Annotated in this window: 54 protein-coding genes and 3 pseudogenes; 32 read left to right on the forward strand and 25 right to left on the reverse strand. The window is 71.0% G+C overall.

Annotation, left to right across the window (positions count from 1 at the left end; genetic code table 11):
• On the forward strand, positions 1-1,115 hold a 1,115-nt coding region (locus ACIBJF_RS26195), incomplete at its 5' end, for a lanthionine synthetase LanC family protein (protein ID WP_399177178.1).
• Between the two features lie 2 nt (positions 1,116-1,117).
• Here ACIBJF_RS26195 and ACIBJF_RS26200 read toward each other — a convergent pair.
• Both ACIBJF_RS26200 and ACIBJF_RS26205 read right to left on the reverse strand, forming a co-directional pair.
• Positions 1,118-2,749: a sigma-70 family RNA polymerase sigma factor gene (locus tag ACIBJF_RS26200; RefSeq protein WP_399177180.1), complete on the reverse strand. Its 1,632-nt coding sequence runs from the start codon at positions 2,747-2,749 to the stop codon at positions 1,118-1,120.
• A gap of 152 nt (positions 2,750-2,901) precedes the next feature.
• The gene (locus ACIBJF_RS26205; protein WP_399177182.1) at positions 2,902-4,068 is read right to left on the reverse strand and encodes a PP2C family protein-serine/threonine phosphatase; all 1,167 of its coding nucleotides are present in this window, start codon (positions 4,066-4,068) and stop codon (positions 2,902-2,904) included.
• 119 nt (positions 4,069-4,187) lie between these two features.
• Between ACIBJF_RS26205 and ACIBJF_RS26210 the strand changes: the two genes are divergently transcribed.
• On the forward strand, positions 4,188-4,424 hold the full coding sequence (locus ACIBJF_RS26210; protein ID WP_399177184.1) for a hypothetical protein: 237 nt from the start codon (positions 4,188-4,190) through the stop codon (positions 4,422-4,424).
• A 95-nt stretch (positions 4,425-4,519) separates the two neighbouring features.
• Here ACIBJF_RS26210 and ACIBJF_RS26215 read toward each other — a convergent pair whose 3' ends face one another.
• On the reverse strand, positions 4,520-5,095 hold the full coding sequence (locus ACIBJF_RS26215; protein WP_399177186.1) for a hypothetical protein: 576 nt from the start codon (positions 5,093-5,095) through the stop codon (positions 4,520-4,522).
• A gap of 445 nt (positions 5,096-5,540) precedes the next feature.
• On the opposite strand from ACIBJF_RS26215, the gene ACIBJF_RS26220 reads away from it, so the two are divergent.
• Together ACIBJF_RS26220 and ACIBJF_RS26225 are read left to right on the forward strand one after the other, a co-directional pair.
• Positions 5,541-5,858: a DUF2182 domain-containing protein gene (locus ACIBJF_RS26220; protein WP_399177350.1), complete on the forward strand. Its 318-nt coding sequence runs from the start codon at positions 5,541-5,543 to the stop codon at positions 5,856-5,858.
• Positions 5,786-6,154, forward strand: a pseudogene (locus ACIBJF_RS26225) (DUF899 family protein); the annotation flags it as partial. The gene ACIBJF_RS26220 and the pseudogene ACIBJF_RS26225, both read left to right, overlap by 73 nt.
• 730 nt (positions 6,155-6,884) lie before the next feature.
• Here the strand turns inward: ACIBJF_RS26225 and ACIBJF_RS26230 are convergent.
• The gene (locus ACIBJF_RS26230; RefSeq protein WP_399177188.1) at positions 6,885-7,397 is read right to left on the reverse strand and encodes a hypothetical protein; all 513 of its coding nucleotides are present in this window, start codon (positions 7,395-7,397) and stop codon (positions 6,885-6,887) included.
• Positions 7,398-7,818: 421 nt separating this feature from the next.
• Between ACIBJF_RS26230 and ACIBJF_RS26235 the strand changes: the two genes are divergently transcribed.
• The 4 genes from ACIBJF_RS26235 to ACIBJF_RS26250 are packed head-to-tail and all read left to right on the forward strand — an operon-like array spanning position 7,819 to position 10,123.
• Positions 7,819-8,253, forward strand: coding sequence for an SRPBCC domain-containing protein (locus tag ACIBJF_RS26235; protein ID WP_356308435.1), 435 nt, complete (start codon positions 7,819-7,821; stop codon positions 8,251-8,253).
• Positions 8,240-8,590 (forward strand): ArsR/SmtB family transcription factor, encoded by a 351-nt coding sequence (locus tag ACIBJF_RS26240; protein WP_399177191.1) that lies wholly within the window; start codon positions 8,240-8,242, stop codon positions 8,588-8,590. Before ACIBJF_RS26235 ends, ACIBJF_RS26240 begins: the two co-directional genes overlap by 14 nt.
• Positions 8,591-8,629: 39 nt before the next feature.
• On the forward strand, positions 8,630-9,295 hold the full coding sequence (locus tag ACIBJF_RS26245; protein ID WP_399177193.1) for a DUF2182 domain-containing protein: 666 nt from the start codon (positions 8,630-8,632) through the stop codon (positions 9,293-9,295).
• A gap of 60 nt (positions 9,296-9,355) precedes the next feature.
• Positions 9,356-10,123 (forward strand): DUF899 domain-containing protein, encoded by a 768-nt coding sequence (locus ACIBJF_RS26250; protein WP_399177195.1) that lies wholly within the window; start codon positions 9,356-9,358, stop codon positions 10,121-10,123.
• Positions 10,124-10,169: 46 nt separating this feature from the next.
• Here the strand turns inward: ACIBJF_RS26250 and ACIBJF_RS26255 are convergent.
• The 3 genes and pseudogenes from ACIBJF_RS26255 to ACIBJF_RS26265 all read right to left on the reverse strand — a co-directional run bounded on the left by ACIBJF_RS26255 (position 10,170) and on the right by ACIBJF_RS26265 (position 11,926).
• A pseudogene (locus ACIBJF_RS26255) lies at positions 10,170-10,795 on the reverse strand (LuxR C-terminal-related transcriptional regulator).
• Complete coding sequence (locus ACIBJF_RS26260; RefSeq protein WP_399177197.1) at positions 10,780-11,103, reverse strand: sensor histidine kinase; 324 nt, start codon at positions 11,101-11,103, stop codon at positions 10,780-10,782. Before ACIBJF_RS26260 ends, ACIBJF_RS26255 begins: the two are co-directional and overlap by 16 nt.
• Positions 11,021-11,926, reverse strand: coding sequence for a sensor histidine kinase (locus ACIBJF_RS26265; RefSeq protein WP_399177199.1), 906 nt, complete (start codon positions 11,924-11,926; stop codon positions 11,021-11,023). The genes ACIBJF_RS26260 and ACIBJF_RS26265 overlap by 83 nt, the downstream gene beginning before the upstream one ends.
• Positions 11,927-12,024: 98 nt before the next feature.
• On the opposite strand from ACIBJF_RS26265, the gene ACIBJF_RS26270 reads away from it, so the two are divergent.
• Both ACIBJF_RS26270 and tsaA read left to right on the forward strand, forming a co-directional pair.
• On the forward strand, positions 12,025-12,216 hold the full coding sequence (locus tag ACIBJF_RS26270; RefSeq protein WP_399177201.1) for a hypothetical protein: 192 nt from the start codon (positions 12,025-12,027) through the stop codon (positions 12,214-12,216).
• A gap of 277 nt (positions 12,217-12,493) precedes the next feature.
• Positions 12,494-12,898 carry a tRNA (N6-threonylcarbamoyladenosine(37)-N6)-methyltransferase TrmO gene (tsaA, locus tag ACIBJF_RS26275; RefSeq protein ID WP_399177203.1) on the forward strand — a complete coding sequence of 135 codons (405 nt, stop codon included), beginning with the start codon at positions 12,494-12,496 and terminating at the stop codon, positions 12,896-12,898.
• A 109-nt stretch (positions 12,899-13,007) separates the two neighbouring features.
• On the opposite strand, the gene ACIBJF_RS26280 is transcribed toward tsaA, so the two are convergent.
• From ACIBJF_RS26280 to ACIBJF_RS26295, 4 genes are all read right to left on the reverse strand, one after another.
• Complete coding sequence (locus ACIBJF_RS26280) at positions 13,008-13,493, reverse strand: DUF3761 domain-containing protein (protein WP_399177205.1); 486 nt, start codon at positions 13,491-13,493, stop codon at positions 13,008-13,010.
• Positions 13,494-13,772: 279 nt separating this feature from the next.
• Positions 13,773-14,315 (reverse strand): DUF2231 domain-containing protein, encoded by a 543-nt coding sequence (locus ACIBJF_RS26285; RefSeq protein ID WP_399177207.1) that lies wholly within the window; start codon positions 14,313-14,315, stop codon positions 13,773-13,775.
• Positions 14,316-14,433: 118 nt separating this feature from the next.
• Complete coding sequence (locus ACIBJF_RS26290; RefSeq protein WP_399177209.1) at positions 14,434-14,889, reverse strand: hypothetical protein; 456 nt, start codon at positions 14,887-14,889, stop codon at positions 14,434-14,436.
• Between the two features lie 101 nt (positions 14,890-14,990).
• Entirely contained in the window at positions 14,991-15,704 is a 714-nt protein-coding gene (locus tag ACIBJF_RS26295; RefSeq protein WP_399177211.1) for an FAD binding domain-containing protein, read from the reverse strand.
• 238 nt (positions 15,705-15,942) lie between these two features.
• On the opposite strand from ACIBJF_RS26295, the gene ACIBJF_RS26300 reads away from it, so the two are divergent.
• The 13 genes from ACIBJF_RS26300 to ACIBJF_RS26360 all read left to right on the forward strand — a co-directional run bounded on the left by ACIBJF_RS26300 (position 15,943) and on the right by ACIBJF_RS26360 (position 29,328).
• The gene (locus ACIBJF_RS26300) at positions 15,943-16,890 is read left to right on the forward strand and encodes a DMT family transporter (protein ID WP_399177213.1); all 948 of its coding nucleotides are present in this window, start codon (positions 15,943-15,945) and stop codon (positions 16,888-16,890) included.
• 62 nt (positions 16,891-16,952) lie between these two features.
• Positions 16,953-18,020 (forward strand): glucose-1-phosphate thymidylyltransferase, encoded by a 1,068-nt coding sequence (locus ACIBJF_RS26305; RefSeq protein WP_399177215.1) that lies wholly within the window; start codon positions 16,953-16,955, stop codon positions 18,018-18,020.
• A 114-nt stretch (positions 18,021-18,134) separates the two neighbouring features.
• Entirely contained in the window at positions 18,135-18,734 is a 600-nt protein-coding gene (locus tag ACIBJF_RS26310; RefSeq protein WP_399177217.1) for an acyltransferase, read from the forward strand.
• 271 nt (positions 18,735-19,005) lie between these two features.
• The gene (locus ACIBJF_RS26315; RefSeq protein ID WP_399177219.1) at positions 19,006-20,178 is read left to right on the forward strand and encodes a hypothetical protein; all 1,173 of its coding nucleotides are present in this window, start codon (positions 19,006-19,008) and stop codon (positions 20,176-20,178) included.
• Positions 20,175-20,945, forward strand: a complete 771-nt coding sequence (locus tag ACIBJF_RS26320) for a WecB/TagA/CpsF family glycosyltransferase (RefSeq protein ID WP_399177221.1) — start codon at positions 20,175-20,177, stop codon at positions 20,943-20,945. The genes ACIBJF_RS26315 and ACIBJF_RS26320 overlap by 4 nt, the downstream gene beginning before the upstream one ends.
• Positions 20,945-22,204 (forward strand): nucleotide sugar dehydrogenase, encoded by a 1,260-nt coding sequence (locus ACIBJF_RS26325; RefSeq protein WP_399177223.1) that lies wholly within the window; start codon positions 20,945-20,947, stop codon positions 22,202-22,204. Before ACIBJF_RS26320 ends, ACIBJF_RS26325 begins: the two co-directional genes overlap by 1 nt.
• A 4-nt stretch (positions 22,205-22,208) precedes the next feature.
• Positions 22,209-23,324 (forward strand): non-hydrolyzing UDP-N-acetylglucosamine 2-epimerase, encoded by a 1,116-nt coding sequence (gene wecB / locus ACIBJF_RS26330; protein ID WP_399177224.1) that lies wholly within the window; start codon positions 22,209-22,211, stop codon positions 23,322-23,324.
• Between the two features lie 51 nt (positions 23,325-23,375).
• The gene (locus tag ACIBJF_RS26335) at positions 23,376-24,212 is read left to right on the forward strand and encodes a chain length determinant protein (RefSeq protein WP_399177226.1); all 837 of its coding nucleotides are present in this window, start codon (positions 23,376-23,378) and stop codon (positions 24,210-24,212) included.
• Entirely contained in the window at positions 24,175-25,743 is a 1,569-nt protein-coding gene (locus ACIBJF_RS26340) for an oligosaccharide flippase family protein (protein WP_399177229.1), read from the forward strand. The genes ACIBJF_RS26335 and ACIBJF_RS26340 overlap by 38 nt, the downstream gene beginning before the upstream one ends.
• A 5-nt stretch (positions 25,744-25,748) precedes the next feature.
• The gene (locus ACIBJF_RS26345; protein WP_399177231.1) at positions 25,749-26,822 is read left to right on the forward strand and encodes a hypothetical protein; all 1,074 of its coding nucleotides are present in this window, start codon (positions 25,749-25,751) and stop codon (positions 26,820-26,822) included.
• Positions 26,823-26,830: 8 nt separating this feature from the next.
• Positions 26,831-27,631, forward strand: a complete 801-nt coding sequence (locus ACIBJF_RS26350) for a glycosyltransferase family 2 protein (protein ID WP_399177233.1) — start codon at positions 26,831-26,833, stop codon at positions 27,629-27,631.
• 42 nt (positions 27,632-27,673) lie between these two features.
• Positions 27,674-28,351: a class I SAM-dependent methyltransferase gene (locus ACIBJF_RS26355; protein ID WP_351810034.1), complete on the forward strand. Its 678-nt coding sequence runs from the start codon at positions 27,674-27,676 to the stop codon at positions 28,349-28,351.
• The gene (locus ACIBJF_RS26360) at positions 28,345-29,328 is read left to right on the forward strand and encodes a class I SAM-dependent methyltransferase (RefSeq protein WP_399177235.1); all 984 of its coding nucleotides are present in this window, start codon (positions 28,345-28,347) and stop codon (positions 29,326-29,328) included. The genes ACIBJF_RS26355 and ACIBJF_RS26360 overlap by 7 nt, the downstream gene beginning before the upstream one ends.
• A 36-nt stretch (positions 29,329-29,364) precedes the next feature.
• Here the strand turns inward: ACIBJF_RS26360 and ACIBJF_RS26365 are convergent, their stop codons facing one another.
• The 3 genes from ACIBJF_RS26365 to ACIBJF_RS26375 all read right to left on the reverse strand — a co-directional run bounded on the left by ACIBJF_RS26365 (position 29,365) and on the right by ACIBJF_RS26375 (position 33,623).
• Complete coding sequence (locus tag ACIBJF_RS26365; protein WP_399177236.1) at positions 29,365-30,594, reverse strand: GNAT family N-acetyltransferase; 1,230 nt, start codon at positions 30,592-30,594, stop codon at positions 29,365-29,367.
• A gap of 105 nt (positions 30,595-30,699) precedes the next feature.
• Positions 30,700-31,599: a glycosyltransferase family 2 protein gene (locus tag ACIBJF_RS26370; protein ID WP_399177238.1), complete on the reverse strand. Its 900-nt coding sequence runs from the start codon at positions 31,597-31,599 to the stop codon at positions 30,700-30,702.
• Positions 31,596-33,623, reverse strand: coding sequence for an O-antigen ligase family protein (locus ACIBJF_RS26375; protein WP_399177240.1), 2,028 nt, complete (start codon positions 33,621-33,623; stop codon positions 31,596-31,598). Before ACIBJF_RS26375 ends, ACIBJF_RS26370 begins: the two co-directional genes overlap by 4 nt.
• 125 nt (positions 33,624-33,748) lie before the next feature.
• On the opposite strand from ACIBJF_RS26375, the gene ACIBJF_RS26380 reads away from it, so the two are divergent.
• Positions 33,749-34,420: a hypothetical protein gene (locus tag ACIBJF_RS26380; RefSeq protein WP_399177242.1), complete on the forward strand. Its 672-nt coding sequence runs from the start codon at positions 33,749-33,751 to the stop codon at positions 34,418-34,420.
• A 14-nt stretch (positions 34,421-34,434) separates the two neighbouring features.
• Here the strand turns inward: ACIBJF_RS26380 and ACIBJF_RS26385 are convergent, their stop codons facing one another.
• The 8 genes from ACIBJF_RS26385 to ACIBJF_RS26420 all read right to left on the reverse strand — a co-directional run bounded on the left by ACIBJF_RS26385 (position 34,435) and on the right by ACIBJF_RS26420 (position 45,720).
• A complete protein-coding gene (locus tag ACIBJF_RS26385; RefSeq protein WP_399177243.1) occupies positions 34,435-35,481 on the reverse strand; it encodes a glycosyltransferase in 1,047 nt (348 codons plus the stop codon).
• A gap of 71 nt (positions 35,482-35,552) precedes the next feature.
• Entirely contained in the window at positions 35,553-39,161 is a 3,609-nt protein-coding gene (locus ACIBJF_RS26390) for a DUF4082 domain-containing protein (RefSeq protein WP_399177244.1), read from the reverse strand.
• A 69-nt stretch (positions 39,162-39,230) separates the two neighbouring features.
• Positions 39,231-40,349, reverse strand: a complete 1,119-nt coding sequence (locus tag ACIBJF_RS26395) for a DegT/DnrJ/EryC1/StrS family aminotransferase (protein WP_399177246.1) — start codon at positions 40,347-40,349, stop codon at positions 39,231-39,233.
• Positions 40,346-41,035: an acetyltransferase gene (locus ACIBJF_RS26400; protein ID WP_399177248.1), complete on the reverse strand. Its 690-nt coding sequence runs from the start codon at positions 41,033-41,035 to the stop codon at positions 40,346-40,348. The genes ACIBJF_RS26395 and ACIBJF_RS26400 overlap by 4 nt, the downstream gene beginning before the upstream one ends.
• Positions 41,032-42,171: a DegT/DnrJ/EryC1/StrS family aminotransferase gene (locus ACIBJF_RS26405; RefSeq protein ID WP_399177250.1), complete on the reverse strand. Its 1,140-nt coding sequence runs from the start codon at positions 42,169-42,171 to the stop codon at positions 41,032-41,034. Before ACIBJF_RS26405 ends, ACIBJF_RS26400 begins: the two co-directional genes overlap by 4 nt.
• Entirely contained in the window at positions 42,168-43,142 is a 975-nt protein-coding gene (locus ACIBJF_RS26410) for an SDR family NAD(P)-dependent oxidoreductase (protein WP_399177252.1), read from the reverse strand. The genes ACIBJF_RS26405 and ACIBJF_RS26410 overlap by 4 nt, the downstream gene beginning before the upstream one ends.
• Before the next feature lie 44 nt (positions 43,143-43,186).
• On the reverse strand, positions 43,187-44,242 hold the full coding sequence (locus tag ACIBJF_RS26415) for a Gfo/Idh/MocA family protein (RefSeq protein WP_399177253.1): 1,056 nt from the start codon (positions 44,240-44,242) through the stop codon (positions 43,187-43,189).
• A 38-nt stretch (positions 44,243-44,280) separates the two neighbouring features.
• Positions 44,281-45,720 (reverse strand): sugar transferase, encoded by a 1,440-nt coding sequence (locus ACIBJF_RS26420; protein ID WP_399177255.1) that lies wholly within the window; start codon positions 45,718-45,720, stop codon positions 44,281-44,283.
• 340 nt (positions 45,721-46,060) lie between these two features.
• Here ACIBJF_RS26420 and ACIBJF_RS26425 point away from each other — a divergent pair, with 340 nt between their 5' ends.
• The 3 genes from ACIBJF_RS26425 to ACIBJF_RS26435 are packed head-to-tail and all read left to right on the forward strand — an operon-like array spanning position 46,061 to position 49,329.
• Positions 46,061-46,909 (forward strand): glycosyltransferase, encoded by an 849-nt coding sequence (locus tag ACIBJF_RS26425; RefSeq protein ID WP_399177256.1) that lies wholly within the window; start codon positions 46,061-46,063, stop codon positions 46,907-46,909.
• 24 nt (positions 46,910-46,933) lie between these two features.
• Positions 46,934-48,283, forward strand: coding sequence for an MFS transporter (locus ACIBJF_RS26430; RefSeq protein ID WP_399177258.1), 1,350 nt, complete (start codon positions 46,934-46,936; stop codon positions 48,281-48,283).
• A 23-nt stretch (positions 48,284-48,306) separates the two neighbouring features.
• A complete protein-coding gene (locus tag ACIBJF_RS26435; RefSeq protein WP_399177260.1) occupies positions 48,307-49,329 on the forward strand; it encodes a TolB family protein in 1,023 nt (340 codons plus the stop codon).
• A gap of 10 nt (positions 49,330-49,339) precedes the next feature.
• Here the strand turns inward: ACIBJF_RS26435 and ACIBJF_RS26440 are convergent, their stop codons facing one another.
• The gene (locus tag ACIBJF_RS26440) at positions 49,340-49,585 is read right to left on the reverse strand and encodes a Smr/MutS family protein (RefSeq protein WP_399177262.1); all 246 of its coding nucleotides are present in this window, start codon (positions 49,583-49,585) and stop codon (positions 49,340-49,342) included.
• Between the two features lie 144 nt (positions 49,586-49,729).
• On the opposite strand from ACIBJF_RS26440, the gene ACIBJF_RS26445 reads away from it, so the two are divergent.
• Entirely contained in the window at positions 49,730-50,749 is a 1,020-nt protein-coding gene (locus ACIBJF_RS26445) for an urea transporter (RefSeq protein WP_399177264.1), read from the forward strand.
• 91 nt (positions 50,750-50,840) lie between these two features.
• Here the strand turns inward: ACIBJF_RS26445 and ACIBJF_RS26450 are convergent, their stop codons facing one another.
• Positions 50,841-51,587, reverse strand: coding sequence for a hypothetical protein (locus ACIBJF_RS26450; RefSeq protein ID WP_399177265.1), 747 nt, complete (start codon positions 51,585-51,587; stop codon positions 50,841-50,843).
• Positions 51,588-51,698: 111 nt separating this feature from the next.
• Between ACIBJF_RS26450 and ACIBJF_RS26455 the strand changes: the two genes are divergently transcribed.
• From ACIBJF_RS26455 to ACIBJF_RS26470, 4 genes and pseudogenes are all read left to right on the forward strand, one after another.
• Complete coding sequence (locus ACIBJF_RS26455) at positions 51,699-52,844, forward strand: hypothetical protein (RefSeq protein ID WP_399177266.1); 1,146 nt, start codon at positions 51,699-51,701, stop codon at positions 52,842-52,844.
• A gap of 98 nt (positions 52,845-52,942) precedes the next feature.
• Positions 52,943-53,065 carry a hypothetical protein gene (locus ACIBJF_RS26460; RefSeq protein WP_399177268.1) on the forward strand — a complete coding sequence of 41 codons (123 nt, stop codon included), beginning with the start codon at positions 52,943-52,945 and terminating at the stop codon, positions 53,063-53,065.
• 127 nt (positions 53,066-53,192) lie between these two features.
• Entirely contained in the window at positions 53,193-53,579 is a 387-nt protein-coding gene (locus ACIBJF_RS26465; RefSeq protein ID WP_366488361.1) for a DUF2267 domain-containing protein, read from the forward strand.
• Positions 53,580-53,592: 13 nt separating this feature from the next.
• Positions 53,593-53,703: pseudogene (locus tag ACIBJF_RS26470) on the forward strand (phosphoribosyltransferase); the annotation flags it as partial.
• 8 nt (positions 53,704-53,711) lie between these two features.
• Here ACIBJF_RS26470 and ACIBJF_RS26475 read toward each other — a convergent pair.
• Entirely contained in the window at positions 53,712-55,043 is a 1,332-nt protein-coding gene (locus tag ACIBJF_RS26475; protein WP_399177271.1) for an erythromycin esterase family protein, read from the reverse strand.
• Between the last annotated feature and the right edge of the window lie 87 nt (positions 55,044-55,130).

Below are 55,130 nucleotides of genomic sequence, written 5' to 3' on the forward strand. Positions count from 1 at the left end.
GCGCGGTCGCAGGGCGGGTAAAACCGTCAAGCCCGTCGCCGAAAGGTAGACGGGAATCCCCTTCCCGAGCTTGCGAAGGGAGGGGAGAACTTCAATTCGGCCGTACCGGAATGGCCGTCGTCCTGCGGGCAGTTCACGACGACCTCGGCGACACGGCCGCCGGCGCGGCCGCTGGCCGTGCGCTGGAACGCGTGCGGTCACGCTTCGACGGGACGCGCTGGGGCGAGCTGTTCGAGCTGATGGGCGGCAACGCGGGGATCGGTCTCGGCGCTCTGCCGGCCGGCGACGCCGAGCTAGCCGTCCTCGCCATGGAGCCGTATCTGCGCACGGCGGAGCAGACCCCAGCGGGCGTGCAGTGGGCGCACCGCGCGGGCACCGACTCCCGTCTGCACCACATCTCGCACGGAACGCTCGACATCGTCCTGGCTCTGGCCCGGGTCGGCCGGGCCACCGGCCGTGCGGACCTGGTCGAGCTGGCGCTGGCCGGTGCCGCGGACGTCGTGGCGCGTGACCAAGCGGGGCCGGAGGGCTTCCTGGTGCCGCACTCCACCCCGCAGTACCGCCCCGACGTGATCGAACCCTTCAGTTACGGCTGGTGTCACAGCCCGGCCGGTGATGCCCAGGTCTTCCGGCTGCTGCGGGACATCACGGCCGACCCGGTCTGGTCCGCCCTCGCCGACCGCTGCTGGCAGACCGTCACCGGATCCGGCCTGCCTCAGCGGCTGCGTCCTGGCTTCTGGGACAACAGCGGCCGCTGCTGCGGCACCGCGAGCGTTCTCGCCCTGGCCTGTGATCGAATCGCCGAACAGCACGACCGGTACGACTTCGCCCACGTCCTCGTCGCGGACCTCGCCGCCCGCGCGGTCCGGGACATCGACGGCGCCCGCTGGTCCAATGTCGAGCACCGGGCCACCCCGAGCGCCCTCGAACCGTGCACCGGCTGGGCCATGGGCAACGCGGGCATCGTGCGGGAACTCCTACGCTTCGTACGCCTGAGCCGCGGGGGCGATCCCAGGTACGCGTTCACCTGGCCGGACCAGCCTCCGGTGCCCGCTCGGTCCAGGCCGTTCCGTACCCAAGGCCCCACTTCAGAACCGGCGTCTAATCGGATGTGACCTCACAGCTTGGCGCCGAAGTCCTGCGTCCACCACGGGCCACCCGCACCCTTGTGAACGCCCACGCCGATGTCCTTGAAGGAGCAGTTGAGGATGTTCGCCCTGTGGCCGGGACTGTTCATCCAGGACTGCATGACGGCTGAGGCGGTCTGCTGGCCTTCGGCGATGTTCTCGCCATAGGTGGACCAGCGATAGCCGGCGGCTGTGATGCGCTGGCCGGGGTCGGCGCCGTCCGGGTTGGTGTGGTCGAAGAACTGACGTGCGGCCATGTCGTCGGAGTGGCTCTGGGCCGCCTTTTGCAGCTGCGGGTCCTCGGTGAGGGGACCACAGCCGACACCTGCTCGCTCCTTGTTCACGAGCGTAACCACTTGACCGACGACGTCCGTCTGGTCCGGCAGCGCCTGCGCCGTACTCGTCGGGGTCGCAGTCGGCCGGACGGTCCGGCGGTCGGTGGGGCCGCTCACGCTTCCGCGGCCCGCTGCCTTCGCGGCCCGCGACTTCCTCGGCTTCACCGGTGAGGGGGAGGGCGAGGCCGACGGTGACACGCCACCGGCACTGGGCGTGGAGAAGTCCGGCACGGGGACCGCCGCTCTTCGCTCCGCGCTCGCGCTGTCGCGGCCGGTACCGGAGTCCGTACCGAAGTACCACAGACCACCGCCGACGACGCAGGCCGCGACGACGGCCCCGCCGGCGGCCCGGCGCCGCATACGCCGGCGCCGACGGGACTCGCGGCGCGAGCCGGTTCCGCCCCGTAGACCACGTCGTGCCGCGCCCGGGCCCGATCCCGTGTCGCCCTCGATGGCGCCGAGCGGTGCGGCAGAACCTGCCGGCGCCACGCTCCCCGAAGAGGGGGACAGCATGGCGAGCAGCGCGGACGACACCGCGACCAGCGCCAGACCGGCCAGCAGTCCCTCCGCGGGCATCAGACCGCTCCACAGCCCGCTGCAGCGGGCGCAGCCGCGCGCGTGCCGGGCTATTCGTTTGCGCCACAGGGCCGAGGGCCTGCCGTCCCAGGACGCCAGGACGATGCACAGTTCCTCGCACCGTGGCCGTGCATCGAGGGCTCGTACGACCACGCGGGAGGCTTCGAGCTGCGCCTTCATCCGCTGCACCCGGACCGCCGCGTGCTGGGGTGACAGGTCCAATGCCGCAGCCACCTCGGCCCGGGTGAGCTCGCCGGCGCACTCCAGCCACCACAGGGACAACAGGCCCCGATCATCGGGCTCCAGCCAGCGCGTCGCCCGCGCCGTCTCCTGGCGCTGTCCGGCGAGCTGGAGTTGGACCACCGTCAGGTCGACGAAGTCAGCGCCCGGATCGGCCAGATCCGCGGCTTCCTCCATGGTGCCCGCGGCGGAGCGCCGGTTCTGCCAGTGCGCGCGGACCTGGTTCATCGCGATCGCCACGAGCCAGGAGCGAAAGCGCTCAGGAGTACGCAGTTCACCCAACCCGTCCAGGGCGCGCAACATGGTCTCCTGCACCACGTCGTCGACATCCACCGAGCCGTTCAGGGCCCGGCCCACAATGTTGTAGACCAGCGGGAGGTAGGCGTTGACCAGCGCGTCCTGAGCGTGGGTGTCGCCCTCTCGGGCGGCCGTGACCAGTATCGCCGTCTCCACCGCGTCCTGCGTACTCATCCAAATGTTCCCGTCATCGAGGCCGAACGATTGTGTCCGATACCTGGGAGATCACTCGACGCGCCCCGGATAACAGTTCTTCGGAGGTGAGTTTCAGTCGGCATGCCTGAAGCCGGCTCCCAGAGCCGGAGAGGATGTCGCTCGCGTGCGTTTCAGGTGCTTCCGCCCAACCTGCCCGCGTGGGTGACGCGCCCGTGATGGCGGCGTCGATGGGCGTCGGGCTCGCGGCGGAGCGCGACGAAAGCGGCGTCGTCGTCGAGGCGTCCGCGCGTGTACGCGAGCAGATCGCGCTGGATGTGGTGCAGCAGCGACTCCGGGCCGGCCTCGCTCCACTGGGCGGCCCGTGTCTCGAAGGGGTAGAAGTCGCCATCGGCGTCGCGGGCCTCGATGACGCCGTCCGTGTAGAGCAGGAGCGTGTCGCCGGGCTCGAAGGAGAGCACATCGATCCTGTACCCCTCCGGCCCGACTTCGCCGATCCCGAGCGGTGGCGCGGGGTGCAGGCTGGGCACGGTGAGGGTACTGCCGGGGCTGAGAACCAGGGGCGGTGGGTGCCCGCAGCAGACTATTCGGATGATGTGATCGTCGTCGGGGAGCTCCAGCAGCAAAGTGGTTGCGAACCGCTCACCGGTTTCCTCGGCAGGCTCGAAGTCGGCCAGGTAGCGGGTCACGCTCTGTTCCAGGGATGCGGCCAGATCAGGCAGGGAGGTGTGCCGGTGGGCTGCTTCACGGAAGGCCCCGAGCAGGAGGGCGGCCTCGCCGATGGCGGACAGCCCCTTGCCCCGCACATCGCCCATCATGATGCGCACGCCTCCGGTGATGCGGGTGGCCGCGTAGAGGTCACCGCCGATCTGCGCCTCGTCCTCGGCGGCCATGTACAGGCAGGCGATCCGCAGGGCGCCGATCCGCTCCGGCAGTGGCCACAGCAGCACGTGCTGCGCGGCCTCGGCGACCGACCGCACCTGGGCCAGTTGGCGTCTGTGCCGCTCACGCACCACGCAGAAGAACACGATCATGGCTGACAGCACTGCCAGGGCCAGGATCTGCACCAGCACGTTGCGCGAGAACAGCACGCCGAAGTGCCAGCCGATGTACGCCTGCGCTCCCACCGCCAGGAACCCGACCAGTCCGGTCAGCCAGGGGCCGGCGAACGAGGCGGTGATCGCAGGGGCGATGACCAGTAGCGGGCCGAGATGGACGTCGGCCGGGACCAATTGGTCCACCACTGTGATCACCACGATGAGCACGATCGGGATCACCAGCAGCGTGTGGCTCGACCGCCACAGCTGCCGCACACCAGCCCAGCCGTGCCCGGCTTCCACATTCTCCAGACTGCCACCGCCCAAGGCAGCTGACGACCGGCCAGTAGGCAGGGGTCACGCCGCGAGGCCTCGGCCGCGTCAGCATGCGAAGGAAATCGAACACGTGATTGAATTTAGCCATGAGTCCGATTCCCGACGACCTCGCGCACGCACAAGAGCAGTGGCACTCCACCTACCGGCAACTCGCCGCGCGCCCGCGGACCACGCTGCGGCGGCGGCTGATCCACCTCTCGGCAGAGGTGCTGTTCCACCCGCACTGGCGGGGACAGCGATCGGGGGCCTGGGCTGCGCTGCATGCCGTGGGGCGGGTGGGCGAAACTGACGGTGCCCGGTTTCATCACTCGCAGCAACGGTGAGGGCGCTACCCACATGAAGGCGGGAGGGGGCCGGTGCCGAGCCGGGGTTCGACTCGGCCTGAGCAAAGGGGGCTACGCGGTCGTAGGCAGTACCGTCAGACGCCCTCGCCCCGTGCCGAGCCGGACTCGTTGCCGGGCGCCGACGCGAGGTCGACGAACAGCGGCATTCTGCGCAGCGGCGGAGGTTCTCCCGGCAGGCCGAGCCGTTGCCAGGCCAGGCGGGCCGATATCTTCAGCACCCGACGCGCCCGCACGATGAGCAGGACGGCGAGAGGCAGCTCGACCAGGACGGCCGTGGCAACACTCCCCCACACATCCGCCCTTCCCCAGCTCAAGGAGACGTCGAACCAGGCATCGCATATCAGGAGCGTGGCTGCCACGTACGACCACGGGACCACGGCCTGCCGCCTCAGCCACACCGCCACTCCCGCACCGGCCAACGACACCAGCAGCATCACATCGAAGCCGACCCACACCACGGGCCAGTACCGAGCCTCGAAGCGATCCGGCAGTGACACCGCCAGATACACGGTCCACGGCACGAGCAGGAGCACGCATACGCCCAGCTGCCGTAGAACGCGTCGGTAGCGGCGGCGCAGCACCGAGCTGTCCAATGAGAAGGCGCCGGCCGACGTACCGGCGGGTGCGGTCGGGTCCCTTTGCTCGCTCATCCATTCCTCCGGGCGTCGCGATGACGTTGCCCCGGTCGGTAACCACCCCGTCGTCGTCCTCGTTCCTGCTCTCACGGTACGCGGCAAGAGCCGGGGCCGTCTGTGTGCCGCCCCTCACTCCTGCGGCGAGGAGCGTGGCTCGCAGCGCAGGTGGCGGCATGGTCTCCCGGTCTTGTCGGCAGGAGGACGACCGATGCGTTTCACCACGAGCTCCGTCTTCTCGCCCACCCGGTCCACCGCGCCTTCCGGAGCGGCCGGTGGCCTGCCGCCGAAACGGGATCTCGCCCTCGCCTGGATCCTGGTCACGCTGGCCGCGGTGCCCGCGTGGGTGCTGGCGGTCGCCCAGGCCCGGGCCATGGGGGTGGGGCCCGGCACCATGGGGACGACGCTGCCACTGTTCCTGCTGCTGTGGGTGACGATGATGGCGGCCATGATGCTGCCCTCCATGGCCCCGGTGGCCGTCACCTGGGTACGGGGTATCGGCCGACGATCCTCGGGTGGGGCCCGCGCCATACGCACGGCGGAGTTCGTGTGCGGTTACCTGCTGGTGTGGACCGCCGTCGGGGCGCCGGTGTACGTGGTCCTGGCCGGCACCGGCCGACTGAGCGCCGACCATCCCGCTGCCGGGCGCTGGATCGGCTTCGCCGTGTTCCTGATCGCGGGCCTGTATCAGCTGGGCCCGCTCAAACCCGATTCGTCATCGTCACCCAGGGGCCGATCGACGAGGCACTCACCTACAAGCGGCGGGTCGGAAATCAGATGACCTGGTACTCCACGGCGAACAGCCCGTTCGGCAGCGACGTGGGTGCCCCGCCCGGCGGGGGATTCGCCGTGAACGTCTTCCTGCGTGACGGCGACACCGTCTACAGGACCTGGCACACCAACGGCCGTGGCGTCGAGCAGCTCGGTCACACCTTCTCGCTCATCGACCTGTTGCCGTACGGACGACAGGAGGAATGGCAGGACTCGCCCGACGGGTGGCCACAGGATCCGACGTACAGCCGATGGAGCTCTTCCGAAGACATCGCGGCACTGTACGGCCCGGGACAGCACTCCTAGGCACCGGTTCTCACCTCTGTGTGGGGGTCCGGCCACCGCGCCGTGAGCTCTGCGGCGATCAACTAGCCTGGTTCTGCGGCTGGTTGTTCGTCTGCGGGGCTCGTTGGGCTGCCCGTTACCGGGGCTTGCGCCTCGTGCATTCACCGCCTTTGAGACGCCCTACCTGCCGCCAGGAGTTTCCGCGCGCCGCCGTGATGAGCGCGAGGCGGGTGAACGCCTAGGAGAAGATGCCGAGTTGCTCGCCCGTGGCGCCGGTCTCCTCGGCGAAAAGGGCCGACGTGGTCGGCGTAGGTGAGCATCTTGCCGGCCTGGAGGAGGCTGCCTGTACCGCCCGGTGGGCACCACGCCTCCCTGGTCAGCGCCTGGCGGGCGGCCCCCCTGCGGCAGGTCATGCGCTTCAAGCCGGGTCGCGGCCCGGAAGGGACGGACGGCGGTCCCCCGGCATGCGCCTCACGCCTTGGTCACCCGTTCGGCGGTAGCGCACACCGGGAAGGAAGCCGACGGCCAAGGCGTCGGGACAGGCATCGACGGAAGGCCGACGGGCGGCCCTCACCAGGCGGATCGGCCGGTGAGCGAAGGCACGACCGCCCGGACAGCAGGCGATCAGCGCCCGGTGCGCGACGCCGGCAGGCTGCGCACGGGCGCTTGTGTTGTCAGAGAATGGTCAATACTGAGGACCCCGGCCCGATTCCGGCGGGCCGGGGCCCCACATCATCTACTCTCCGCCGGACTAGCCCCAGTCCCCGCCGTAGTGCCGGACCACACGGAAGCTGGCGAGCACGCCGTGCCTGACGTGGACGCCATGGGTGGGGCACGGGCGCACCCCGTTCGCGGAGCTGTGAGGCCCGACGGTGGCGATGGGAGCGCCGTTGTCGCAGACCGCCCCGCGGAAGACCTCGACGGTCTTGTGCGTGTCGTTGCGGATGTTCAGCGTCGTGGCGCCCAGGCCGCTGACCACGGTGATGCAGTCGCCCGGGTGGGCGGAGTACGACCGCTCGTTGATCTCGATCCGGCCCCAGTCGCCTCCGGGGCCTCCGGGGCCTCCGCGGCCTCCGCGGCCCCCGCGACCCTCGTTGCCCTTGCCCGGGCCGGACATGCCGTCGAGCGGAGCCGGGGCAGCAACGGCCGGAGCCGACTGGGGCACCGGGGCGGAAGCCGCCGATGCGTAGGTGATGCCGGTCGCGGTCAGCGCTGCGGCGGCCGCGAGACCAGCGGTGACCATAGTGGAACGGGGGACCTTCATATCGCTTCTCCTGTCTGCTGTCTCAGAGATACCGACCCGTCAGCCGGTCGTGATCAAAACTACCTACAGCAGACATATCAGTCATATTGAATTACCGACATCAGGCCGCCGATCGGGGTATTTCTGGCGACACGCGCCGCCTCTCGGGGATGCCATTGAGTATCAAGTCCCTCATATGCAAAGGGGATTGATGCGACATTAGCCCTTTTGGCTGATCTCCTGATACCTGCTCACCTCGCACACCACAGCGTGTCGCCGCCCGAGGGAGGCCGAGTCGTGCTAAGGGACTCCGGCCGTGGATGCGACCAAGTCGATCACGGCAGGCGCGAAGGCCCTCGACACCCCGGTCGATCGACTTGACGCAACCACTCGGTTGCCATACTGTCGCAATCAAACGGTTACTATACCTGTGGAGGCACACATGGCATTCCCTGATCGAATCGAGCGCACCATCGAGATCGCACACCCGCCGGCCAAGGTGTGGGCGGCGCTCACCACGGCCGAGGGACTGAGCGCCTGGTTCGGCAACGAGGCCGGCATCGATCTGCGCCCGGGCGGTTCGGCCTGGATGAAGTGGGAGGGCGGCCACTCCGCCGACATGCGGGTGGAACGGGTGGAGGAGCCGACGGTGTTCGGCTTCACATGGCGCATGGCCGAACTGCCCGAAGACGATCCGCGCCGCACCTATGTGGAGTTCACGCTCGAACCGGTCGGCACCGGCACCCGGCTCACGGTGGTCGAGACCGGCTTCGCCCAGCTGCCGGACGAGGTCTACCGCAAGGAGTACGGCGGCCACACCGAGGGTTGGGCGCGCGAACTGGGCGAACTGGTCGACTACCTCGATGCCGCAGCCTGACATCGAGGCGACCGCCGAACAGGTCTTCGCCGCCCTGGCCGACCCGAGCCGGCGTGCCATCCTGGCCGCGCTGGCTTCCGGGGGGCCGGCGACGGCGACGGACCTGGCCGGCCGGCTGCCGATCACACGGCAGGCGATCGCCAAACACCTGGCGTTGCTGGCCGATGCCGGCCTGGTGACGGCCGAACCGGGTGAACGGCGCCGGGTGCGATACCGGCTGCGGTCGGCACCGATGCAGGTGGCGCAGCAGTTCCTGGCCGCGCTGGCGCGCGACTGGGACAGCCCGCTCGGCGCACTGAAAGATCACCTCGATGAGCAGGCGCGCGGAACACCATGACAGCGTCCGCCGCCTGACACACCGGAGGGAGAATCCGCGGTGAACGTGGAAATCCGGCACCCGGCCTCGTCGGCGTGGGTGCTTGGGGCGACGCTCGGGCTCGCCGCGGCATGCTGGGTGGCCGCGGTCCGGCTGATGCAGGGCATGGACATGGGGGTCGCGACCAGGCCCGGGTCGTTCGGGTTCTTCGCCGCGACGTGGACGACGATGATGGCGGCGATGATGCTGCCGGGCGCGGCCCCGGCGGTCGCCAGGCACATCCGCCTGGTGCGCGGGCTGCGGGACACGCCGCTGTTCGCCGGGGCCTACCTCGCCGTCTGGGCGCTCGCCGGTGTCGTGGCGTACGCGCTGGTCCGGCCGCACGGATCGGCGGCCGCCGGCGCAGTGGTGATCATCGCGGGTGCCTACGAGCTCACGCCGGTCAAGCGGTGGTTCCGGCGACGCTGCCACGAGGTTGCCGGTTCCGGACTGGGGTTCGGACTGTACTGCGCCGGCTCGAGCATCGGGCTGATGGCGATGCTGGTGGCGCTTGGCGTGATGAGCGTGTTGTGGATGTCGTCGGTCGCCGTGCTCTCCACCGCCCAGAAGCTGCTGCCCGAGAAGACCGCGATCGATGTTCCGCTCGCGCTGGCGATCGTCGGGCTCGGAGTCGTGATCGTCATCGCGCCCTCGCTGGTTCCGGGTCTCACGCCACCGGCGATGTAGCGACGACAGACAGGACAAGGCAGAACAAGGCAACAGCGAGGCACGACAAGGAGACAGGCAATGACCAGTCACAAGACGGGGACACGCGAGGAGTGGCTTGCCGCGAGGCTGGAGCTGCTCGAGGCGGAGAAGGAGCTGACCCGGCGCGGCGACGAGCTGGCCCGGCGACGGCAGGAGCTGCCCTGGGTCCGGGTGGACAAGGACTACCGATTCGAGACCGACGAGGGAACGGCGTCGCTCGCCGACCTGTTCCGGGGACGCTCACAGCTGCTCGTCTACCACTTCATGTTCGGTCCCGACTACACCGCCGGATGCCCGTCCTGCTCGGCGATCGCCGACGGCTTCAACGACTCCGCGGTCCATCTCGCCCACCACGACGTCATGTTCTGGGCGATCTCGCGAGCCCCGCTCGCCAAACTCCACGCCTACCGGGATCGGATGGGCTGGACCTTCCCGTGGGCGTCCTCCCACGGCAGTGACTTCAACTTCGACTTCGGGGTGGCGCACACCAAGGAGGAATGGGAAGCGGGTCTCGTCGCGTACAACTTCGGTGAGGAGGACATGCGGCCGGCGACGGACGAGGAGCAGAGTTCCCGCGACGCCTTCACCCAGTCGATCGTCGGCACGGACTGGGAGACCTACCGGCGAGAAGGCCCCGGCGTGAGCGCGTTCGCGCTACAGGACGGCGCCGTGTACCACACCTACTCGGCGTACTCGCGCGGGCTGGACGCCCTGTGGGGGATGTACCAGTGGCTCGACCGCGCGCCCCTCGGCCGTAACGAGGACGGCTTCTGGTGGCGCCGACACGACGAGTACGACAACCAGTGAGCGACCACCGGAGGATCACGAGGGCGGCCTGCACCGGAGCGTGGCGCTACGGCGATTCGGTCAGGCCGCTGCGGTGGGCGAAGACGACGAGTTGAGCGCGGTCACGGGCGCCGACCTTGGCCATGGCGCGGTTGACGTGGGTCTTGACCGTCGCGGGGCTGAGCACGAGCTGGGCGGCGATCTCGTCGTTGGACAGCCCGGTCGCCACCAGCGCGGTGATCTGCCGTTCGCGGTCGGTGAGCGCCTCCAGACCCCGGCGGGCCGCCTCGTCCAGGGGACCCGGGGCGGCCGGGGTGGCGAGGAAGCGGCTGATGAGGGTTCTGGTCGCGGCGGGAGCAGCAGTGCGTCGCCGCGGCTGACCGTGCGGATGGCCTGCAGCAGTTCCTCCGCGTCGGCGCCCTTGCCCAGGAAGCCGCTGGCGCCGGCACGAAGCGCCTCTAAGACGTACTCGTCGATCTCGAAGGTGGTCAGGATCAGCACCTTCACCCCGGCGAGGTCCTCGTCCCCGGTGATCAGGCGGGTCGGCACGAGGCCGTCCAGGACGGGCATACGGATGTCCATCAGCACCAGGTCGGCCTGGGCGGCTCTGGCCAGCCGCACCGCCTCGCCCAGTGCCTTGAAACCGGTGCGCACCACGGGCTGGTCGTCGGCGATGACTACGCGGATGGCCACGGGGCGGGCTCCGGAGCGAGGTCGAGGGGCTGGCAGGGCAGGTCGGCGGTCACCTGGAAGGTACCGTCCGGACGCGCGCCCGCGGCGAAACGGCCGCCGAGGGCGAGGACCCGCTCGCGCATGCCGACGATGCCGTGCCGGTCGCCCGGCGGGCGCCCGCTGCCGGGGGCGTGCGTGTTGGTCCCGGTGCTCCCGCCCGAGAGGTCGTCGACCGTGATGCGCAGTTCATGGGGGTCGTAGCTCAGTGTCAGGCGTGCCTGCCGCCGGCTGGAGTGCTTGTAGACGTTGGTCAGCGACTCCTGGATCACGCGGTACGCGGTGAGGTCGGCCGCGGGGGCCAGGGGAACGACCCTGCCGTCGGCCCGGCAGTCGATGTCCAGGCCGGAAGCGCGCAGCGAGCAGTTCGTCGAGACCGTCGAGGCCGGGCGCGGGGATCGCGGTGGGGGCGACGGGGTCTCCGGGCTGCCGGAGCAGGCTGACGGTGTCGCGCAGTTCCCCGAGCGCCTTGCGGCTGGCGGACTTCACATGGGCGATGGCCTCTCGGGCCCCCGCGACATCGCGGTCGAGGGCCTGCCCGGCGACGTTGGACTGCACGCTGATCAGCGCGAGCTGGTGTCCCACGCAGTCGTGCAGGTCGCGGGCGATGCGCAGCCGTTCCTCGGCGATCCGGCGCCGGGTGTCCTGCTCGCGTTCGGCTTCGGCGCGTTCGGCGCGCTGCTCGACCTCGGCGAGGTAGGCGCGGCGGTTGCGGGAGGAGTCGCCGGCGGCGATCGCCAGACCGCCGAGCGCGATGAACGCCAGGTTCTGCGGGCCGAGCAGCGCCGGCCTGTGCACCGCGCGGACGAGGGCGAGTGCGGCCACCGACGAGGCGCCGAGGACCAGGCCGCGTCGGCGTTCGACCAGGTCGGCGACCGTGTAGAGGGCCGTCAACGGTGCGAGCAGGATCAGTACCCCGCCGGTGCCCCCGCTCACGGCGAGGAACACCTCCGCCGCCGTGGCGCTGACCGCCAGGGTCGCCGGCGGGCGACGGCGCCGTCCGGCCAGCACCCCGCAGGCGAGCGCGGCGGCGGCGAGCGCCACGGTGCTGTTGTGGCCGGCGGCACCGGTGTGTCCGGCGAACGTGGTCAGCACGGTGGCGGCGAAAACGGCCGCGGCGATCGTCGCGTCCGCCAGATGCGCATGGGGCGAGCGGCGCGACGCAGGTGGCCGAACATGTCCATCCCCCAACGATGCTGATCGGCAACCTCGCCCGCTGGCTGCCGTTCAACGCCGGCCAGGCCCTCGGCGCCGGAGCCAGAGCCAGAGCCATGACGAGTCAAGACCTGCTGCCACGCTGGGGTGGGGGCACCGTACTCGCCGTGTACACGCTCGTCTTCGCCGCGCTCGCCGTCACCACCTCCATGCGACGCGACGTGTCCTGACACCGCACCGCTCACCTGCCGCTCGGCCGGAGCGGGGAGAGAACGCCCGGCGCCAAGGCGGTGGTCCCGCCGTCGGCCTCTGCCGGCTCGCTGAACCGCGTCAGCGACAGCGCACGGGCCGACGGCCGCCGGCCCAATGGCGAGTCGCCGCCCACGACTTGGCATGCTGAGCGCGGCACACCGGAAGGGTGCCGAGCCCGACGGCTCGACAGGCACGGATCCGACCCACGTGGCGGCCGTGCCCCGCACCTGCTCGGCCGGAAAGGACTGAGGACTCTTGACGGCATACACCCTGCGCCCGATCGGGCGCGTCGAATCACCGTTGACCGATCGGACGGCCGCTCCCCGACAGCCCGATGAGGGTGCCCCCGACGCCTGGCTCGTCTTCGACGACCGGTACGCCCCGGCCCTGGACGGGCTGACCCCGGGCACCGACGTCCTGCTGCTCACCTGGCTCGACCGCGCCGACCGCGACACGCTCACCGTCCGCCCGCGCGGCGACACCACCCGCCCGCTCACCGGCGTCTTCGCCACCCGAGCCCCCGACCGCCCCAACCCGATCGGCCTGCACACCGTCCACATCCTCGCCATCGCGGGAACGCGCGTCCACGTCCGCAACCTCGAAGCCCTCGACTCGACACCGATCCTGGACGTCAAGCCCCTTCTGACTCCGGGCCGTTGACGGCTCGATGGCAGACGTCCTGATCGACAGGTCCACAGGCGGGACCGCACCGCGACTCGCGCCGCAGCTCATCCGCCTTTGTGGAACAGCCCTTCTGGGCCGGGCGGGCCTACCTGTAGAAGACGGCCACGCCCCCGTGGTGCGAGCAGGCGCCCTGGTGGTGGGCCGCGTACGAGTAAGTGCCGTCGTTGCAGAGCGCGGTGGCCCCGTTCCCGGCACTGCTGGAGCCGCCCGAGGAGCTTGAGCTCGCGCCTCCGGACGATCCGCCCGACGAGCCGCCGCTGCTCCCCGAACCCGCCACTGCCGCGTGCGCGGTGACGGTCACCTTCACCTTGACCGTCTTCGTCGCCGTCACCGTCGGCGCAGGCTCCGGCTTCGCCGTCTCCGTGGCCGTGGCGGTCGCGGTGACCGTGGCGGTCGGTCGTACCTTGTCGGCCGCCGGCTTCGCGTCGCCGCCCTTGTCCTGGTCGCCGGCGCCGGCACCGATGCCGAGGAAGAAGGCGAGACCGATCGTCGGCAGCACGTACCGCTTCCGCGCCCACCTGGGGGCCGTTCTGACGGGCGGCTGCGGCGGCATGGTGTACGGGTTGGCCATGTGTCCTTCCAAGATGTGTTGGGAGCATAACCGTAACGCCAGTTGTGCAGCTCGTGTGAAGATCCTGTGTAACAGTCACCTATTCGTGACGTCTTCGGAATCCGCGATGGGCGCCTTGCGGCAGCGCCGGCCCGGTCAGCTGCCGCCCACTCCAGACGTCCAGGCCAGGGCCGACCGGTCGGCCGCGAGATAGACGATCCAGACGACCAATCAGACGAGTCCGCCGAGAGCGGTCACCAGTGGTGACGGGGTACGGGTCGGTGAGGACCGGACTGCCGCTCAGGGGCGGCGCCCGGTGCGGTACCCCTCGGCCTGCACGGACTCCTCGGCGACGCGTACGCCGTAGCGGTACGCGAGCTTGCCGCCGAGGTAGCCGGAGACGCCGAGCGCGGCGAGCGAGACGGCGGAGAGCGCCAACTGCCCGTATCCGACGCACTGCCCTTCCGGATATCCGCCGCTCTGCCGCCAGGCGAAACCGGCCGCGTACGCGGCGGTCACGGCCAGGTTCAGCCCCATGTGCACCAGGCCCGTACGGAAGGTCGGCGTCCCCGTGGGAATCGCGAACAGGTCCAGGAAGCCCACGCAGGCCGCCGCCAGCGCACCCAGCGCACCGACGGCTATGAGCCAGGCCGAGCCATGGGTCAGAAAGGCCGGCCGGTGGACGATCCGCGAGGCGATGTCGAAGACCAGGCTGCACACCCAGGCCCCGATCGGCACGGTGACCAGGATCGGATGGAACGGATGCCCGTACGGCCCTGCCAGCGCGCCGCTGACCGGCTGCTTCGCCTGCCGCAGGCCCTCCAGATCACTGTTCACCGTCATACGGAACCTCGCCCCTGAGCCGGCCGTCGAGCTGTTTCACCAATGATCGTTGGTCTTATTCAGGCCACGGGTCAAGGCCCCGTCGGCATGCAGAGGCCGTGCGACCGACGCGTCAGGCTCAACGCTTCGGCATTCCTTGCCCGTACGCGGTCCGCATCCGGTCCGCCGTGTACGGCGGTCTCGGCTCGGCACCGGTCGTCGGGCGCCCCAGCCAGGCGAGGAAGGCAAGGACGAACAGGCCTTCGACGACCAGGGACACGGGGCCGTACGGCGCCTCCCACCCGGGTTCGTAGTAGCCGGCCGGCAGGCCGACGGTGCGGGACAGCAGAAAGCCGACGATCATGCCGAGGCTGACGAGGGTCCCGGTCAGCCAGGCGACCATGGGGCGGGCCAAGGCCACCAGCCCCGCCGCCACGATGAGCATGACGACACCGCCGACCACGAACAGAACGCCGATGTAGAACTTCTCCTCAAGGTGATCAGGAACGAGGACGGCGTGCAGCACCACGTTGCCGACGGCGCAGCACACTCCCAGTCCCCTGAGGGCGACTTCGGTGGCGAAGGCGGAGTTCATGGCGACTCCAGTTGTTCTCCGGGGCCACCGTCATGGCCTCCTATGTCGTCATACGCAAACGACCTTGGATGAGATTGCCCCGCCCAAGCAGCACACGCGCCTCACCGCTGGAGCCCCGGCAGGCCGGTGACCTGGGAGCGTACGACGTCCCACGCGGCGGTCGGCAGCTCTCCGAAGGCCGTCGCACGCAGCGCGTGCAGGGCCTCCTCGGTGCCGGTGACGCACGAGGCGCTGCCGCTGAGCACGTCGTAGCCGTCGCGTGCGGCGACCCGCAGCCGGTTCCCATCGTCGTCCGCGTGCACCGCCGAGGCGACGACGAGGGGCGGCGGTCCACCCGCCTCGCCGGCGAGTTTCCGATACGCACAGGCGATCGGTTCACGCCAGCGCAGGCTGAGCAGGACGGGGCGCTTGGCCACCAGTTCGGCCAGGTCCGTCTCATGGACGCCGTCGGACTCCAGCACCGTCGCCCGGGCGTCCAGGACGATGGCCGCGGGCAGAAGACAGCGCAGTGCGCTGCCCACCAGGTTGCCGCCGACCGTCGCCGCCCGCCGCACGGCCCCCGTGCCCACCGCGGCGGCCGCCAGGCGCAGCACGTCCGGCACCCGGTCGTCGATCCGGTGCAGGACCACAGCGCTTCCCACTGACTCCCGCTCCAGCACGTTGGCCTCCGGCACATCCCGCAGGGACATCGCCAGTTCGGGGAAGCCGTCCCGCTGCCAGGTGGCCCACACGAGCGTGGCCCCGCCGATCGGCACGGCCCCCTCGGCCAGGCACTCCTGCGCTTCGGACACCGACGTGGGGAGACGCAGCAACACAGCGACCGGCCTGCCTTCCTCAGGAGTGGACCGAAGGCGGTGGGTGATGCTGTGGCCGACCGCCCTCGCCAAGGCAGTCTTCTCGACCGGGCGGGGGCGCGTACAGGGCTCACACGAGCACGCCGCGCACTCTCGCCCGTGCCTCGCCGATCCGGCCGCCGGGCATGTTTTTGGACCCCTGCACCGGTGACCTTGTGGACCTGTCCATCCACTCCGTGGCGAGGGCAGCGTGGGCGGTATGCGCACACCTTCCGCTTCGTTCGCCCAGCTCGTCCCCGGCATGGCCGGGATGGCGCTGGTGGGCAGCAGCGTGACCGTCTCCCGCACGCTCGTCGACGCCCCGCTGTTCACCACCCAGGCGGTCCGGTACGCGGCCGCGACCGTGATCCTCCTGGTCATGGCGCGGCTCGCCGGTGCCCGGCTGGTGTGGCCACGGGGACGGGAGTGGCTGTGGCTGGCCGGGATCGCGGTCTCCGGCCTGGTGCTGTTCAACGTGGCCGTGGTCCGGGGCGTCGGCCATGCGGAGCCCGCGGTGATCGCTGTCGCGGTCGCGTGCGTACCGGTGGTTCTCGGGGTGGTGGGCCCGGTGCTGGAGCGGCGCAGGCCGAGCCGGCAGGTGCTCTGGGCGGCGCCTGTCGTCATGGCGGGCGCGGTGCTGGTGGAGGGCACGGGCCGCACCGATGCCGTCGGGGTGGCCTGGGCGGCGCTGGCCCTGGGGTGCGAGGCCGCGTTCACGCTGCTCGCGGTGCCGGTGCTGCGGCGGCACTCGCCGTGGGGAGTGTCCGTGCACGCGATGTGGCTGGCCGGTGTGCTGCTGGCCGTGCTGGGCGCGGCGACGGAAGGGCCGTCCGCCGTACGGGAGTTGTCCGGGGCCCAGTGGGCGGCGGCCGGTTATCTGGCGTTGATGGTGACGGCGGTCGCGTTTGTGTTGTGGTACTCCACGGTCCGCGCCGTAGGAGCCGGGCGAGCGGGGTTGCTCACCGGCATCGCGCCGCTCGCCGCGGCGGTCGTCGGCGCCGTCTCGGGCGGCGGCGCGCCGGGGCCGTCGGTGTGGCTGGGCATCGCCGTGCTGATCCTCGGCCTGGTCGGTGGCCTGCGTCCCCGCACCGTTCCCGGCGGAGAGGCCGCGGATCTGGATCCGCCGGCACCGGCGGACCCTTCGACTGCCTCGGCACGCTCCAGGTGACGACCCCCGCGCGTTACCGGAATCCCTCCGCCAGCAAGTCGGTCGTAAGTAGGCTGATATGCATGAAGGCACTTTTGTTGTCTGGTGGCTCGGGTACCCGTTTGCGCCCCATAACCCATACTTCGGCGAAGCAACTTGTACCGGTCGCGAACAAACCGGTGCTGTTCTATGGCCTGGAGGCGATCGCCGAGGCGGGCATCACCCAGGTCGGGATCGTCGTCGGGGACACCGCCGAGGAGATCCGGGAGGCGGTCGGCGACGGCTCCGCGTTCGGCCTCGACGTCACCTACATCCCGCAGGCGGCCCCGCTGGGTCTGGCCCATGCGGTGCTGATCGCCCGCGAGTTCCTGGGCGACGACGACTTCGTGATGTACCTCGGCGACAACTTCGTCGTCGGAGGCATCACGGATCTGGTGGACGCCTTCCGCGGCGAACGGCCGGCGGCGCAGATCCTGTTGACGAAGGTGCCGGACCCGACCGCGTTCGGGGTGGCCGAGCTGGACGCGGCGGGCCAGGTGATCGGCCTGGAGGAGAAACCCAGGCACCCCAAGAGCGAGCTGGCCCTGGTGGGCGTGTACCTGTTCTCCCCGGCGGTCCATGAGGCCGTACGCTCCATCCAGCCGTCCGGGCGCGGCGAGTTGGAGATCACGGACGCGATCCAGTGGCTGATCGACGCCGGACGTGATGTGCGGTCCACGATCATCTCCGGGTACTGGAAGGACACCGGGAACGTCACGGACATGCTCGAGGTCAACCGCTCGGTGCTGGAGACCCTGGAGCCCCGGATCGACGGCACGGTCGACGACGACAGCGAGATCATCGGCCGGGTGCGGATCGAGCCCGGGGCGAAGGTCACCGGCAGCCGGATCGTGGGCCCGGTGGTCGTCGGCGCGAACACCGTGATCTCCGACTCGTACGTCGGCCCCTTCACCTCGATAGCCGGCGACTGCCGGATCGACGACAGCGAGATCGAGTACTCGATCGTGCTGCGCGACTCCTCGGTGAGCGGGGTCCGGCGGGTGGAGGCCTCCCTCATCGGACGCAACGTCGAGGTGACTCCCGCGCCCCGCAAGCCCGCCGCCCACCGTTTCGTCCTCGGCGACCACAGCAAGGTGCAGATCGCGTCGTGACCGCCAGGATCTTGGTGACCGGCGGCGCCGGGTTCAGTGACGCCGCCATGGAACCACGATCAGGTAACGCACGGCTTTTCCGGCTCAGCTCCACCAGAGGAAGGGTTCAGCCCGGTGAACTTCAGGATCCAGCCGACCGCCCAGGTCGACGAGACGGCCACGATCGGTGACGGGACGACGGTCTGGGACCTGGCCCAGATACGGGAGGACGCCCGGCTGGGCAGCGGGTGCATCGTGGGCCGGGGGGCGTACGTCGGCCCGGGGGTGCGGATCGGCGACCACGTGAAGCTCCAGAACTACGCGCTGGTCTACGAACCCGCGGAGCTCGGCGACGGGGTGTTCGTCGGCCCGGCGGCGGTGCTGACCAACGACTACTTCCCCCGGTCGGTCGACCCGCGAGGCCGGCTCAAGCGCGGTGGCGACTGGGAGCCCGTGGCGGTCCTGGTGGGCGAGGGCGCGTCCCTGGGGGCCCGCTCGGTGTGCGTGGCGCCGGTGCGCGTCGGCCGTTGGGCGCTGGTCGCCGCGGGTGCCGTGGTGACCCGGGACGTGCCGGACTTCGCGCTCGTGGCGGGCGTTCCGGCGCGCCGCATCGGCTGGGTCGGCCGGGCCGGCGTGCGCCTCGTCGAGCGGGAAGGCGAGCCGGGCGGCTGGGAGTGCCCCGAGACGGGGGCGCTGTACGACGAGAAGGACGGCGAACTCGTCGAACGCGCGTGACTTCCGATTCTCCCAAAACACCAATCCTTGAACACGTGCAGGCATAACATGTGTGCGAACTGTGCAGACCGGGCACAGTTACCGCACAAACCAGTGCCCAGGGGGGTTACCGGGGTGGGGACACCTGTGTCCGAAGCGGGGAGTGACGGCCGCTTCGTCGCCTGACGTCTGACGTTCCGACGTCTTCCTTCCGCCGCGTGGCAGTCCGCGACGCGGCGCTCACAAGCCTGCGCAAAAAGAGGACCCACAGGGGGGTTGGTGTGTCCAGAAGATGATCATCACACGTCTGGCGGCGCTCGGCCGTGAGGAGCCGCCGCTGCTCGCGCTCGCCCGCCGGCTGCTCGCGGTCGCCGAGTCGGGGCTGCCGTCGATGCTGCTGCCCGGCGGTGAGGCCTTCGCCTTCACCATGGCCGGGCGGAAGGCACCGGATGGTGCCTGGACCCTGGAGCGGCGCGGGACCAGTACCCGGTACGCGGCCATCACCGCGCTGGGGGCCCGGTTCCTCCCCGAGGACCGCCAGCGCGCGGTGCTCGGCGGCCGCACTGCCCAGGAGTTCACGGGCCTGCTGGTCGAGTCGTTGCCCGCGGTGACCAACCTCGGTGACGCGGCGCTCATCTCCTGGGCCGCCGCCGAGACCGGGCACCCCAAACTGTCCGACGCCCTCGCGCGGGTCGAAGCCCTGGACGAGGAGGGCCGGCCACAGTACACCGTGCAGGCCGCGTGGGTGCTGTCCGCTCTCGCGGCGGCTCGTGCCACGGCCGATGTGGAGAAGCACTTCACCGCGGCCCGCGACCGCCTGCTCCGCGCCCGGATCGGCGACAGCCCGCTGTTCCCGCACGCCACCGGACCCGGCCTGGTGCCCTGGTACCGGGCGCACGTGAGCTGCTTCGCCGACCAGACGTACCCGCTCCAGGCCCTGGCCCGCGCGCACGCCAGCGACGACGCGGGGGGCGATCCGGAGGCGCTGGCCGCGGCCGAGGCCTGCGCGGCGCGCATCTGCGCACTGCAGGGCGACGGCGGGCAGTGGTGGTGGCACTACGACGCGCGCACCGGCGGGGTCGTGGAGGGCTACCCGGTCTACAGCGTCCACCAGCACGCGATGGCGCCGACCGCCCTGTTCGACCTCACCGACGCCGGCGGCACCGACTTCGGCGCGTCGGTCCGCAAGGGCCTGCGCTGGATGACGGACGTGCCCGAGCTGGCCGAACGCCCCGAGCACCGGGAGCCGTTGATCCTCGACGACCTCGGCGCGACCTGGCGCAAGGTCTACCGCGGCGACCCGAAGAAGGCCGTACGCGCCGCCCGGGGACTGGGCACCCGAGTCGCCCCGAGCCTTCGGCTGCGGTCCCTGGACCGGATGTACCGGCCGCTCTCCGTGGACCGCGAATGCCGGCCGTACGAATTCGGCTGGATGCTCCACGCCTGGCAGGGGGGCCGCATATGAGCGAGCGTCAGTCCCTCTTCGGCGTCGAGCTGGACCCGCTGACCATGGACGAGACCGTCCAGCGCTGCCTGGACGCGGTCCGGGACGGCAGGCAGCTGGAGATCGGGGTCGTCAACGCCGCGAAGCTGGTGAACATGCGGCGGGATGCCCGGCTCGCCCGGGCCGTGGCCGGCTGCGATCTCGTCCTGGCCGACGGACAGGCCGTGGTCTGGGCAGGCCGGGTGCTGCGCGCACCGCTGCCGGAACGGGTGGCCGGTATCGACCTCTTCCTGCGGCTGCTGGCAGAGGCGGAGGCGGCGGGCATGTCGGTGTACTTCCTCGGCGCCAGACAGGACGTGCTGGAGCGGATGCTGCGCCGGGTGGCCGACCGCTTCCCCCGGCTGAAGGTGGCCGGCAGCCGGAACGGCTACTTCGACGACTCCCAGCAGGAGGCGATAGCTGACGCGATCGCCCGTAGCGGCGCCCAGATGCTGTTCCTCGGCATGACCTCGCCGAAGAAGGAGATCTTCACCGCCGCCTACGGCGCACGCACCGGCGCCCGCGTCGTACACGGGGTCGGCGGTTCCTTCGACATCCTGGCCGAGGTCACCAAGCGGGCCCCCGCCTCCTGGCAGCGGTGGGGCCTGGAGTGGCTCTACCGCGCCGTGCAGGAGCCGCGCCGCCTGGGCTGGCGCTATCTCACCACCAATGCAGCCTTCGTCCTCATGACGGCGCGCGAGTTCATCCGGCTCGGCCCGTCGCCCGCTTCCGCGAACAGGAGTCACTGATGCGCGTCGTCGTGGTCGGACAGGGATACGTCGGCCTGCCACTGGCCATCCGCGCCGCCGAGGTCGGACACGAGGTGATCGGCTACGACGTCGACTCCCGGCGGGTCAAGAGCCTGTCGGCCGGTGAGTCCTTCGTCGAGGACGTCTCCTCCGAGCGGATCCGCGCGGCACTGGACAGCGGCGCCTACCGCGCGAGCGAATCGGCCCGCGACTGCGGCGGTTTCGACGTCGCCGTCGTGACCGTGCCGACCCCGCTGCACGAGGGCATGCCCGATCTGCGCTACATCAAGGAGTCCGCGCTCACCCTCGCCCGCTACCTGCGCCCCGGGGCCACCGTCGTCCTGGAGTCGACCACCTACCCCGGCACCACCCAGGAGCTGTTCGCCCCGATCCTGGAGGACGGCTCGGGCCTCACCGCCGGCACCGACTTCCACCTCGGCTACAGCCCCGAGCGGATCGATCCCGGAAACGCCGTCTGGGGTTTCCAGGAGACCCCGAAAGTCGTGTCGGGCGTCGACGCCGCGTCGCTCAAGGCCGTTCAGGACTTCTACGCGCAGCTCGTCGACACCACCGTGCCGGTGGGCTCGCCCAAGGAGGCCGAACTCGCCAAGCTGCTGGAGAACACCTTCCGCCATGTGAACATCGCGCTGGTCAACGAGATCGCGATGTTCGCCCATCACCTGGACATCGACGTCTGGCAGGCCATCGACGCCGCCTCCACCAAGCCCTTCGGCTTCATGCGGTTCACGCCCGGACCGGGCGTCGGCGGCCACTGCCTGCCGATCGACCCCTCCTACCTGTCCTGGCGGGTCCAGCGCGAACTCGGGCAGAGCTTCCGTTTCGTGGAACTGGCCAACGACATCAACAACCACATGCCCGAGTACGTGGCGCGCCGTATCAGCGACCTGTTCAACCAAAGACGCCGTTCCGTGAACGGCTCGCGCATCCTGCTGCTGGGCCTGGCGTACAAGAAGAACACCGGCGACGCCCGCGAATCGCCCGCCCTGCGCATATCCCAACTGCTGCTCGACATGGGGGCCCAGGTCAAGGCGGCGGATCCGCACGTCGTCGAGGGCCTGCCGGTGGACACCCGGCTGGTCCGGGTCGAACCGACCCCGGAGGAGCTGGCGGCCGCCGACGTGGTGGTGCTGCTCGCCGACCATGACAGCTTCGACTACGAACTCGTCGCCGAGCACGCCCCCTTCGTCCTCGACTGCCGTCGACGGCTGCCCTCCGGACCCACGATCGAGGTGCTCTGAAGCCATGCCGCGCATCGTCTGCGTCGCGGGGGCGCGACCCAACTACATGAAGATCAAGCCGGTGATGGACGCCCTGGAACGCCGCGGCGCCGAGGTGGTCCTCGTGCACACCGGTCAGCACTACGACCCGGCCATGAACGACGTGTTCTTCTCCGACCTCGGCATCCGACCGCCCGACCGCTTCCTCGGGGTCGGCTCCGGCACCCACGCCGAGCAGACCGGCCGCGTGATGACCGCGTTCGAGCCCCTGCTCGGCGAGCTGTCCCCGGACATCGTGGTCGTGGTCGGCGATATCAACTCCACCCTGGCCTGCGCCCTCGTCACGGCCAAGGCCGGACCGCTGCTGGCCCATGTCGAGGCCGGTCTGCGCAGCCGCGACTGGAGCATGCCGGAGGAGGTCAACCGCGTCGCCACCGACCGCGTCAGCGACTACCTGCTGGCCCCCTCCCCCGACGCCGTGGAGAACCTGCGCGCGGAAGGGTACCGGGAGGACCAGATCCACCTCGTCGGCAATGTCATGATCGACACGCTGCTGGCCAACCTGGAACGGGCCAGGTCCTCGGACGTCCTCGACCGATACGGCCTGGCCAGGGGCGAGTACGGCCTGGTCACCCTGCACCGGCCCGCCAACGTGGACGACCCCGAGGTGCTCGCCGCGCTCCTGAAAGCTCTGGGCGAGATCGCCGGCCGCTGCCCGCTCGTCCTGCCCGTGCACCCCCGCGCGGCCGGACGGCTGACCGAGATCGGCGTGCCCGGAGGCATCCGGCTCGTGCCGCCCGCCGGATACCTGGACTTCATCGCCCTGCAGGACTCCGCCCGGCTCGTGCTGACCGACTCCGGCGGCGTACAGGAGGAGACCACCGCGCTGGGCGTGCCGTGCGTGACCCTGCGGGACAACACCGAGCGGCCGATCACCGTGGAGCAGGGCACCAACGTGCTCGCGGGCCGGGATCCGGCACGCGTCGTGACCACCGTCAACCGGGTGCTGGACGATCCGCCCGCGCCGCGCCGGCCCGAACTGTGGGACGGTCACGCGAGCGACCGGATCGCCGGCGTGCTGCTGGAGGGAGGCAGCGCGAGCACGCGGCCGCGACCGACCGCCCAAACGCTCCTCATATGATCCGCTTGCAACATATGCTCGTCGAACGTCGGGTCGCTAGGGGGGACCACCATGGATCTCGCTGAGATCTTCCGGGTCATGGGCAGGCGCTGGTACGTCCTGCTGCCCGGACTGCTGCTGACCGCCGGACTGATCGTCGGTGTGGCCCTGATGGTTCCGGTGACCTACCAGTCGCAGAGCACGGTGGTGCTGCTGAACTCCCAGAAGGCCACCGTGGCCTACGACGGCAACCCCTTCCTCAGCACCCAGACCTCGCTGACCGGGATGGCCGACAGCCTGGCCCGCAACCTAAACTCCGACGACTCCCTCCGGGATCTCAAGTCCCGTGGTGCCACCGGCGCGTTCGCGGCCAAGCTCGCCGACAACGCACAGGGGCCGCTCCTCTGGCTGACCGTCACCGGCACCGACAAGGCCGCCGTCCTGGCCTCGGACAAGATCCTGACCGCGTATGCCAAGGAGCGGCTGGACCTGTTCCAGAAACAGCAGTCGGTCGCCCCGAAGGCGATGATCCGGATGACGACCATCGTGCCCCCGCAGGACCCGGTGGCGCAGACCAAGACCCGGATCGAGTACCTGGTCATGGTCGGATGCCTGGGCCTGGTGCTGAGCCTGGTCGCCGTCTTCTACGTGGAGGCGCGCAAGAGGTCGCACAAGCCCGAGCCCGAGCAGGAGACGACCGTCCCCGTCCCCTCGGCCGAGGACCCGGCCGTGGACGAGACGCTCGCCATCCGGCGGCCGCCGAGTTGGTCGCGGTCCGCCGCGGACGGTCCAGGCACCGCAGAGCCCACAGCGCCACGTCCCGCCATGGCCGTGGCGTCCGCCGCAGAGCCGCTCGACGAGGAGTCGACTCATGGACACCGCCCGCGCACCGGAGAGCGAGACCGGTGAGACGAGCGACGCCCCCGCTCCTGCCGCTCCCGCACCCCCCGCTGCCAACTCCCTGGACCGCAAGGTCCGTTCGGCGGCCCGGTGGAGCCTGATCAACACCGTCGTCCTGCGCCTGGGCAATTTCGCCACCGGCATCGTGCTGGCGCGCTTCGCCCTGGGCCCCGCGGCGTGGGGCGTGTACGGCATCGCCCAGACCGTGCTGCTGGTCCTGCTGTCCGCGAACGAGTTGGGCGTGGGCCTGGCCATCGTGCGCTGGGAGGGGGACCCGCGGCGGTTCGCGCCGACCGTCCTGACCCTCAGCACCCTCTCCAGCGGCCTGCTGTACGTGGCGCTGTTCGCGGCGGCACCGACGGTGGCCGGCGTGCTCGGCTCACCGTACGCCACGGGCGTCCTGCGGGTGATGTGCCTGTGCGTGGTGATCGACGGGGTGGCACAGGTGCCCGGCGGCTTCCTCACCCGTGAGTTCGCCCAGGGCAGGCGGATGATCATCGACGGGCTCAACTTCGTGCTCGGCACCTCGGTGACGCTGCTGCTGGCCTTCGCGGGCTGGGGTGCGATGAGCTTCGCCTGGGGAGCCGTGGTGGGCAACCTCGTGACGCTGATCGGCTGCCGGCTGGCGGCACCGGGCACCCTGAGATACGGCTGGGACCCCGAGCAGGCCCGGGCGCTGCTGAGGTTCGGGCTGCCACTGGCAGGGGCGAGTCTGCTGGCCCTGGCGGTGGTCAACGTCGACACCATGGTGGTGGGCGCGACGCTGGGCAATGTGTCTCTGGGCTTCTACGTGCTCGCCTTCAACATTTCCGGCTGGCCCGTCAGGATCATCTCCGAGGCCGCCCGCCGGGTCTCCTTCGCCGGATTCTCCCGCCTGGCCGACTCGCCGCAGGCGCTCGCGCAGGGCTTCAGCCGTGCCCTGGGCGTGGTGATCACCGGCACCGTCCCGCTGTGCGTGCTGCTGGCCGGCCTCGCGGAGCCGGTCATCCACCTGATCTACGGAAGCCAGTGGACCCCCGCCGCCGCGGCACTGCCCTGGCTGATGGCCCTCGGCCTGATCCGCATCGGCAGTGAACTCGCCTACGACTGCCTGGTCGCGATCGGACAGCGCCGTTCGCTCTTCCTGGTGCAGGGCCTGTGGCTGGTGGCCCTGATCCCGGTGCTCCTGGTCGCCGCCCGTGCGAACGGCATCGTCGGAGTGTCACAGGGTCACGTCCTGGTCGCCGGCGGCATGGTGGTGCCCGTGTTCCTGATCGCCCTGCGCCGTGGCGGCATCGGCGTCGGCCGGATCGCCAGGGCCTGCGCCTGGCCTTTCCTCGGCGGCGCCGTGATGGCGGCCATCATCCTGGGCCTGGAGCGTCCGTTCGGCGACGGCCGGCTCGCGCTCCTCGCCCTCGGCACGATCGCCCTGGCCGGCTACACGGTGTGCGTGCTGCCCAGCCGGGACTTCCTGCGCGGCGTCGGCCGCGGCGACCGGCCCCACCGCGGCCGGCACCGATCGTCCGCAGCGGTTCCGTCCGCCCAACAGGACGTGAGGTGAACCGGATGTCACGACGTATCGGCCTCGGCTCCCTCGCGGGGCCGCTGATCGCTGCCTTACTCGCGGTCGTCGGGGTGGCCTGCTCGGGCACGGACCGGAACGCCGGTCCCTCACCGTCCGCGACGGGGAATCCAACCGCGGGAGGGAAACCCGCCACGTCAGAGAAGCCCACCGCGTCGGGGAAACCCGCCACGACGGGGAAGCCCACCGCGACGGCCGGCGCGGGCGGTGCGTCCGCGCATCCCGCGGCCGGGCCCGCGTGCGCCTCCCCGAGCGCCTGCGGCTTCCCCGACGCCCGTAGCACCGGCCCCCGCACCGCCCTCAAGCCCCACAAGACCGGCTACCTGGCCGTCCGCACCAACGGGCTCGTCATCCGGGGCTGGGACATCACCGGCTCGCTCGACATCTACGCCGACGACGTCACCGTCATCGACACCAAGATCACCTCGGACAACTGGTGGGGCATCAACCTGCGGCCCGGCTACCACGGCCTGCGGGTCCTGCACTCCACCATCACCGCCGTGCCCGGCAAGGGGCCCGACAACGGGGGCGTGGACTACGCGGTGTCGAACATGGGGGCCAGTTCCATCGAGGTCGGCTGGTGCGACGTCTCGGTGTTCGGCGACGCCCTGTCCATGGGGCAGGGCGATCTGCACGACAACTACGTGCACGACATCGTCCCGTTCGTCAACCAGGGCGGCGAGTGGCAGCACACCAACGCCGTCATCAGCGGCGGCGGCAACACCGGCCGGCTGACCATCCGCCACAACACCCTGTTGAACCCGACCAGCCTCAAGCAGGGGGCCTCGGGAAGCATCGGCCTGTTCGCGGACACCGGGGTGGTCCGCAATGTCACCGTCGACCACAACTGGATCGCCGGCGGCGCGTACGCCCTCTACGGCGGTGACAAGGGCGCCACCGGGATCGAGGTCACCGACAACGTCTTCTCGACGCAGTACCACCCCGCCTCCGGCGGGTACGGCGTGGTCGCGCACTGGAACGCGGGGGGCGCCGGAAACGTGTGGCGGAACAACCGGATGTCCGACGGCCGCCCCATCGAGCCGGAGCCGTCGTCGTGAGCGGCGGCATGACGCGCCGTGTCGCGCGGGCGCCCTGGACGCTGCTCAAGGCGTTGTTCGGCTGGCTGGTGCTCTTCGAGGCCAGGAACAAGGTCCTGCTGGCCCCCAGCGCGGTGCGGCTGCGCCGGATCGAGGACGCCGAGACCCGACGGCTGGCCGCCGGCCTGCAGTCGCCGCCCTCGGCGCTGGTCGCCACGGTGATCGCCACCCACCGGCGCCCCGAGGCGCTGCGTGCCGCGGTCCGCTCGGCCCTGGGCCAGACCGTGCGCGACCAGGTCGTCATCGTCGTCGACGACGGCGCCGGACTGCCCGAACTCCCCGACGACCCCAGGCTGTTCGCCGTCTCCCTGGCACGCAACACCGGCGTGGCCGGCGTCGTGCGCAACGTGGGCATCCGCCTCACCCGCTCGCGGTACGTGGCGTTCCTGGACGACGACAACGTGTGGGAAGAGGACCATCTGGAACGGACGTTGGCGGTCCTGCAGTCCCCCGACGGACCCGACGGCGTCTACACGGCGCTGCGCCGCGTCCTGCCCGATGGAACCGAGAAGGACATCCTGTCGGTGCCCTACGACCGGCGGCGGGCCGCCCGCGAGTCCTTCCTGGACACCAACGCCTTCGTCGCCCGCCGCACTCGCGCACTGCACTTCAGCCGCCTGCGCCGGACCCCGGAGGTGCTGCCCCGGGAGGACTGGGAGCTGATCCGCCGGTACGGCCGCAGGCACCGGGTGCTCCATGTGCCGTGCCCCACCGTCCGATACCTGATGAACCCGGCCAGCTTCTACACCCAGTGGGCACCGCCCAGCTGAAAACCTGCTCCCCTTCCGCTCCGACCCCAGGTGGTTGATCCCATGCCCCGCTCCCGCGCCCTCAGAAACAGATTCGTCGACGCTCCCGGCTCACTCGGCGAACGACTCCGCATCGCACGCTGGGAGCGGTTCCGGCGCTGCTTCCCCGGCATCGAGAACATGAGCGTCGTGGACCTGGGCGGGACGGCCGAGATGTGGCTGCGCGCACCGGTGCGCGCCAAGCACGTCCACCTGATCAACCTGGAGGAACACCCCGCCGAACTGCCCGACTGGATCAGCGCGGAGAACGCCGACGTCACCGACCCGGCAGTCGCCGCCGAACTGAGCGGCCACGGCGGCTACGACCTGGTGTTCTCCAACTCGACCATCGAGCACGTGGGCGGCCACAGCCAGCGCCGGAAGTTCGTCGCGGCCGTCGAGCAACTGGCGCCGCTGCACTGGATCCAGACGCCGTACCGCTACTTCCCCGTCGAGCCGCACTTCGTGGCGCCCGGCTTCCAGTTCCTGCCCCTGGCCGCCAGGGCACGTCTGGTACGGCACTGGCCGCTCGTCCACAGCCGCCCCGACAGCCCGGAGTCGGCGATGAACGCCGTGATCAACATCGAGCTGCTGACCCGGGCCGAGATGCGCTACCTCTTCCCCCGGTCAGTGCTCCTCAGCGAGCGGGTGCTCGGTGCCCCGAAGTCGCTCATAGCCGTACGAACGGAGTCCGCATGCTGAACAACCTGGTCAACAGACACGACGCGGACCGGCTGCTGCGCAAGGTGCGGAAGCTGGAACTGGACCGCGTACTGGCCAAGCTGCGGGTGCGCGGCGGCGCGCGAGTGGTCCAGCACTGGTCCCAGGTCGACCCGTCGCTGACCGAGTGGTGGGCTATACCGGCGGTCATCGAGCGGTGGAACCTGCTGATGACGGGCGACGCGGACACGTCCTTCCCCCAGTACGTGGCCGCCAAGCACTTCGCGCCGCGCACCGATCTGCGTGGCTTGTCGCTGGGGTGCGGCACCGGCGGGAACGAGTTGCTGTGGGCGAGGACCGGCGCGTTCTCCCTCCTGGAGGGCGTGGACGTGGCGCAGCAGCGGATCGACTTCGCCACCCGCGCCGCCGCCGAGAACGGTCTCGCCGACGTGCTGCGCTTCCGGGTCACCGACGTCAACCGGATGACCAGCGACGGGGAACGCTTCGACGTGCTGCTGGGCCTGCAGTCGCTGCACCACTTCGACAACCTCGACGAGACGCTGCCGCGCCTGTCCCAACTCATCGAGCCCGACGGGATGTTCGTGATCGACGAGTTCGTCGGCCCCACCCGCTTCCAGTGGACCGACGGCCAACTGGACGCGGCGAACGCCCTGCTGGCCCAGCTCCCCGAGGAGCGGCGGCGCCTGCCCGACGGCCGGATCAAGCGCCGTGTCGTGCGGCCCAGCAGGCTGTCGATGGTGCTGGACGACCCCTCGGAGGCGGTCGACGCGGCGGCGCTGCTGCCGGGCCTGCGGCGCCATTTCGAGGTCGTCGAGGAACGGCCGTACGGGGGCACGGTGCTGCACATCGCGTTCTCCGGGATCGCGCACAACTTCCGTGACCAGGAGCCGGAGACGCTGGCGCTGCTGGAGCGGTGCTTCGCGGCGGAGGACGCGGCCCTGCCGGAGGTGGGGCACGACTTCGTCGCCATGGTGTGTCGCCCGCGGAACGCGCGCTGAGCGCAGTTCCCCGCGCCCCTGTGCGGTGCTCCGGGATCAGAACCAGTGGAGGCAGTGCGGGGTGCGTTCGGCGCGGAAGAGGGCGTCGGCGAGGGTGGCCGCGCCCGGGCGGTGGGCCCGGATGTGTCCGGCGCGCACGAGCGTGCCCGGGGTGGTTCCGCCGAGGTAGACCGAGCCCAGGTCGCTCACGTCCAGGGACAGGTCGGGCTCCTGGTCCGTCGGGACGCAGTCGGCCTTCCCGTCCCGGACGGTCAGCAGGTAGCGGCCGTGCTCGCCGAGGAACGGGTCGTCGACGTCGAGGACGAGCTCGCCGTCCGTGAGCCAGCCACGCGCGGTCAGCGCGCGCGGGACGTCCAGCAGCCGCACCCAGAGCCAGTCGGTGTCGCCGCTCACCTGGCCGGCCCGGAAGTCCGCGAGCTGCCAGCGCAGCGGGTGCCCGGGCGGGACGTGCTTGAAGACGACCTGAGCGACCAGGTCGTGTCCGAGCACGAAACGGGCCAGGGCGGTGAAGACGGCGTCGTCGGTGACGATGGTCTCGTCGACCGTCAAGGTGTCGCCCTCGACCGCATAGCTGGCGTACCCGTCCGGGACGCCGTCGGCGTCGCGGTGGACGGCGACGTAGCGCGGCGCCGGAGAGATCGGGGGCTGCCCCGCGCCAAAGGCCCACCAGCGGTGCGGCCGGGACAGCGCGCCGGGCTGCGCCCGGCGGTACCGGTCGTAGACGTCCTCCAGGATCTCGCCGCACTCGGCACGCCGCAGCAACTCGACCGAGCCGGTGTCCGAGCCGGTCGCCGGGGCGTCTGCCGTCGCGCGCGCCCGCGGGAGGGCGAGGGCGGCCTGCCGGCGCGGCACCGTCAGCCGTTGCGTGTAGGTCGCCGGTCCGTAGCCGAACCTGCGGTAGATCAAGGCCTCGGAGGCCAGCAGTACGGAGAGGAACTCCCCGCGGTCCCGCAGCTCGGCCAGCTGATGCCGCATCATCGCGCTGAGCACGCCCTGGCGTCGGTGCGAGGGCAGGACGCCGACGGCGGTCACCCCGGCGGCCGGGGCGAGGATCTCGCCGGGCAGGGTGAGCTCGAAGGAGTACGCGGCGGCGGTCCCGACGGGCCGCCCGTCCGCCGTCGTGGCGAGCAGGCCGCGGTCCATTTCGAGCGCCGACCACCAGACTCCGCCGCCCTCGATCGGGGTTTCCGGGAAGCGTCCGAACGCGGCATGGAGTGTGCCGACGAAGACATCGAGGTCCTGGTCGGTAGTGGAACGTATCTCCATGGCTGCCGTCGCCCTCCCCTGGATACCGGCACCACGAGGCGTGGTGTCCGCCACAATCCTGCGTTGTCCCGTGTCGAGGTCAAGCGAATTACGGTCGGCCCGCGGTCACGGCCCCGGTGTGGCGCCCAGGGCGCCCGGCCGGACGAGTGCGGCAGCGGCCGCGCGGCTGGCCGGGCGGCCGAGAGCGGCGCGTGAGGTCTCCCGGAGCAGGACGGCGGCGCGAAAGGCGGCTGTGGCGAGGGCGCCGTGCCGACGCCGGTACAGCCGGACGCGGTTGAGGGTGAGCAAGGTCCAGAGGCGGGGCGACACCTGGGAGTCGCCGCCCAGGTGGACGGCCTCAGCCGTCGGCTCCAGCTGTGTGACGTATCCCCGGTCCCGCGCGCGCAGGCAGTACTCGGTCTCCTCCGAGTACAGGAAGAAGGACTCGTCCCACGGGCCGCAAGCGGCCAGGCACTCCCTCGAGACGGCCATGAGCGCGCCGGTGGCCCAGTCCGCGCGTGTGGGGCGCTGATATGCGGCGGGGTGGGTGACGAGCTCGCTCAGGGCCGGGAAGCGCCCGGCCCGGGTGTTGCCGATGATGGCCTCGCCGAACGCTCGGAGCACGCTCGACTCGCGGCGCAGCGAGTGATGGGGCGTGGCCCTTCCTTCTTCGTAGAGCAGGGGTACGGCGATCCCCACTCCGTCCGCCAGGCTGTCGACGAGACGTTTGGCGCAGCCCTGCCGCATCCGGATGTCGGGGTTGCAGATCACAACGGCTTCGTACTGCCCGGCGGCACGCAGCGCCGCGTTGATCCCGGCCGCGTAGCCGGCGTTCTGGCCGGTCTGCACGACCGTGGCAGCGGGGGCCAGTGTCCGCAGCACTTCGACGGTGTCGTCGGCGGAGTCGTTGTCGGCGACGACCAGCCGCCAGTCGAGGCCGGCCATGCCGTCGGGGAGCGCGGCGAGGAACCCGGGGAGCACGGAGGCGCTGTTCCAGGTGACGACGATGACGGCGACGGGGCTCATCGGGACTCCGCGAGTTGGGGGAGCTGGGTTTCGGATGGCTTACGGGGGGCGGGGACCGTGGCCGCGGCCGCCTCGCGGCGGACGAAGCCGAGGTAGCTGCCGCCGGTGCCCAGGGTGAGGAAGAACATACCGGCGTACATGGGGAAGCTGAGTGCGTCGAAGGTGGCGCTGATGACCAGGGCGACCAGGGCCGAGGCGAGAAAGGCCTGTCCGAGCTCGCGGTCCGATTCGGTGCGGGCGAGCCGGCGGATGGCACCGCCTTGATGGATCCCGGTGACGAACAGGGCGAGCAGCGCGACCAGCCCGACGATGCCCGTCTCGGCCAGGGTCAGCATGTACTGGTTGTCCGTGAAGAAGTACAGGTCAGGGGTGAAGGTGCCGAATCCGCGCCCGAACCAGGGGCGTTCGCCGAGGTAGGGGACGATCGCGCTGTACTTCACGGTGCGCGCCTGGGTGCTGCTGTCGGAGTTGGACAGGAAGCTGGCGAACAGGTTGGTGATGGTTCCGATCAGCCCCGGGATGATCACTTTGAAGCCGGCCACCGACCCCAGGACGATGCCGATCGCGGCCCAGCGCCGCTGCGGCTTCCAGCGGGGCACCATCACCAGGATCACGATGAAGGCGCCGATGATGGACGTCCTGGACACGGTCAGCGGAAGGGCGCCCGCCATGATCGCCACGGGGGCCCAGCGGCGCAGTGCGCCGGCGTGCCGGCGCACCGGATCGAACGCCTGGTGGACGGCGAAGGGAACCAGGATGGCCAGCATCCCCCCGAACTCCAGTGGATGGGCCGTGGTGGAGCGGGGCCGGGTGAACGAGCCGCGGTCCATGGCGCTGATCCCGGCGGTGCTCGACTGCAGGCCGGGGATGTGGATGGAGTCGGCGATGTTGGTCGCGGCGAAGAAGTCGTAGTAGCCGATCAGGGCGACCACCGTGCCCAGGACGACGAGCCGGCGCATCAGGGTCTCCAGCCGGCTGCGCTCCTGGATGCCGGCCGAGGCCAGCACCACCAGCGCCACCCACACCGCGAGCCCGATGAGACCCCGGTCGGCCCCGAGGACCTCCTCGTGCGAGCTGTCGCGTGTCGCGTCCGCGAGGTACGACAGCAGCACCGCCGCGGCGAGCACGCACATCACCACGCGCGGCAGCCTGGTGCCCGGCGCCGGAAGGATGCGGCCGCCGAGCCAGGTGGCGAGATACCAGAGCAGTCCGAGCAGGGCGAAGACGTTGGCCGGGGTGCCGACGCCGCCCAGCGCGGGCAGGGTGAGGTTCGACGGGACGAAGAAGGCCAGCACCAGATAGCCGGTGAGGATCGTCGTGGCGTCCAGCCTCCGCACCAGCAGGCCCCTGGGCGCCCGCTCGGAGGGCCGGGCGCGACGGCGCCGGGGAACGTATCCGGCCCGGGCACGTCCCCGGCGGCGGACCACCGCGACGCCCTCGGCCAGGATCGACAGCAGGAACGCGCCGACGAACCCGACGATGACGACCGCCGCGATGTCCTGGTACCGGCTCTTCGACTGCGAGACCGGTGTCTGCGGCAGCACGACCGGGGCGGTCTGCACCAGGTAGGTCGCCGGCACCCTGGAGGCGGCCTGCAGGGCCTTGAGCTGCTCCCCGGCGAACTTGGTGAGGGTGGCGGTCTCCCGAAGCACCTTGGCCCGGTCGGTTCCGGTGACGCTCAGGGTGAGCAGCGGGCTGTCGGCGTCCGGCGCGAAGCCGGCCGTGTACCGGTCCGTGACGCCGCGGGAGCGCAGTTCCTTGGCCGAGTCGCCGGACTGGAGGGTCCTGATCAGCACGTCGGCCGTGACGACCAGCGAACCGCCCGCGTTCGACAGGGGGTTGCCGAAGGTCGGCGCCAGCTCGGCGACCGCCCTGGAGTCGAGCAGCGTGACGGAACTCTGCGACTCGTAGGACACCGGGATGGTCCGGTACAGATACCCGCCCGCGAGCAGGCTGAGCAGGGTGAGGGGCACCATGAAGTACCAGCGCCTGCGCATGATCGCCCATATGTCGCCAAGGCTCATGAGAACTCCCCCCGGCCCGGTGCTCCGGGACCGGACGTCCGGGCTCGGGCCCAGCATATGTCGCGTGATCCGGTGGCGACGCGCCCCGGCGCCTGCGAGGATCGGTGCCGACGGAAGGAAACCCTGTGTCGCCTCGTGACGTCGCCGAAGCGCTGCTCCGCCGCTGGTACGTTCTGTTGCTCGCGCTCCTGCTGACGGCCGCCGGAGCCTACCGGGTGCTGCACCCCGCCCCGCAGTACCTGAGTTCGGCGGTGGTCGTCCTCAAGCCGCCCGTGACGGGAAACCAGCCGAACCAGCTGACGAACCTTCAACCGCCGCTCGCCACGCTCTCGTACGGGGTGATCCAGCAACTCGAGTCGCAGGCGGGGCGCAAGGAGCTGGACGCCGCCGGCGTGCACGGCACATACCAGCTGATCCCGCGCAACAGCGGCACCAGCGCGACGCCGCGCTATCTGATCCCCTCGGTGCAGGTGCAGGCGCGGCGCGGTGGCGCCGTCGAGGCCGACACGGCGGTCCAACGGGTCATCGACACCTACACCAGGCATGTGACGGCCCTGCAGGAGGCCCAGGGGATCGCGCCCGGGGCGCGGATCAGCGCATCGGTCCTGGTCGCCCCGAGCGCCGCCCCGGTGCAGGGCACCCGGACCCGCGCACTGGCGGGTACGGCACTGCTGGGCGCGACCGCCGGAATCCTGGGCGCCCTGTGGTTCGACCAGTACGCACTGCGGCGCAGGACCAGGAAGAAGACCTCCGAGGACCCGCGCCGCCGGGCCGACGGGATTCCGGTGGCGGGCTGAGTTCCTGCGGGACATCAGATACCGCGGCGCTTCCACGACTCCCACCACAGCCACTCCCGCCCGCGCTCGGCCACGGCCGACCACACCAGCGGCTGCAGATACGGCATCGCCTTCGGGCCGATCCGTCTGCGCAGCCGTAGCGCGCGGTACTCGGGCAGCGCCGCGTATCCCGGCAGGCACTCCTCGGCGAACGCCACGCATGCGTCCACCGGTACGACGCCGGTACGGCCCCGGTCGTAGGCCCGGTAGGCCCGGCGCAGGGCGTAGCGGGCAAGGCGGGTGTGGACCTGATCGGCCAGGCGGTCGGCGTGCGGGAGCCGGTCGGCGCATTTGGCGAGCACCGAGTCGAAGGCCACGAGACGCTGACGCAGGTCGTCGAGCTGGCCACCGAAGTCGGTTGTGGACATGTTCTTGCCGTGGACGCGGTAGAAGGCCTGGTCGGCGCCGCGTATGTAGCCGACGTCGGCGTGTGCGGCGAGCCGCATCCACATCTCGATGTCGCCGGCGTGGGGAAGCTTAGGGTCGTAGCCCCCGACCGCGCGCTGGAGGCTGGTGCGGACGACGACTTCGGGGGAGGTGATGCAGCCGGTGCCCTCGCGGAAGCGCCGCTCCAGCCACCACTGCCCGGGGTAGACGACCGATCCGGTGCTGTGCGTACGGGCCTTCGGCAGCGGGCCGCCGTGCTGGAAACGCAGGGGGCGACCGTAGGCGAACCCCGCCTCGGGGTGGGCGTCCAGGAGCGCGGCGGCCCGGACCAGCGCGCCCGGGACCAGCCGGTCGTCGGCGGAGAGGAGGGCCACGTAGTCGCCGTCGGCCCATTCCAGGAGGCCCTCGTTGTAGGTGGCGATGTGACCCTTGTTGGTTTCGTGGACGCGGACCTCGATACGCGGGTCGGCGGCGGCCAGCTTGTGCGCGATGTCCGCCGAGTCGTCGGGCGAGGCGTCGTCGATGATGAGCACCCGGACGTCGACGCCGTTCTGCTCGTCCAGGACGCTGCTGACGCAGTCGGCGAGGAAGTGGCCGTACTTGTAGCAGGGGATGACAACGCTGACGGTGCTCATCGGTGGGCAAGCCAATCCCCGGTGGTGGTCTCCGGTTTGGGCGGAGACCACCACCGGTGCGTTCGGGTCGGTCAGTTCTTCTTCTTGCGGACGGTCTTGCTGGTCAGGGTCCAGCTGTGGGACTTCACCGGGTGGCGGTGCTTGTCCCGGGCCGTGACCGTGACCGTGAACCGGGTGCCGTCCGGCAACGGGGCGGACAGGTGGACGGACACTTTGTGGGTGGCCCGGTCGTAGGAGGTGACGGCCGTGATGTGGAGCTTCCTGGCGGCGGCCGCCCTGGGGCCCGGCAGGATGGTCACGGTGGCGTTGACGGACGACGGTGCGGCCTTGTCCGGCAGGGCCATGACGAGCGCGCTCGTGGCGTCGGCGGTGTGTGTCACCGAGGAACCGGTCACCTCCGAGGCGGTGGCCGTCGACAGGGACGCGCTCGGGTTGTCGGCGGTGAAGACGGGGCCCACCCAGTAGTTCGCGGATCCGTAGGAGCCGTTGGGGAAGGCCGGGTCGGTGCCGTACTTGTAGAGCCCGTTGTGGTGGGCGGTGGTGTCGGCCGTGGCGGTCAGCGGGTAGGACTGGTGGGCCGCCGTGAAGTAGCCGCCGTCCACCGCGTAGTTGCCGTTCGGCGCGTGGTAGGAGACGACGTAGGGGGTTCCGGCGGTGATGGCCACGGGAGTGGCGAAGGTCAGCGTCTGCCAGCCGGAGGCCGTCTCGTTCGTGAAGGTGCCGCCGGCGAGCAGTGTGCCGTCGTCGGACCACAGGCTGCCGGTGTGGGTGCCCGTGTTGCCGGTGCCCTTGTAGAAGGTGACGCCGGTGATCCAGCCGTCCGCCGAGGAGGTGAACCGGGTGCCCAGCTCGACGGAGTTGGGGTCGCCGTTCATGTCGGTGGTGGCGGGTACCGTACCGGGGTTCCACAGCGTGCAGGGGCAGGTCACCGCGGGCGGGGTGGAACTGGTGGTGAAGGACCACGTCACCGGGTCCGCCATGGCGTTGCCCCACAGGTCGGAGGCCTGTACGGAGGCGGTGTACGTGGTGTTCAGCGCCAGCTCCGTCGACGGGGTGAAGGTCGCCTTGTTCGACGCGGGGAGCGTCGTGGCCCCCGGCACGGCGCTGCCGTCCGGGCCCTTCAGGGTGAACATCAGGGTGTCGGCGTCGACGGCCGAGCTGAACGTGGCCGACACCGGTGCCGTGATCGACACGCCGGCCGCCCCGGACGTCGGGGAGGTCGAGCTGACGGTGGGCGGGGTCGTGCTGGCCGCCGAGGTGTCCAGCACCACGTCGACCCAGTAGTTGCTGCCTGAGGACTGCGAAGACGGGAAGGCGCTGGTCGAGCCGTAGTGGTAGACGCCGTTGCCGCCGTCGGTGCCGGACTTCAGTCCGGTGAGCGGGGCGAGGCCCGCGTCGCCGTCGTTGAAGTAGCCGCCGTCGTAGGAGTATCCGCCGTTGGGGGCGAAGTACGAGGCGATGTAAGTGGTGTTGGCCTTGACGGGCACCGGGGTGGCGAAGTTCAGCTGCTGCCAGCCGGAGGCCGTCTCGCCCGTGAAGGTGCCGGTGGCCAGGCGGGTGCCGGAGGCGCTCCACAGGCTGCCGATGTGCGTGCCGGTGTTGACGGGTGACTTGTAGAAGCGGACGCCGGTGATCGAACCGGTCACCGTGGTACGGAACTTGACGCCGAGCTCCACCGAGCCGCCGTCGCCCGCGTTGACGGTGCCGGGAACGGCCGCGGCGGGCCAGATGGTGCACGGGCAGGTCTGGGGGCCGACGGTCAGCGGGACGGTGGTGACGGCGCCGATGTTGACGCTGTCGTCCACCGCGCGGACCTTGATCGATGCCGAGCCCGGGGTCGTCGGAGTCCAGCTGTAGCTCCAGGACGCGAGGCCGTTCGCGGCCTTCCAGGTCGTTCCGCCGTCCGTGGACACCTCCACGCGGGCCACCACGCCGCCGCCGGAGTCGGTGGCGGTGCCCTTGATGGTGACCGGCTTCAGCGCCGGGACGGTCACCCCGGAGGCCGGGCTCGTCACCGTGACGGCCGGGCCCGTGGTGTCGGTGGAGACGGAGGCGGCGACGAGGTTGCTCTGCCGGGTCGCCGGCTGGATGCCCATGTCGGCGAGGATGTTCACCGTCGCCTGCTGCATACGGGAGTCCTCGGTGACCACCGTGCCGGCGGGGTCGCTCGTCGGGACGTTGGTCAGGCCCCACGACCACTGCACGGTCCCGGAACCGAACACCAGGGCTCCGGAGTCCTGGTCGCGGAACTCGACGAGATTGTGGGTGGCCGTGCCGTTGCCGTAGATGTTGCCCCAGTCCATGCGGAGCTTGCCGTCGTTGATGTCCACCGTGGTGGAGGACACGTCGATCGCCCCGGCGGGTCTGGTGCTGTTGTCGAGGTCGCTGTCCCACTCGTAGCCGAGGGTACCGGTCGGGAACGTGGCGGTCTGGCCGGTGGTGAGGCCCGCGATGGAGGTGTTGCGCCAGATCCGGTTCTTGCCGTACGAGCCGGGGACGGTGATGGCGTCGCCGCGGTAGCCGTTCACCTGGAACATCGAGCCGGTGAGGATGTTCGGCGGCTGGTAGGCCTGGCCGTACTGGGTGCTGGTCGGATCCATCCAGGTGCCGGTCCACACGCCGCTGGGGTCGGCGACGCCGTTGTTCTGCGCCATCTTGGTCATCTTGTAGCAGACCAGGGTCCGGTCCGCCGTGTTCGTACCGTCGATGCTCGGAGCGAGCCGGGTCTTCCAGAAGACCTCGTTGCCGCTGAAGAAGCCCTCGCGGACGCCGGCCTTCCGGGCCGCCAGGACGTTGGAGTACTGGCTCTGCGTCCAGTACTCGTCATGGCCGGAGGACAGATACACCTTGTGCTTCTTCAGCAGGGTGGCGCCGGCCGCCGAGGACACGTCCACGCCGGACAGATAGCTGACGTCGTAGCCGTTGCGCTCCAGCCACGACAGCATCATGTACTCGGAGCCGTAGATGCCGTTGTCGCCGCCGATGTCCAGAGGCCGGTTGTAGCTGACCTCGTAGGCGCGGCCGTCCGGCGCGGGCCCGGCGCCTCCGTACAGGTCCTGGCCGCCGTAGTCGTTGTAGGCCTGCCAGGTCTGGTCGCTGGTCTGCACGACCATGTCGGAGGTGCTGGAGTCGTTGCGGACGACGAACGGGTACGGCATCAGTCCGTCGCCGTCCGTCTGGGTCAGGTTCGCGATGTACAGGCCGGACACCGCGGTGCTGGGCACGGTCCAGGTCGCGGTCACGGGCCAGTTGCCGCAGTCCACCAGCCCGGTGCTGCTCTTGGTGGTGCAACTGGCGGGCTTGGTGGTGTAGTTGGCCGGATAGGTCACCGCCGCCTGGGTCGCGGTGGACATCTCGCGCGCGCCGTCGCCGCCGTACCAGCCCAGCCGGTAGATCTCGATGTGGTACGGGAGCGGCGACTGGACCTTGAACTGGACGGTGTCGCCGGCCTGGACGCTCTCCTTGGTGGTGAAGCCCTTGATGTCGCCGTAGGCGTTGGGGGCGAACCAGTCGGACATCGGGCTGCCCGGCTTGGAGTTCTCGCAGACGATCGGGTTCGAGCCCGTTCCGCACGGGTCGGAGGCCGCCTGGGCGGTCACGGCCTGCGGGAGCACCGCCCATATCAATGCTGCTACGACGGCGAGGCGGGTGCCCCGGATCCGTCTGCTCCATCTGTTCATGTGTACCTCTCAGCGGTGCTGTGCAGGGCCGGCCGGTGAGGCCGGGTGGAGCGTGGGGCCGGTGACCGGTCAGCCGCGCAGGGCGTGGGTGAGCGTGTCCACGACGCGCTGCTGCTGGTCGGGGGTGATCTGTGGGTAGAGCGGAAGCGACAGGATCCGGTCCGCCGCCTTCTCGGCGTTGGGGAAGTCGCCCCGTGCGTGGCCGAGATGGCGGTAGGCCGGTGTGAGGTGGACCGGGGCCGGATAGTGCGCTCCCGCGCCGATGCCCTCGGCGTTCAGCTTGCCGACGATGTCGTCGCGGTCCGCCCCGGTGACCTGGACGACGTAGAGGTGCCATACGTGGACGGTGCCGGCCGCGGTCGTGGGGAGCACGATCCGGCCGGCGGCCGTGAGGTCGGCGAGCAGCGTGTCGTAGCGGGCCGCGGCCGCGCGCCGGGCCGCGTTGCCGTCCGCCAGCCGTGCCAGCTTCGCCCGCAGGACGGCGGCCTGGAGTCCGTCCAGACGGCTGTTGAACCCGGGCACGTCGTGGCGGTACTTGGCGACGCCGCCGTGGTTGGCGATCGCACGCACCAGGTCGGCCAGTTCCTCGTCGTCGGTCAGCACCGCGCCCGCGTCGCCGTACGCGCCCAGGTTCTTGCCCGGGTAGAAGCTGGTCGCCGCGATCCCGCCGCTGCCCGGCGTCCGGCCGTCGCGGGTGGCGCCCTGGCACTGTGCGGCGTCCTCGACGACCTTTACCCGGTCGGGCAGTTGGCCGGCCAGCGCCGGCACGTCGGCCATCTGCCCGTAGAGGTGCACGGGTACGACCGCGCGGGTGGCCGGGCCGACCGCGTCCAGCGCGGCCTGGGGGTCGAGCAGGTAGGTGTCGGGCCGGCAGTCCGCGAGGACCGGTCGCGCACCGGTCCTGGCCACCGCGCCGGCGGTGGCGATGAAGGTGTTGGCGGGTATCACGACCTCGTCGCCGGGCCCGATCCCCCAGGCGCGCAGGGCGAGTTCGACGGCGTCGGTGCCGTTGGCGACGCCCACGCAGTGCGCGACACCGCCGAAGTCCGCGTATGCGCGCTCGAACCGGCGGACCTCGTCGCCTCCGATGAACGCGGTGCCGGCCAGGATCCGTTCGAATCCGGCCCGTACGTCGTCGGCGACCTCCTCGTGGGCCGCCTTGAGGTCCACCAGCGGAATGTGGTTCATCTGACGGGTCCCCCCATGGTTGTCGTCGCGAGTTCGTCAAGCGCCGGGGCATCCGCCTCGCGCAGCCGCCGGGCCGGGTTGCCCGCCCAGACCTCGCCCGGCGGCACGTCGCCGAGCACGGTGCTCCCCATCCCGATCAGCGACCAGGCGCCGACCGTCGTGCCCTCCCGGACCAGGGCCCCGGAACCCACGTAGCTGCCCCTGGCCAGCCGCGCTCCCCCGCCCAGGCGGACTCCGGAGGCCAGCGTGACGTAGTCCTCGATCACGTCGTCATGGGTGAGGACGACCTGCGGCATCACCGCGACGTGCGCGCCCACCCGCACGGCGGCGGTCAGGACACAGTGCGCGAGCAGGACCGAGCCGGGGCCGACCTGCGAGGTCGCCGACACCACCGCCGTCGGGTGGATCACCGTGGCGTAGCGGTCCGCGGGCAGGTCGAGCCTGCGCGCCAGGCGGGCGCGGGCGGCGTAGTCCCGGGGGTTGCCCACGCAGATCACCACCCGGGCGCCGGGCAGGTCGTGGACCAGTTCGCAGCCGCCGAGGACGGGCACGCCGTCCACCTTCGTGCCGTGCAGGGCGGCGTTGTCGTCGAGGTGCCCGAGCAGCTCGGCCTGGCCCGCGTCCCGCACGGTCTGCGCGGTCTCGCGGGCGAAGCCGCCGGCGCCGACGATCAGCAGCCCGGTCATCGCGCCGCCTGTTCGCGCAGTACCGCCACCACCCGGTCCTGCTGGGCCTCGGTCATGGTGTGGAACAGCGGCAGGATCAGCGAGTCGCGGGTGATCCGCTCGGTGACCGGCAGCGGTGTTCGGGGGTGGTCCGCGTAGGCGGGTTCGAGGTGCGCCGCCATGATTCCGCGCCGGGCGGAGACGCCGGCCGCGGCGAGCGCGGCGAGCAGGTCGTCCCGGCCGACGGGGAAGTCCCCGTCCAGGAGCACCCAGTACGACTGGAAGTTGCTCTGCCCGTGCGCGGGGTCGCGTACGGGGGTTAGGCCGGGGACGTCGTGCAGCAGCGCCGCGTAGCGGGCCGCCAGCTCGCGGCGGCGGGCGATCATCGCGTCGAGCTTGCCGAGCTGGACCAGCCCGACGGCGGCCTGGATGTCCGTCATCCGGTAGTTGAAGCCGACCTCGAGATAGCTCTCCAGGACGGGCTTGTCGCTCGCGTGGCGCTGCGCCGCCGAGGCGTTCATCCCGTGCTCGCGCAGCCGGCGCAGGCGTGCGGCCCACTCGGCGTCGTCGGTGGTGATCATGCCGCCCTCGCCCGTGGTGACGAGCTTGCGGGGGTGGAAGGACCAGGCGGCGAGCAGCGCGCCGTGCCCGACGGGCTTGCCGCCGACGGTCGAGCCGATGGCGCAGGCCGCGTCCTCCACCAGCGGCAGGTCCCAGTCGGCGCACGCCGCGCGCAGGGCGTGCACGTCGGCCGGCACGCCGCCCTGGTGGACGGCGAGGACGGCCTTGGTACGCGGGGTGCGGACCGCGTCCACGGTGGCCGTGGTCAGGTTGCCGGTCGCCGGGTCGACGTCGGCGAACACCGGCTCGGCGCCGACGTACCGTACGGCGTTGGCGGTGGCGATGAACGACAGCGAGGGCACCACGACCTCGTCGCCGGGTCCCAGCCCGAGCGCGACCAGCGACAGGTGCAGGGCGGTGGTGCAGGAGCTGACGGCGATGCCGTGCTCGGCGCCCACCCGCTCCGCGAAGGCCCGCTCGAAGGCGGCGACCCGGGGGCCCTGGGCGACCCACCCGGACAGCACCGCGTCGGAGGCGGCCCGCGCCTCGTCCTCGCCGAGCCAGGGGATCATCACCGGGATGCGGTCGGTGCTCACTTGGCCGCCTCCCGCTCCGCACGCCACCACTCCACCAGGTCCCGCAGCCCGGTACGGAGGTCGATGCGTGCCGTGAACCCGAGCCGCTCACTGGCCCGCGAGGTGTCGGCAAGCCGCCGTACCACCGAGTTCACGCTGCGGGCGGGCCCGTGCACCGGCTCCATGCCCTGCGCCCCCATCGCCTCCAGCAGACCCTCGGCGAGCTCCTTCAGCGAGGTCTCCGTGCCGCTGGCGATGTTGAACACCTCGTCGGTGAGATCCGACTCGGCGGCCAGGACGTTGGCCCTGGCGATGTCGCGGACGTCGACGAAGTCCATGGTCTGTGTGCCGTCGCCGAGGATCAGCGGCGGCTCGCCCGCCTCGATGCGCTCCATCCAGCGGATGAGCACCTCGGTGTAGAGGCCGTGGATGTCCATCCGGGGGCCGTAGACGTTGAAGTAGCGCAGCGCCACGTAGTCCAGGCCGTACATGGCGCGGAAGCTGCGCAGCATGCCCTCGTTGAAGGCCTTCGCGGCGCCGTAGAAGGTGTCGTTGTTGTACGGGTGGTGGCGCTCGGTCGTCGGGAAGGTCTCGGCCATGCCGTAGACGGACGCCGAGGAGGAGGCGATCACCTTGGCGACCCCGGCCTCGGCGGCCGCCTCCAGGACGTTGAAGGTGCCGTCGACCAGGACCTCGTTGGCGAGCCGGGGCTCCTCCGCGCACTGGGTGATGCGAATCGCCGCGAGGTGGAACACCAGGTCGGCGCCCTCGGTGACCTTCCGTACGGTGGCGGCGTCCCGGACGTCGCCCTCGACGATCTCCACGACGCCGCTGGGCAGGGCCTGGGCGAGGTTGGCCCGCCGCCCGCGCACGAAGTTGTCCAACACCACGATCTCGCGGGCGCCGCCCTCGGCCAGGAGGTCGACGAGGTGGGAGCCGATGGTGCCCGCTCCCCCGGTGACCAGGATCTTCTTGCCTCGTACGCTGCTCAACTGCCGTGCCCTCTCAGTGAATTGAATCCGCTGAACCGATGTGCTCAACGCCCGGCGCGTAGGCCGACGACCGCGCCCCGGAATTCGAGACTCCGGGACGCCGCCTCGAGAATGTCGAGCACGCGCAGGCCCGCCCGCCCGTCGGTCAGCGGCGCCCGGCGCGCCCTGATCGCGTCGGCGAACTCGTCGACCATGCTGCGCAGCGCTTCCTTCTCACCGATCGCGGGCGCGACCATGTCTCCGGAGCGGTACGAGATCAGCATGTCCCGGCGCTCGTCCGCGCCGATCTCCTGCGGCGAGGCCAGGTCCACGCCCCGGTCGTAAACGGCCACCCTTTGCAGGGGATTGAGGTCGTCCCAGATCAGGGTGCGTTTGGCGCCGCCCACCATGGTGGTGCGCACCTTGGTCGGGGAGAGCCAGTTGACGTGCACGTGGGCGATGGCCCCGGTGTTGAGCGTGAGCGTCAGATAGGCCACGCAGGCCTGTCCCGCACCGATCGGGTCGGCCCCGTGGGCGGCGACGGCGACCGGCTCGACGTTGTCGGGGAGGATGAAGTCCAGGATCGACAGGTCGTGCGGGGCCAGGTCCCACAGGACGTCGATGTCCTTCTGGACGAGCCCGAGGTTGATCCGCACCGAGTCCAGGAAGTGGATCTCGCCGAGTTCGCCGGAGCGGACCAGCTCCCGGATGCGGCCCGCGGCGGGCGTGTAGCAGTAGGTGTGGTCGCACATCAGGGTCAGACCGCGTTCCTCGGCCTCGGTCACCAGGCGCATCCCGTCGGCGTAGGTGGCCGCGAGCGGCTTCTCCACCAGGACGTGCTTGCCGGCGCGCAGGGCGGCCAGGGCGATGTCGAGGTGGGTTCCGGCGGGCGTGGCCACGGCGACGGCGTCCACGGACGGATCGGCGAGGACGGCCGCGTAGTCCGCCGTGGCCTCGACCGTCGAGTAGCCGCCGAGGACCCGTTGGGCCCGGTCCACGTCGAGGTCGCACAGCCAGCGCAGCCGGAATTGGTCGCTGGCCTGGAAGTTGCGGACGAGGTTGGGGCCCCAGTAGCCGGCCCCGACGACCGCGACCCCCAACGGCTGCGTGGTCTGCGTCACTTGCTTCCTCTCCCCTTGGTCCATCGTGAGGCGGCCCATCAGTAGGCCCCCGTTCCCCGCACCACCGCGGACCCGGTGCGCACCAGGATCGACACGTCCAGGCCCATCGACCAGTTGTCCACGTATCCGAGATCGAGCCGGACCGCCTCCTCCCACGGCAGGTCGGAGCGGCCGCTGACCTGCCACAGTCCGGTGAGGCCCGGTTTGACGAGCAACCGGCGCTTGATGTCCGGCGTGTACTCCTCCACCTCTTCGGGCAGCGGCGGACGGGGGCCGACGAGCGACATGTGGCCCTTGACGACGTTGAGCAGTTGCGGCAGTTCGTCGAACGAGCTGCGGCGCAGGAACGAGCCGACCCGGGTGATCCGTGGGTCTTCCTTCACCTTGAACAGCAGGCCGTCGCTGTTCTGGTTCAGGTGCTCCAGATCCGCCCGGAGGGCCTCCGAGTCCGCACGCATCGTGCGGAACTTGAGCATGGTGAAGTGGTCGCCGTACCGGCCCACTCGCTGCTGCCTGAACAGCGCCGGCCCGGAACTGTCCAGCCGGACGATCAGGGCGATCAGCAGCATGGGCAGCGCGAGGAACAGCAGGAGCGCCGCCGCGAGCGTCCGGTCCAGCAGTTCCTTGGGCAGCCGGGACATCCGGGAGAGGTTCGGCGCCTGGATCCGCAGCAGCGGGACCCCGTTGGTGGGCCGTACCGCCAGCCGGGAGGCCGAGACGTCGGCCAGCACGGGGGCCAGCAGGAATTCGACGCCCTGCGCGGCCGCCGTCCACGCCATGCGGCGCAGCACGGCCGCGTCCCACTCGGGCGCCGGGAGCATCACCACGGTGGTGATGCCCAGGGCCCGGATGACGTCGTTCATGTCGCCGACGCCGCCGAGGACGGGGAACCCCAATTTGCCGATCTCCACGGCGTTCCGGGGATCGCTCAGACACACACCGGCGATCTGCAGCTCCTGTACGCCGCCGCGCCGCAGCACGGCGACCAGCTCCGTGATGACGGGTGACGGCCCGACCAGCAGCGTCGTGCTCCGGTCCCGGCCCCGTGCCCACAGCCGGTGCAGCCGGCGGCGCAGGGTGTACCGGACCGGCAGGGCGATCGCGACGGCCGGCACCGCAGACATGATCATGTCGTGAAGGAGGTGCTCATCGTGCGTGAACAGCCCGTACGCGAGGGCCGCCAGCGCCGGCAGGGCGACGGCACCGCGCAGCACCCGCAGATACTCCTCGGTCCCCAGGCCGAGGGCGCTGCGGTCGTAGGAGCGGTGGGCCAGCATTACCACGATCCACGCCGGGGGCAGCACCAGGGCCACCGCCCAGCGGCCGTACGCCCCGTGGATGACCAGGGCAGCGGCGACGGCTGCGAGGCCGTCCGCGACCAGCAGAGTTAACCGGTACTTCCGTTCCCAACGTCTTCGGCGAACTTCTGGACGTCTGTGTTCCACATCCAGGTGCTCATGCGTGACCTCAATGGTCATGCGCCCCCCACCACATGCGCGGCTCCCCCTGACCACACGCAATCGCACACGTGAGCGCAAGTGCGCAGCCAGGGCTGAATCAGCACCGCATGTGTCTCCTCAGCACAGCGGCACTGGAAAACAAGGAAGCCTTCAGCGGTTCCCCAACCGCCTCATGCCCCCAGCATGTTGGTTACTGTGTCGTATCCGGTTCATGACGCCGTGCAATGACATGCCGTCAATTGCAAGTCACCCTCCCAAACCGGTCCGGCGGTCATCAATCTAGACCACTGGACGCAGTCACGGGAACAGTTGGACGAAACACGCAGCGCAATGGCGACTTCGCCGCCATACTGCCCGGGTGACGAGCATCGTGATCCCGGCCCACAACGAGGCACGCGTCATCGGCCGGCTCCTCGATTCGCTGCTGGCCGACTCCCCCGAGGACGAGACCGACATCGTGGTCGTGTGCAACGGCTGTACGGACGGCACCGCACGGATCGCCGCCGCTCGCGGCCCGCGCGTCCGGGTGGTCGAGACCCCCGTCCCTTCCAAGCACGCGGCCCTCAGGACGGGTGACGACCACGCGCGCGGCTTCCCCCGGCTCTACGTGGATGCCGACGTCGTGATCACGGGCGCCGACGTACGGGCGCTGACCGAGCCCCTGACCGACGACACCTCTGGCATCCTCGCCACCGCACCCGAACGGCGGATCCCGCTGGCCGCCTGCGCATGGCCGGTGCGTGCCTACTACCGGGTGTGGCAGCGGCTCCCCGCCGTACGCGAGGGGCTGTTCGGCCGAGGCGTCATCGCGGTCTCCAAGGCCGGGCAGGCCCGGATCGCCGCGCTGCCGCCGTTGATGGCGGACGATCTGGCCGCGTCCCTGGCGTTCGCCCCCGGGGAGCGGCTCGTGGTCCGCGCGGCCAGTGTCGTCATCCAACCGCCGCGCACCTGGGGTGACTTGATCAAACGACGGGTCCGGGCCGCGGTGTCCACCGCCCAGGTCGAACAGCATCAGGGACCGGAACAGGCCTCGGCGCGCACGAGCAAGGCGGACCTGAAGGACCTGCTCCGCCGCGAGCCGAGGCTCTTCGCGGGTGTCGTGGTCTTCGTCGGGGCGGCGGTCGCCGCCCGGCGAAAGGCCCGGAAAGCCATCAGGGCACAGGACTTCGGCACCTGGCTACGGGACGAGAGCAGCCGGCAGAACTGACCGCACCGCACCTGGAGCCTTGTCTTGTATCTCACCGACCGCTCCGCGCCCGTCAAAGCGGGCACCGACCGGGGCCGAAGACGCGGGCCGGGGGCCAAGGTCGCCCCGGTGGTGCTCGTGCTGGGCACGGTCAGCCTGATCACGGACGTCTCCTCGGAGATGGTCATGGCCGTCCTGCCGCTCTACCTCGTCACCACTCTCGGCTTCAGCCCGCTGGGGTTCGGCACCCTCGACGGCGTGTACAACGGTGTCAGCGCACTGGTCCAGCTCACCGGCGGCCACCTCGCCGACCGGGTGCGGGACCACAAGCTGCTGGCCGGGCTCGGCTACGGCCTGTCCGCGCTGTGCAAGCCACTGCTCCTGCTCGCCGGCAGCCTCGGCACGCTCGGCACGGTTCTGGCCCTGGAACGGACCGGCAAGGGCCTGCGCACCGCCCCGCGCGACGCGATGATCTCCCTGGCCACACCGGCCGGGAACCAGGGCCGGGCCTTCGGTGTACACCGGGCGATGGACACCACCGGCGCGATGCTCGGTCCCATGACAGCCTTCCTCATCCTGCGCGCTGCGGCCGACGGTTACGACGCCGTCTTCGGGGTGAGCGCGTGCGTCGCCGTGCTCGGCGTGGTCGTGCTGGTGCTGTTCGTACCCGGCAGGCGGCAGGGGGCGGATGGAGGGCACGGCGCGCCGACGGACGCAGCGGGTGCGCGGGACGCAGCGGGTGCGATCGATGAAGCCGGTAGGACCGTGGAGGCCGGCGGGAAGGCGGATGCGAGGGGTGGCAGACCGCCCGTGCGCGAGGCGCTGGCGCTGCTGCGCTTGCCGCGGCTGCGGGCGCTGGCCGGCTGTGCCGCGCTGCTCGGCCTGACCACCGTCAGCGACGCCTTCGTGTATCTGCTCCTGCAGCGGCGTGCGGGTGTCGGCGAGGAGTGGTTCACGCTGCTGCCGCTGGGCACGGCCGTCGTGTTCCTGCTGCTGGCCGTGCCCCTCGGCGCGCTGGCCGACCGGGCCGGGCGGCGCACCGTGTTCCTCGCCGGGCACATGGGTCTGCTCACCGCGTACGGCCTCCTGCTGTGGGCCCCGGACACACCGCTGCTCGCCCCCGCCGTACTCGCCCTGCACGGCACCTTCTACGCGGCCACGGACGGGGTGCTTCCGGCCGCCCTCGCCGGCCTCGTGCCCGAGCATCTGCGCGCCAGCGGCCTGGCCATCGTCGGCACCAGCCAGGCGCTGGCCCGGTTCTGCTGCTCACTGGCCTTCGGCGCCGCCTGGACGGCATGGGGAGACGGCCCGGCGCTGGCCGGCTCGGCGGTCGGCCTCCTGTGCTGCGCTGCCGTCGCGGGCGTGGTGCTGCGGCCGACCGGCGAAACCCGATGACCATCACAGCCACAAGGATCCGGATGACAACGCTGCACCGCCGTCTGCTGATACTCGTCGCGGCGGTCCTGCTCCTGGCGGGCCTGGGCACCGGCGTGGTCCTGCACGCCGCCGCCCGCGCGGACCGGGCGAACCGGCCGCAGTCGGGCGATCCCGCCGTCCGGGCGGGCACGTTGACACTCGACCAGAAGGGCCGTCTGGCCTTCGTCAACGCGGCCCCCGGACCGCACCGCACCGCGGTCGCCTCGGTTCCGTCCACAGACCCGAAGGGCGGGCGGACCGCCTCGACCCTGAAGTGCGCGCGCTTCTACGCGGCCGCCGGCACGGGCATCTGCCTCCAGTCCAACCCCGGTGTCCTCAAGCAGAGCAACCGCGCGCTGCTGCTGGACGCCGGCCTGCGCACCCGGCGCACCTTCGCTCTCGCGGGCACTCCCAGCCGGGCCCGGATCTCGCCCAGCGGGCGCTTCGCCGCCTGGACCGTCTTCGTCTCCGGCGAGTCCTATTCGTCCGCCTTCTTCTCCACCCGGACCTCGATCCTGGACACCCGGACCATGCGGCTGACTCCCAGCCTGGAGACGTTCTCCATCGTCAAGGACGGTAAGCCCTACCACGCCTCGGACATCAACTTCTGGGGTGTCACCTTCGCCTCCGACGACGACACCTTCTACGCCACCCTCAACACCGCCGGCAAGACCTACCTGGTCCGGGGTTCGATCGCCCGGCATTCGGTCACCACCCTGGTCGAGAACGTGGAGTGCCCGTCACTCTCCCCCGACGGGACGCGCGTCGCCTTCAAGAAGCGGGTGTTGTCCCGCACCAACCTCTGGCACGAGTACGTCCTCGACCTGCGCACCCTGCACGAGACGGCGCTGGCCGAACGCCACAGTGTGGACGACCAGGCCACCTGGCTCGACGACCACACCGTCGCCTACGCCCTCCCCACCGACGGCAGGGTCGGCAGCAGCGACCTGTGGAGCGTGCCCGCGGACGGCTCGGGAACCCCCCGTCTGCTGATCGCGGGTGCTTCCTCCCCGGCACCGCTGTAGGGCCGCGCGATCAGTGGAAGTAGACGAGAATGCGTCCGGCGTTGCCCGTGTCGACCTCGCGCCGGACGTACAACTTCCTGATGTGCTTCTGGTCCAGGAAGGCGAGCACGCGATCCCTGAGCCGCCCGGAGCCCTTGCCCGGAATGATCTCCGCAACGGGTTCGCCCGAATGGTTCGCCCTGAAGAGGAACTGACGCAGCGTCAGTTCGATGTCGCGGTTGTTGCGGAAGATCGGGTGGAGATCGAGCGACAGCATACGGAACCTCCCAGTGATGCGGCACGGCTGCCCGGGCACCGATCCATCATCGCCTCGCTTCCACGTGCCCGCTCCGACCGTACAGTAATGCCGCTATGTGGAAATACAGTGCCACCAAGCGGAAAAGGTGGGGTGGGATTAAGTATGCGGCGCCATGTGACGCTGAAGGCGCTCGGCCGCGGTCCGGGGTTCGTCATCCGCGTGCTGCGCGGCCTCGCCCAGGTCATGTTCCTGGACAGCGCCTGGGCAGGCGCCGTCTTCGCCCTCGCCCTGACGACGGCGGACTGGCGGTACGGCGCCTACGCACTGGGCGGTGCCGCCCTCGGAACCGGTGCGGCACACCTGCTGGGTGCTCCCCGTGACCGGGTGCGCACGGGACTGGAGGGCCTCAACTCCTGCCTGGTCGCCCTCTGCTTCGCCGTGTTCCTCGGCGCGGGCAGGCCGGCCACGGCGCTGCTCGCGGCCGCAGCCTGCCTCGTGGTCACCGTCGTCACGGCGGCCATGAACCGGCTGCTGCAGATCTGGGATCTGCCGGCCCTGACCATGCCCCACTGCCTGCTGGCGGGCGCGGTCACCCTGGCCGCGCCCGCCTTCCGGCGAATCTGGCCGCACGACCAGAGCATCGCCGCGCTGCCCCGCGCCGCCTCCGGACCCACGGTCCTGCGATGGAGCGACGTGGGCGGAGCGTTCCTCCACAACGTGTCGCAGGTCTTCTTCATCGAGCAGTGGTACGCGGGGGCCCTGCTGCTGGCCGCTCTCTTCCTGGCGAGCCGGGTCGCCGGGTGGGTGGCCTGCGCCGGCAGCGCGACCGGCATCCTGACGGCCTGGGCGCTCGGCATGCCCGCCGCACGGATCGCCGACGGCACGATGGGCTACAACGCCGTTCTCGTCGCGCTCGCCCTCTGCGGAGTGTTCCTGGCCGCCACCCGGACGACACTGCTGTACGCGCTGCTCGGCGCCGCGACCGCGACCGCCCTCACCTCGGCCGTCGCCGCTCTCCTCGCCCCCTCCGGCGGCCATCCCTTGACGTGGCCGTTCGTGCTGACGACGCTCGGCTTCCTGGCGGCCGCCCACTCCTTGCCGCACATCACCGGCCCCACCGCCCACCGCACCGCGAACCGGCCCACCGAGCCACTCCACTGCGACCAGGCCACCGCGGGCTGACGCACCGGATCCCGGGATCAGGGCCATCGGCCTGCTCCGGCTGGGTGGCCGACGTCGGCACCTTCCCCACCGGCTGTGCGTCCGGGGTCTCCTAACGCCACTCCCCCTTGGTGAGCGGTTCCACCGGGTGCTTCTCACGTGGCATGTGGAGGCGGCGGAAGATGTCGGCCCACTCGGGGTTCTCGGCCTCCGTGTCGAGTTGGACGTCCAGCTCCTCCTCGACGTCGTGGGCGGCGCCGATCAGTATGAACTCGGTGCCCTCCTGGTCGAGCAGCTCGGGCTCGGCGCCGGTGAACCGTCGCCCTGCGAACCGTTCCTGATCGCCGCCCGGCAGGTCGGCCCGCTGCCGCGGGGGCTGACCGGCCCCGGCCGGCGCGCCCGCCCGGGGGTTCTTCACCGCGAGGATGTAGCTCGCCTCGGGCTCGATGGTCAGCTCCTTCTGGACGGCGCCCGGCTGCGCGGGCATTTCGAGCTCGTACGTCAGGTGCGTGTGACTGCCGTGCCGGACGATCGCGTAGCGGCCTTCTCCCGCCGGCCTCGCCGCGGGTTGTGTCCGCTCGCCCTGCGTCCGTGTCTCGTACGTCCGCCGCTGCAGGTCCTCCGCCACGGGTTCGGGCCGACTGGCCACCTCGTCGACGAAGCCCCAGAACCGCTCGTGTTCGTCGGGCCGGGGCAAGTGCTTGCGCCCGATGACGAGGCGGCGGCTGCGGTCGCTGCCGGAAGGCTGGAGGATCACGAAGAAGCGCTGGACGTCCTCGATGTCGTGAGCCTGCTCCTGTTCGACTCGGGGCCGGTACACGAAATAGATGTCGCCTCGTTCGAGGATGTCGCTCGCCATTGCCGCTCACCGCCCCGCACAGCCGATGACCAGCGAGTACCCCGTGTACCGTCAGCGATGGCCAGGCCGGGGCAGGGTGCCGTCGGATGTCCTCGGGGGTACCCGGGCCCCGTGAAGCTCGCGTTCCTCGATCCCCTCTTCGGCGCATCCGGCCCGTGGGCCAGCGTCTATCTCGACACCTCGCGGGACACCGACGATCCGGACAGGGCCATCGACCTGCGCTGGCGGCATCAGCGGAACGCCCTGCTGGCCCAGGGAGCGGACCATGCCACCGTCTCGGCTCTCGCAGTGGCCGTGGGCACGGATCAGGCGCTGCCCGGACGGCACGGGCAGGCGCTGTTCGCGGCGCACGGGCACCTCGCTCTGGTGGAGGAGCTGCCCGAGCCGCCCGTACGGGACACGGCCCGGCTCGACGCCCTTCCCGACGCGGCGCCGCTGGCCGTACAGCATGCGCCGGACATTCCGCACCTGGCCGTCGCCCTCACCTGCGGCGACGAGTGGGCCCCGGACGAGAGCACCGGCGACCGTGTCCCGGGCGAGTACGTGCTGATCGTCTCCGAGGCCGGGCGGTGGCCCACCGGCAGGGTCAAGCCGGAGCACCGGCTGAGTCACCAGATTCCGATCCAAGGATGGCGGCGCGCAGCCCCTGAGGTCGCCCGGGAACTCGGCGACCTCGCGCAGCGGCACCGCGCCGAGTCGGTCGTGCTGTGCCGGGCCCGGGACGACGCCTGGGCGTCGGGCATGCTCGTGAACCGCTGGCCCCGCACTCTGCGGGACCGTCTGACGGTGGTGGACGACGACTGCGTCACCGGCCCGGAGGCCGCCGCCGACCCGACCCTGCTGGAGGAGCATACGGCTCGGGTGCTGGAAGGGCGCCTGAACGCGGCAGACCAGAGGCAGCTGGACACGTTCCTGGCGCAACGCGCCCGCCACCCCGGGCAATCGGAGGGCGTCGGCGCGGCCGTGCGCGCCCTGCAGCAGGGGCAGGCCCGAGCCCTGCTGCTCGACCGCCGCGCCCGGCTCGCCGAGCGGCTGTGGCTGGGCACGGAGCCGCCGCAGATCGCACTGTCCGCTTCGGACCTGGAGACCTTCGGAGCGTCCGCGGTCCAGGAGGAACCGGTCGTCGCGGCCTTGCTCTACGCCGCCGTCCGCACCGGAGCCGAACTGATCGTGCTGCCGCCGGACCGCATCGATGTGACCGACGGAGTGGGTGTCCTCCTGCGCTATCGGACCGTGCCGGGCGACGGTCCCCAGTAGGACCCCGGCGAGGAAGCCGCCCGGCAGCGGCGAGCCCCGCCGGCGTGGCCGCCGCCGGACGGCGGTTGGTGCCATACGGCGCGGGTACCCGGGCGCGCATGGAGTGGCAGCAGGTGCGGGACTCGCCGGCCGCGGTCTCGCAGGCCACGGTCGGCTGGTTCGACCGCGCGGCCGAGGACTGCCGGCGGATACCGGTCGGCGAACAGTGCGAGGTGCTGTAGCTGCTCGGGGACATCGCCGTCGGGGCGGAGGGCCCCGTCCCGCATCTGGCGTTGGCAAGACCCGCCGCCCCGATCTCGGCCTGGCGCTGATCAACCTGCCACAGGGAGCACCACTGGGGAGCGAATCATGACGTCCACCGAATTCCTCGCCACTGTGCGGGAGCACGGAGAGTACGCCGACCTCGACGAGGCAACCCGCGTCACCGAAGCCGTTCTCTGTACTTTCGGCGACCGGCTGCAGCCCACCGCGGCGGATCACCTGGCGGATCAGCTGCCCCTGGAGATCGGCGAATTCGTCACCGGTGTGGGCAACACCGGACGCACCTGGGGCGTGCAGGAGTTCGTCCGCCAGGTGGCCCGGGCCGCCGCCGAGGACGAGGCGACCGCCCGGAGGGACGCGGAAGTGGTCCTCACCGCCGTGGGCGACACCGTCTCGGGCGGTGAGTTGCACAAGCTGCTGAGCCTGCTGCCGAGCGGATACGCCGCGCTGTTCGGCCATCCCGAGCTGACCTGACGGCGCCTTCGACCGGCAGGGCCGTCCGGCTCCGGACCTGCCGGGACGTACCGCCATCGTCGTCGACGACGGACTGGCCACCGGCGCCACCGCGCGTGCCGCACTGCGCCGGGTCCGCCACCAGTCGTGGCGTCACACGCCCGCAGGCCAGGTCTGCTCCTCCCGGCTGTCTTCCGCCAACGGGTGCAGCGGTGTGAGCGCTTGCGTGCGGTCGAGGTAGCAGAAGGCGTCGTAACGCTGGGCCAGCACCGTGGGGACGTAGTTGCCGATGCGGTCGTACTGCGGCCGGTACACCACGCCGATCGCGCGGTGACCGTGCTCTTCGTGGAACCACTCGCGCCGACCCGAGGAGGGCGGGTGCTGGAGCTGCACATGCGGGAAGACGAACAGCGACCGCTCGCCGGGCAGCGCCCGGTGCAGCAGATCCTCCAGGCTGCCGGAGCGCGCGGCCGGCACGCCCATGACCCTGGGGACGTCGCCCCACGCGTCGGCGGCGATCACGGTGCCGGAGTGCGAGCCGAACCCCACTAGCACCACGCCCCTGCCCATGTGCCGCTCGCGCACCAGCTGGCCGACGTTGACCTCGCCGACATCGGCCATGTCCGTGGCGCGCGCGTCGCCGATGTGGGTGTTGTGCTCCCACACCACCGCCTTGGCATCGGGGCCGTAATGCTCCATCAGCCGGTCCAGCGTGTCGGCCATGTGGCGGTCCCGGATGTTCCACGACTCGGGCCCGCTGTCGAGCATGACCCGGTAATAGGCCTCGGCCCCGGCCAGCGCCTCGGCGTTCTGCCTGGCCGCGAACTCCGCGAGCGAGCCGTCAAGGGCGGCCGCCCGCGCGGCCCGCCGCCGCAGCTCGGTGAGCAGAGACACCACCTGGGGTTCACAGCCCTCCGGCAGGTAACGAGTGGACAGCGCGTACGCCTGTGGGTCCTGCGCATACGGCTCGAAACAGCGGAACGTCTCCAAGGCGTGCTCCACCCGGCCGGGATCGTGCTCGCGCAGATGGGACAGCACCGCCTGCAGCGACTCCCACAGGCTGTAGACGTCCAGTCCGAAAAAGCCCACGCGCCGCTCGGGCGGCAGAGCCTCGTTGTGCTGGCGCAGCCACCGGGTGAAGGCGACCACATCGGTGTTGCCCCACATCCACGTCGGCCAGCGGCTGAAGCCCGCCAGCACCTCGCCGGGATCCTCGGGCGCGTCGGGCGCGCCGACCACGCAGCAGTGCACGGCCTGGCAGTCCGGCCAGTCGCCCTCCACCGCGACGAAGGAGAAGCCCTTCTCCTCGATCAGCCGCCGCGTCAGCACGTCGCGCAGCCGGTAGTAGTCCGCGGTGCCGTGGGAGGCCTCGCCGAGCAGCACGTAGTGCGCGTCGCCGATGCGCTCCATCAGCGGGTCCAGCGACGCCGGGTCGGTCAGCGGCAGGGCGTGGCCGTGGATGCGGTCCAGGTCGGTGTCGGGCACGGCGTACTCCCCTTTCCGCGGAACCCGTACCGGGTTCCCGCGGCGCCGCGCCCGAAACGGCGTGCGGACGGCCCCGCCCCGGCACCA

Origin of the sequence: Streptomyces sp. NPDC050743 (assembly GCF_044456925.1) — a bacterium.
Taxonomy (GTDB): Bacteria; Actinomycetota; Actinomycetes; order Streptomycetales; family Streptomycetaceae; genus Streptomyces.

Bases quoted from the DNA above. Each gene is read 5' to 3' on its own strand.
- ACIBJF_RS26250 (WP_399177195.1), top strand. From the start codon at position 9,356: ATGACCAGTCACAAGACGGGGACACGCGAGGAGTGGCTTGCCGCGAGG.
- ACIBJF_RS26285 (WP_399177207.1), bottom strand. From the start codon at position 14,315: ATGACGGTGAACAGTGATCTGGAGGGCCTGCGGCAGGCGAAGCAGCCG.
- ACIBJF_RS26315 (WP_399177219.1), top strand. From the start codon at position 19,006: ATGATCATCACACGTCTGGCGGCGCTCGGCCGTGAGGAGCCGCCGCTG.
- ACIBJF_RS26385 (WP_399177243.1), bottom strand. From the start codon at position 35,481: ATGAGCACCGTCAGCGTTGTCATCCCCTGCTACAAGTACGGCCACTTC.
- ACIBJF_RS26290 (WP_399177209.1), bottom strand. From the start codon at position 14,889: ATGAACTCCGCCTTCGCCACCGAAGTCGCCCTCAGGGGACTGGGAGTG.
- ACIBJF_RS26280 (WP_399177205.1), bottom strand. From the start codon at position 13,493: ATGGCCAACCCGTACACCATGCCGCCGCAGCCGCCCGTCAGAACGGCC.
- ACIBJF_RS26375 (WP_399177240.1), bottom strand. From the start codon at position 33,623: ATGAGCCTTGGCGACATATGGGCGATCATGCGCAGGCGCTGGTACTTC.
- ACIBJF_RS26350 (WP_399177233.1), top strand. From the start codon at position 26,831: ATGACGCGCCGTGTCGCGCGGGCGCCCTGGACGCTGCTCAAGGCGTTG.
- ACIBJF_RS26345 (WP_399177231.1), top strand. From the start codon at position 25,749: ATGTCACGACGTATCGGCCTCGGCTCCCTCGCGGGGCCGCTGATCGCT.
- ACIBJF_RS26360 (WP_399177235.1), top strand. From the start codon at position 28,345: ATGCTGAACAACCTGGTCAACAGACACGACGCGGACCGGCTGCTGCGC.
- ACIBJF_RS26270 (WP_399177201.1), top strand. From the start codon at position 12,025: ATGCTGATCGGCAACCTCGCCCGCTGGCTGCCGTTCAACGCCGGCCAG.
- ACIBJF_RS26445 (WP_399177264.1), top strand. From the start codon at position 49,730: ATGCGGCGCCATGTGACGCTGAAGGCGCTCGGCCGCGGTCCGGGGTTC.
- ACIBJF_RS26390 (WP_399177244.1), bottom strand. From the start codon at position 39,161: ATGAACAGATGGAGCAGACGGATCCGGGGCACCCGCCTCGCCGTCGTA.
- ACIBJF_RS26235 (WP_356308435.1), top strand. From the start codon at position 7,819: ATGGCATTCCCTGATCGAATCGAGCGCACCATCGAGATCGCACACCCG.
- ACIBJF_RS26230 (WP_399177188.1), bottom strand. From the start codon at position 7,397: ATGAAGGTCCCCCGTTCCACTATGGTCACCGCTGGTCTCGCGGCCGCC.
- ACIBJF_RS26335 (WP_399177226.1), top strand. From the start codon at position 23,376: ATGGATCTCGCTGAGATCTTCCGGGTCATGGGCAGGCGCTGGTACGTC.
- ACIBJF_RS26355 (WP_351810034.1), top strand. From the start codon at position 27,674: ATGCCCCGCTCCCGCGCCCTCAGAAACAGATTCGTCGACGCTCCCGGC.
- ACIBJF_RS26200 (WP_399177180.1), bottom strand. From the start codon at position 2,749: ATGAGTACGCAGGACGCGGTGGAGACGGCGATACTGGTCACGGCCGCC.
- ACIBJF_RS26340 (WP_399177229.1), top strand. From the start codon at position 24,175: ATGGACACCGCCCGCGCACCGGAGAGCGAGACCGGTGAGACGAGCGAC.
- ACIBJF_RS26465 (WP_366488361.1), top strand. From the start codon at position 53,193: ATGACGTCCACCGAATTCCTCGCCACTGTGCGGGAGCACGGAGAGTAC.
- ACIBJF_RS26240 (WP_399177191.1), top strand. From the start codon at position 8,240: ATGCCGCAGCCTGACATCGAGGCGACCGCCGAACAGGTCTTCGCCGCC.
- ACIBJF_RS26450 (WP_399177265.1), bottom strand. From the start codon at position 51,587: ATGGCGAGCGACATCCTCGAACGAGGCGACATCTATTTCGTGTACCGG.
- ACIBJF_RS26440 (WP_399177262.1), bottom strand. From the start codon at position 49,585: ATGCTGTCGCTCGATCTCCACCCGATCTTCCGCAACAACCGCGACATC.
- ACIBJF_RS26215 (WP_399177186.1), bottom strand. From the start codon at position 5,095: ATGAGCGAGCAAAGGGACCCGACCGCACCCGCCGGTACGTCGGCCGGC.
- wecB (WP_399177224.1), top strand. From the start codon at position 22,209: ATGCCGCGCATCGTCTGCGTCGCGGGGGCGCGACCCAACTACATGAAG.
- ACIBJF_RS26400 (WP_399177248.1), bottom strand. From the start codon at position 41,035: ATGACCGGGCTGCTGATCGTCGGCGCCGGCGGCTTCGCCCGCGAGACC.
- ACIBJF_RS26220 (WP_399177350.1), top strand. From the start codon at position 5,541: ATGGCCCCGGTGGCCGTCACCTGGGTACGGGGTATCGGCCGACGATCC.
- ACIBJF_RS26300 (WP_399177213.1), top strand. From the start codon at position 15,943: ATGCGCACACCTTCCGCTTCGTTCGCCCAGCTCGTCCCCGGCATGGCC.
- ACIBJF_RS26395 (WP_399177246.1), bottom strand. From the start codon at position 40,349: ATGAACCACATTCCGCTGGTGGACCTCAAGGCGGCCCACGAGGAGGTC.
- ACIBJF_RS26460 (WP_399177268.1), top strand. From the start codon at position 52,943: ATGGAGTGGCAGCAGGTGCGGGACTCGCCGGCCGCGGTCTCGCAGGCC.
- ACIBJF_RS26305 (WP_399177215.1), top strand. From the start codon at position 16,953: ATGAAGGCACTTTTGTTGTCTGGTGGCTCGGGTACCCGTTTGCGCCCC.
- ACIBJF_RS26325 (WP_399177223.1), top strand. From the start codon at position 20,945: ATGCGCGTCGTCGTGGTCGGACAGGGATACGTCGGCCTGCCACTGGCC.
- ACIBJF_RS26420 (WP_399177255.1), bottom strand. From the start codon at position 45,720: ATGACCATTGAGGTCACGCATGAGCACCTGGATGTGGAACACAGACGT.
- ACIBJF_RS26435 (WP_399177260.1), top strand. From the start codon at position 48,307: ATGACAACGCTGCACCGCCGTCTGCTGATACTCGTCGCGGCGGTCCTG.
- ACIBJF_RS26365 (WP_399177236.1), bottom strand. From the start codon at position 30,594: ATGGAGATACGTTCCACTACCGACCAGGACCTCGATGTCTTCGTCGGC.
- ACIBJF_RS26320 (WP_399177221.1), top strand. From the start codon at position 20,175: ATGAGCGAGCGTCAGTCCCTCTTCGGCGTCGAGCTGGACCCGCTGACC.
- ACIBJF_RS26370 (WP_399177238.1), bottom strand. From the start codon at position 31,599: ATGAGCCCCGTCGCCGTCATCGTCGTCACCTGGAACAGCGCCTCCGTG.
- ACIBJF_RS26210 (WP_399177184.1), top strand. From the start codon at position 4,188: ATGAGTCCGATTCCCGACGACCTCGCGCACGCACAAGAGCAGTGGCAC.